Genomic DNA, 54,478 nt, shown 5'->3' with positions numbered 1-54,478 from the left:
GGTGTGGAGTGCGTGGAAGGCGGAAGATTAGCGGTGAACGCCGCCGCCGTTTCGACCGGCTTTGCGCCGGCGGCTGGCAGCTTCGGCGCTTCCGGTGCGGCGAGTGCCGGCGCTGCAATTTCCTGCTCGACCAGCTTGCCGTCCGGGCGGACGATCATCGTCTTGACCTTGCGCGGCATGACGGTCACCGGCTGCTGCTCAGCAGAGGTATTGTTTTGCGCAGTCCGATCCTGCGGCAGGAGGCGTGGATCCTCCGTCTCGCCGACATCGGTCGGCTCGATATCGTTCTCGCCTTCGAGCGGCAACGTATCGGGCATCAAGGTCTTCTGGACGACGTCGATCGGCTCCTCGTTGGAGGAGATCAGCGTGCGCTGCTTCGGATCCTTCGGCGAGACGCCGGCGACGCGATCGTAGACAGCCTTATCCTGGTTGGGGACAGTCTTGCCGCCCGGATTTTCCGGCGCAATCTTGATCGGCTCTTTGTCGGCGGCAATGATGACCGGTTCGCCGCCCGAAACGACACTCGAAACGCTGCTGCCAAGGAACGCATAGGCGCCGGCACCGCCAAGGATCACGACGCCGGCGAGAACCAGCGGCATGGCCCAGCTGCGGACGGAACGGCGGGCGTTCTCGACCGTCGCGACATAATCGGTGTCGGAATAATGCAGTTCCTCATGCTCCGCCGCCGGCAAGGGCGTCGTCAGGCTGCGGCGAAAATCCTCTTCCAGCGCACGTTCGAAATCGTCGAGATCGGTATAGGCCGGCGAACGGCTCGCTTCGGCAGCAGCCTGCTGGCCTTTCTGCGCGATATCAATCTCAGGCTTGCGCGCCGGCGCCGGGGCCGACTTGCCGGGGGCTGCCAGCAGCGTCGCAAGTTCGGCATCGATGTCGAGTTCGTAATCGGGACGATAGGCCGGCGGCTGTTCCGGCTCTTCTGCCGGCAGCGACGGCACGTCGAGCTCGGCGATCGCCTCCACCTGGTCTTCGGAATCGGCAATCTGAGCCGGATCGAATGGCAGGTCGGCCATCGATTCGGGCTCTTCGTCAACCTGCGTCTCCACAACCGGTGCCGCCACAGCGATGGGCGCAACGCGCGCGGCCGGCATCGCCGAAGGGGCGGCAGGTTCGGCCTTTACAGCAGCCGCCGCCGCAGGCGTCGCCTGAACCGGATGTTTCTGCGTCTCTTCGACGACGATCTCGGCAAGGTCGAGTTCCAGGCCATCGAGCGCCAACTCGAATTCCTCATCAGAGAAGGGATCCTTGTCGTCTAGAGACGGCACCTCGGCAACCGGAGGCGTGGCAACCGTCGCATTGGCAATCACGGGTGCGACAGCAGGCGTTGCGGCAAGCTCGGGCGCGTTCGCCACAGGGGTCGCGAGCGGCTGCCCGTTGGATGTCGGCAGCGTATAACGCTGGACGTCGTAGATCAGTTCATCGAGCGCGGAGAACCGATCCTTTTGCGACGCACCGGCACTCTGACCGGTCGATGTAACAGACGTGGCCGCGACGGGCGCAGGCTGCAGTTCCTGCGCCTCCGAGGTCTTTGCAGAAATCTGCAGTTCGGCAGCCGGTGCCGGCTCGATCTTCGGGCTCGGGAGATCGTCCAGAACCGGAGGCTCGACAGCATACTCGTTCGGTGCAGGTGCGGCCGCCTGAGAAGGGATTACAGCCGCCTGTGCAGAGGCCGCAGAGACATCTCGTGCCACGCTGAAATTGGTGAGCGGCATGCGGAAGCCAGGAATATAGGCGCCCTTGCCCCTCTCTGCCTTTGGCTCCGGTTCAAATCTCGCCTCCGGCTCGAAAGCTGCCTCGGGTTCCGGGGCTGCTTCAGGTTCAGGGGCTGCTTCAGGTTCGAAGGTCGCTTGCGGCACGAACCGGACCTCCGGCTCGATTTTCGCCTCGGGCTCGAACCTCACCTCGGGCTGGCCTGCAGCAACCGGTTCGGCCGCGATCGAGTTTTCCAACTCAGCCGCGAGATCGAATTCCTCCGCCGGCTCTTCTGTCGACGTGGCGGGAGACATCGCGCCAGCTGTCGGAAAATCGGGCAGATCGAAGACGGGTTCCACACGTGCGGTTTCGAAAGCCGGTTCGACTATCGGATCGGAGGCCACGCTCTCGTCGACGGCATCAAACGCCAATGGCGGCTCTTCGTCGCCGAACAGCTGATCGCCGCGCTCGCTGATCGCACTATCGGCCGGCAGAAAAGCCTGCGGCAGTTCGATCGCGGCCGGCTCAGCCGGAACGAACTCCAGTTCCTCCGGCTCCACCGGCGGCGCAGCCACTGCGGCATCGGAAGCAGGCTCGGCGAATGACCGGGGCACATCGTCAAGCGCGATATCGTGGATAGGATCGAGCCGCGGCGCATCATAGCGCTCGAACTCCTGAAGGAGCTCGTCTTCGAGATTGAATGCCGGCTCTCGCCGCCCAGACGCTGAAGTATCGGCGGAAGACGATCCGGGCCTGGCAGCGACGGGAAGATCGTCGTAGCCTACGATGCGGGCGAGTTCTGCCAGCGGATCATCATCGGCAAAGAAGTCCGGTAAATCATTCCGGTTACGCGCAAGGTTGTTATCGGCCATTACCTCGTCCACTCACCTACATTACAACGCATATGCCAGTGCAATGTGGGGAAATGGTGGCGATATTTTACCGCATTTCTTCCGGTGCCGCAGTGCCCGTGATCCCAAGTCCTGACTTCAAAACAGAGGCGACAGCATGCACCAGCCCAAGCCTGGCAATACTCAATTCTCGGTTTTTATCGTTAACAAAGCGTAATTCCGGTTGTTCTTTACCCTTATTCCAATGCGCATGGAAGAAACTTGCCAGATCATAGAGGTAAAAAGCAAGCCGATGAGGCTCCTGAGCCTGGGCCGCAGCCTCAATGATTCTGGGGTATTCCGCAAGTTTGGCGACCAGCTGCATCTCATTCGGATCGTTGATCAGGCTGCTCGAACCTTTGAGGTCGAGCGAAGCAAAATCGAGCCCTGGGAACGCTTCCTTTGCCTGCCGGAACACCGACGAGCAGCGCGCATGGGCATACTGCACGTAGAACACCGGATTGTCCTTCGACTGCTCGGTCACCTTGGCGAAGTCGAAATCGAGCGGCTCGGAACTCTTCCTGTAGAGCATCATGAAACGCACCGCGTCGCGGCCGACCTCGTCGACCACTTCGCGAAGGGTCACGAAGTTGCCGGAACGCTTCGACATCTTCACAGGCTCGCCATTGCGGTACAGCTTGACGAGCTGGCAGAGGAGCACGGTGAGCTTCGCCTTGCCGCCGGAGACGGCACGCGCGACGGCTTCCAGGCGCTTGACATAGCCGCCGTGGTCGGCGCCGAGCACATAGATCATCTCGTCGTAACCACGGTCGAACTTGTCCTTGAAGTAGGCAACGTCGGCCGCAAAGTAAGTATAGCTGCCGTCCGACTTGATCAGCGGCCGGTCCATATCGTCGCCCACTTCGGTGGAGCGGAACAGCGTCTGCTCGCGATCCTCCCAGTCTTCCGGCAGCTGGCCCTTCGGTGGCGGCAGCGTGCCCTTGTAGACGTGCCCCTTGAACGTGAGGTCGTTGATCGCCTGGCGGATGCGCTGCGCGCCATTGGCATGCAAGGTCCGTTCCGAATAAAAGACATCGTGATGGACGTTGAGCGCTTCGAGGTCGTCGCGGATCAGCGCCATCATCGAGTCGATCGCCTTGTCCTTGACGATCGGCATCCAGGCATCTTCCGGCATGTTGTGCAGCCGCGAACCGTATTCCTCCGCCAGGGCCTGCCCGACCGGCACGAGGTAGTCGCCCGGATAAAGGCCCGAGGGGATCTCGCCGATCGTCTCTCCAAGAGCCTCGCGGTAACGCAGGAAGACCGAGCGGGCCAGAACATCGATCTGGCTGCCGGCATCGTTGATGTAATATTCCTTGGCCACGTCGTAGCCGGCAAATTCCATCAGGTTCGCCAGCGCATCGCCAACGACAGCACCACGGCAATGGCCGACATGCATCGGGCCCGTCGGGTTGGCCGAGACGTATTCGACATTCGCCTTCTTCTCGGCGCCGATCGTCGAGCGGCCGTAATCCGTGCCCTCGGCAATCATCGAGGCGAGCAGGCGCTGCCAGTAGGGAGCACCGAGCCGGATATTGATGAAGCCGGGACCGGCCACGGAAACTTCGCTGATGTCAGCATCCGAACGCAGTGCTTCGGCGATGATATCGGCGAGCGCACGCGGATTGGTGCCGAGCGGTTTTGCCAGAACCATGGCGGCATTGGTAGCCACATCGCCGTGGCTCTGGTCCCGCGGCGGCTCGACTGCGATACGGCCGAAATCAAGCTCGCTTCGCTTTTCCTTGATAATATCAAGGCTTTCCAAAGCGTTCTTAATTCTTGTTTCGAAGTCGGCAAAAAGATTCATGTTCAATTATCCCCGATACATGCCCGAGGACCCTTGCTGGCCAGTGTCATTGGTGGCGGTGCCTAGCGCAAATCCGGAGTCTGGTCAAACAGCTCGCCATGCGCCTTGATGGCGAAGGTATCGGTCATCCCGGCGAGATAATCGCCCACATGCCGGGCTCTTGCGGTCTCGCCGAGACCGGCAATGTGATTGACCCAATAGTGGCTGCGCATCAGCGACGGATCATTCATATAGGCGCCGAACAGATCCGAGACGATCTGGGAGGCGCCGGCGCGGATGCGCATGATGTCCGGATGCCGGTAGATGCGCGAGAACAACAGCTTCTTGATGCAGCGGTCGGTTTCGGCCATCTCCCCAGAGAACGTCGCGATGACATGCCCAGCGGAGCGGACGTCGGTGGCGCTCTGCGGATCCACCTTATCGAGGTTGTGCTGCGCCACGCCGATAACGTCCTCGACCATGTGCGTGATCTGCCGGCGCATGATCTCATGGGCGAAACGGCTCGGCTCGAGATGCGGATAACGTGCCCTCACCTCCGCCATCAGCTTGGCGAGGAAGGGCACATCATCGAGCATCTCGAAGGTCAACAGGCCGGAGCGCAGCCCGTCGTCGATGTCATGGGTGTTGTAGGCGATATCGTCGGCGATTGCCGCGACCTGCGCCTCCAGGCTGGCATAGCTCGCAAGTTCCAGATCATGCAGTTCGCAATAGTCGCGGATCGGCTGCGGCACGGGGCCGCGGGTGCCCTCGCCGGTGGCGCTGAGCAGCGGACCATTGTGCTTGACGAGGCCTTCGAGGCTTTCCCAGGTGAGATTGAGCCCGTCGAAATCCGCATATCGGCGTTCGAGCTTGGTGACGATGCGCAGCGACTGGGCGTTATGGTCGAAGCCGCCATAGGGCTTCAGCATCTCATCCAGCGCATCTTCGCCGGTATGACCGAATGGCGTATGGCCGAAGTCGTGCACCAGCGCCACGCCTTCGGCGAGGTCCTCGTCGAGCTTCAGGGCGCGGGCAAGCGCACGGGCGATCTGCGCCACCTCGATCGTATGGGTCAGCCGGGTGCGGTAATGGTCGCCGTCAGGGCTGATGAACACCTGCGTCTTGTGCTTCAGCCGCCGGAATGCGGTGGTGTGGACGATGCGGTCACGGTCGCGCTGGAACTCCGAGCGCGTCAGGCTGCCGTCTTCGGGAAACAGGCGCCCGCGCGACGCCCAGGGGTTGGCGGCGTAGACCGCGCGCTCGCCACTGCCGAAACCCAGCGCCCTGGTATCGATCGTCATGCCGTCACCTGTTTGTTCATCCGCCGCCTGCCGCCCATTGACGTGCCCTTCACGTCTTCATACCTATAGTGGAGCTGTGCGCAATGCCGGTGACAGGAATCTCTCCGGGCCTTGAACCCGGCAGGAGGCGGATAATATGGAAACCAATGTAACTCTTTCAAATGCGGCGGCCAAGCGCATCGCCGAAATCGTCGGCAACGAAGCGGGCAAGCAGGCGCTGCGCGTCTCGGTCGAAGGCGGCGGCTGTTCGGGCTTCTCCTACAAGTTCGATCTTGCCGAAGCGCCTGGGGACGACGACGTGGTGATCGCCAACGGCAATGCCAAGGTGCTGATCGACAGCCTCTCGCTCGTCTATATGGCAGGCTCGGAGATCGACTTCGTCGACAACCTGCTCGGCCAATCCTTCCAGATCAAGAACCCGAATGCGGTTGCCAGCTGCGGCTGCGGCACCAGTTTCTCGATCTGATAACATCCTCCCTTACGCACTTCGCCCTTCCCAACGCTTCCTCTTTCGCTAAAAGAGGAAGCGAACAGTGGGAGGCAAGGGCCGATGAAGATCGCCACCTGGAACATCAACGGCGTCAAAGCGCGCATCGACAACCTGCGTCAGTGGCTAACCGATTCCTCCCCGGACATCGTCTGCCTGCAGGAGATCAAGTCCGTCGATGAGACCTTCCCGCGGCTGGAGATCGAGGCGCTCGGCTATCATGTCGAGACCCACGGCCAGAAAGGGTTTAACGGCGTTGCGCTGCTGTCGAAGACCAGGCCCGACGAAGTGATGCGGGGTCTGCCTGGCGGCGAAGGCCCGGACGGACAGACGGACGAGCAATCGCGTTACATCGAAGGCGTCTTTTCGGTGCCGGGCGGCGCGATCCGCGTCGCCTCCATCTATCTGCCGAACGGCAATCCCGCCGACGACCCAGTCAAATACCCCTACAAGCTGGCCTGGATGGAGCGGCTGCGCCTGCATGCGCAGAACTGCCTTCTCCTCGAAGAGCCGCTGATCCTTGCCGGCGACTACAACGTCATTCCCGAGCCGCATGACTGCTTCGATCCGGCCGCGTGGGCGACGGATGCTCTTTTCCTGCCACAGACCCGCGCCGCTTTCCGCAGGCTCGAAAATCTCGGCCTCGTCGATGCGGTGCGCGCCACGACCGACGCCACCAAGCTCTATTCTTTCTGGGATTATCAGGCGGGCGCCTGGCAAAAGAACAACGGCATCCGCATCGACCATCTCCTGCTATCAGCGGAAGCCGCAGACAGACTGAAATCGACGGCGATCGAGAAACATGTGCGGGCTTGGGAAAAGCCGTCGGACCACGTGCCCGTCATCGGCATGTTCGATTTCGGCTGATCGTCCGAAAGATCGGCGAGGCGTCGGTTATTCGACGCCTCTGGCAAATTCCTGCGACAGGGCGACCGCGCCGCGGCGATCTTCTTCGCCGACGACCGAAAATGCCTGTTCCTGCAATTGCTGCATCCAGACACATTCCTTGGCGGTGCACTTGTCGAGCGCCGCCGTCATGAAGGCGAGCCCCCGCACCGTCTGGCCTTCCTGGAAGAGAACGTTGCCGAAAACCGACATGGCGCCCGCATGGCCGCTCTTGCGGGCCTGGTTCAGCCATTTCTTCGCCTGCTGGATATTGGCGGTACCGCCCTCGCCTGCGAGAATCATCCGGGCGAGCTGGAACTGGGCTTCCGCCACGCCGAATGTGGATGCCGCCTGGAAATAGAGTTGCCGTGCCTGTGAAAGATCCGGCTTGATCGGGCTGCCGGGAATGCCGCGGCGATAATAGTTGGCCAGCGACAGAAGCGCGTTGACGAAGAAGCCGGTATCTTCCGAACCGGGCTCGACGCCCTGCGCGGCGATCTCGTTATAGATCTTGAAGGCCTCGAAATCGTCCTTCGCGACGCCGTCGCCGAAGGCGTACATATTGGCAAGCGCCCAGCGCGAGCCGGTATGGCCTTTCTCGGCGGCATAACGATAGGCTTCGACCGCATCTTCCTTCTGGCCGTTCTTATAGGCCTTGAAGCCGAACTTGAAGAGATCGAAGGGACCGGACTCCTTCGTCACGCCCGACTTGATATCGAAGGCCGCAGCCGATCCCGCCAAAATCGAGGCGAGCGACGCTCCAAGAAGCAATACTCTCATGGATCCGATGTCACACTTCGGCATGGTTCAGTTTCTTTCACTCCGCGCGCGACGACCCGCCGCAGCCCGAGCATCGCTCGCTGCCGGAACAAGATTTATCCGGGAATATCCCGCGCCTGCTCCTCCCGAGAGACGAATGAAACTGTAGCTGCCGTTTTCGGCAAGACTAGGACCCATAACCGCGGCAATTGCGGCAAGACAGGACGGCATCAGAATCCGCCTGCCTGAGCGCAAAAAGCCCGGCTTTTCATGAAGAAACCCGCCCATGATACTCCAATTACGCGCCCCGCCCCCGCGTTCCGCGCCTGTTCTTCCTCTATCGCTGCTCCCCGTTTGTGGCGGGAAGTGGACAGAAACGCCCCTCTCAAGGGACCTGACAATAGTCTCGAAAAAGTGTTGCTAAATCGTCACAAGAGAAGCGGCTAATTCGGAGCGGTACCATTAATAAGGAGTCCGCCAAGGCCTGGCCAACAAGATATCGGCGCCGATGGATAGTCTCACTATCCATCGGCGCCGGTCCCAAACTCAATTCTTAGAACTTGATGTTGTAGCTGGCAGTCAATGCATAAGCCCAGTCACCATTTGCCGTGGCGTTGAAGTTTGCACCCTTCGCAGTCGACTGGCTACCCGAAGTAAGATAGCTCACACCACCGCCGACACGAAGCTGGCCCGGGCCACAATCGATAGCTGCGCCAGCACCGACAGACCACGTATCCGTCATGATATCCGCTCCGTTACCCACACCCTTGTCCCAGCGAACATTGAGCGTGCCCGCGATCTTATCGGTAAACTGATGGCCGACGCCGCCAATAAGTGTCCAACCGTCCTTCCAGTTGTACTGGTCGTGTTGCGGAGGCAGGCCTGCAATATTGTAGTCGAGCGTTTTGAGTACGCTCCAGTCCGTCCATTCCGCCGAACCGTAAACCAGCCATCCGGGGGCGACACCGCTCTGCAAACTGAGCTTTAAAGATTGCGGCAAGGTCCCATGACCATCGGCCGCTACGGGAGCAGAGCCGAGGATAGGAGCCAACGCGAGTGGCGTAAAATCGCCATCAGCCTTGTGTTCGATTTGAGACCGATACATCAGTTGCGCGCGCAACGCATATTCAGGGATATCGTAGCCGACACCAAACCGATAACCGAATGCAGAATCGTCTTCCAGCCTCAGCGTTCCGTAAATGGACTCAGCCTTGTAGGTGAAATCCTGCATGAAGCCGCCACCAAGGAAATGGAGCCGTCCCTTCCCCATCTCGAAGCTAACATCGCAGGTGGCGCCGTATTCGTTGGCATGGAATTTCTTGCCAAAATAGTAATTCGAACTGGTCGGCAGACCGGCGGCCGCGTCAGCGGCCCTAGCTTGAGGACCGTATTTCGAGTCACCACCGTAAGGTTTGGTATAGGTAAATGCACAGGCCAACGCATCTGAGATGCGACCCATCGCAGCGACATTCGGAATGGCATAGTCCTGCGAAAACGGATCGTCAGACGAACTCACTCCGTTGATCGTGTCGAAATCGCGACGCGGGTTAACGTAGGTTACACCGGCCTGTACCGCAGCGTTGCCCCGCTCGTACAGGATATCGGTATTCGCCTCTCCCCAAGAGAAGCCGCCCGCATGAACCTGCGTCTGCCACACGCCAGCAGCGGTGAGCGCTAGAAGGCCCCTCGTAATTAGTTTGCTTACCATAAAATCTCCCACTCCCTGGTAAGTGACCGAAATCACTCTAGATGGTTCGCTCCGATTGACAACTTTCGGCTGTCCGGCGCTTCGCGGCGCAAACGCGTTATAGATTTACGTAAGCAAACCAGGAACCGGGGCTTTGATGCCGATTTCGGCACAAAATTACTCTTTCTCCGCTAATGCGATCGTTAAAATTGGAATTATATTATTTTAAGCCGGCTACCTGTGACAATGTGGCAACAATACGGCTTTCTGCTTGTGAGCAGTTGCACACATGCCGAACCAGACCAACAAACGGTTGCGAAAAATGAAAATGCCGCGTCGTTTCCGGCGCGGCATCCCTTATCGAACTGATTCACAATGAAGACTGTCAGCCAGCTTCGCTGATGCGCAGAAGCGCGATCTTCAGGTTCGCCATCTGAATTTCCAGTTCGGCAAAGCGCTCGCGCTCGGCAGCAACCACTTCGGGATCGGCATTGGCGACGAACTTCTCGTTGGCCAGCTTCTTGCCAATACGGTCCATCTCGGCCTCGGTCTTTCCGACTGCCTTCTCGATGCGCGCCTTTTCCGCCACCAGGTCGATCAGGTTGCCGAGCGGCAGGCAAGCCGTCGCCTCGCCGATGACGATCTGGGCAGAGCCCTTCGGCGCCACGTCGGCGAGTTCGATGGTTTCCACGCGCGCAAGGCGGCGGACAGCTGCCTCATGACGGCGCAGACGCGCTTGGGTCAACTCGTTGGCTCCGACAACGATCAGCGGCGCAATGGCCGATGGCGGTACGTTCATCTCGGCGCGGGCCGAGCGCAGGCCGGTCACGAGATCGACCAGCCAGTTGATCTCCTCCGCAGCCGCCTGATCGGCGAATTCCGGTGCCGGCCAATCGGCATGGCAAAGCAGGCCATCGCGCGTTTCGGTATGGGCCCAGAGCTCTTCCGTCATGAACGGCATGAACGGATGGAGGAGCTTGTAGGTCTCTTCCAGCACATAGGCCGCGCAGGCCTGCGCCTCGACCTTGGCACCCTCGTCCTCGCTCATGAAGATCGGCTTCAGCAGTTCAAGATACCAGTCGCAGACTTGGTTCCACACGAAGCGATAGAGAGAAGCCGAAGCCTCGTTGAAACGCTGGGTCTCGATTGCCTCGGTGACGTCGCGGATCGTGGCGGAAAGTTCGGTCAGGATCCAGCGGTTGACGGTCAGCGCCGTTGCCTCCGGCAGGAAAGCCGGGTCGCGCTTGACGCCATTCATCTCGGCAAAGCGGGTGGCATTCCAGAGCTTGGTGCCGAAATTGCGGTAGCCGGCGATGCGGGCCGGATCGAGCTTCACGTCGCGCCCCTGCGCCGCCATGATCGCCAGCGTGAAACGCAGCGCGTCGGCACCGTATTCGTCGATCAGGTCGAGCGGGTCGATGACGTTGCCCTTCGACTTCGACATCTTCTGACCGTTCTTGTCGCGCACCAGGGCGTGAATATAGACGGTGTGGAAGGGCTCGACCGGATTACCCTCCTCGTCCTTCATGAAGTGCAGACCCATCTGCATCATGCGAACGACCCAGAATGGAATGATGTCGAAACCCGTGACGAGAACGTTGGTCGGATAATACCGCTTCAGTTCCGGGGTGTGTTCAGGCCATCCCAAGGTCGAGAACGGCCACAGCGCGGACGAGAACCAGGTGTCGAGCACGTCCTCATCGCGGGTCAGGATCTCGCCCGGCTTGAAGTTCTCCAGCAGGTCCTCGACGAGGGCCTTCATCGGCCCTTCGTGCGACAGATAGTGCTGAATTGCCGCCTGCAGCGCCTCTTCCTCGGTCTTTTCGACGAAGACCTGGCCGTCCGGGCCGTACCAGGCCGGAATCTGGTGTCCCCACCAGAGCTGGCGGGAAATGCACCACGGCTGGATGTTCTCCATCCACTGGAAATAGGTGTTTTCCCAGTTCTTCGGAACAAACTTGGTGCGGCCTTCGCGAACCGAGGCGATCGCCGGCTGGGCAAGCGTCTTGTTATCCACCCACCATTGTTCCGTCAGGCGCGGCTCGATCGGCACGCCGCCGCGGTCGCCATGCGGCACCATGTGCTTGTGCGGCTCGATCTTGTCGAGCAGCCCGGCTTCCTCGAATATCTCGACGATGATCTTGCGGGCCGTGAACCGATCTTGGCCTTCCAGCCGGTCCCAGGCGCCATGCAAGGCGGCTGGATTGTCCAGGCCCTCCAGAAAATCCTCGTTGTCCTTGATGGTGACCGTTCCGTCGATATCGAGAACATTGATTCGGCGCAGCCCTGCCCGCTTGCCGACTTCGAAGTCGTTGAAGTCGTGGGCCGGCGTGATCTTGACCGCGCCGCTGCCGGCCGTCGGATCGGCATAATCGTCCGCGACGATCGGGATCCTGCGGCCAACGATCGGCAGGATGACATGTTTGCCGACGATCGACCTGTAGCGTTCGTCATCCGGATTGACCGCAATACCGGTATCGCCGAGCATGGTTTCGGGACGTGTCGTCGCGACGACGATGTAGTCCCGCGTCTCGAATTCGGTGGCGTTGCCGTCTTCGTCGAAGGCAACGGGATACTGATAAGTGACGCCGTCTTCGAGCGGATAACGCAGGTGCCACAGATTGCCGTTGATCTCGATCTGCTCGACTTCCATGTCGGAGATCGCGGTCAGCAGCTTCGGGTCCCAGTTGACGAGACGCTTGTCCTTGTAGATCAGGCCCTGCTTGTAGAGGGTGACGAAGACTTCCAGGACCGCGGCCGAAAGCCCCTCGTCCATGGTGAAACGCTCGCGGGACCAGTCACAGGAAGCACCGAGACGCTTCAGCTGGTTGAAGATCAGCCCACCCGATTCTTCCTTCCATTCCCAGATTTTGTCGACGAAGGCCTCGCGGCCCATTTCGCGGCGGCCCGGAAGCTGGCGCTCCATCAACTGGCGCTCGACGACCATCTGGGTGGCGATGCCTGCATGGTCCATGCCGGGCTGCCACAGCACGTCCTTGCCGCGCATCCGCTCGAAGCGGATCATGATGTCCTGCAGCGTGTTGTTGAGCGCGTGGCCCATATGCAGCGAACCGGTGACGTTCGGCGGCGGGATGACGATCGTGAAGGTTTCCGCGCCCGGCTTGGCGTTGACGCCGGCGCGGAAAGCGTCGGCCTCGTCCCAGGCCTTGGCGATCCTCGGTTCTACTTCTGCGGAATCATAGGTCTTTTCGAGCATTTCCTGACCCGTTTTTGTTCTTTGAGAGCTATCGGGGTGTAAATAGGATGGGGTGTTCCAAGTCAATAAAAAAGCCGCCCCGTCACCGGAGCGGCCGTATCGATCAGCCTTGCGGGCGGGTTGGCTACGCCAGCCGCTGGTTCAGCGGCGCGTGCCGCGGGAGACGCGTTCGATTTCCTCGCGCACCAGGCGCTCGACCAGCGTCGGCAGGTTGTCGTCCAGCCATTCCTGCAGCATCGGGCGCAGCATGTCGCCGGCCATGTCCTCAAGCGAGCGGCGCTCCATGCCGTTGAACACCGAGGCAAGCTCGCTGAAGGATTTTGCGACCTGAGCGCCGGCTTCGGCTGACAGGAGGTTAGCCGTCTCCTCGATCTTGGCCGGCAGGCTGCGCGGGGCCTGTTCCGCGGCGAATTTCGGTTCTGCCTTCGGTTCGACCTTTGGTTCAGGCCGCACCGGCGCCTCGGCTCTGCTGGAAGCCGACAGCGGCGGATCGAAAACCGGCATCATGACGCGCTGGACCGGTTCCGGCTGCGAAGCCGGCGCTGCCTGCGTGACTGGGGCGGCGGCCTGGGTGACCGGTTCGCGGAATTCGGGCATGCGCGGCATCTGGGGACGAAGCGGAGCCGGCTCTTCCTGGCGTGCCGCCGGTGCGGGCGAAGACGGTGTTTGCGCCGGAGAGATCGTCGCTGACAGCGTCGGCGCAGTCGAAGCGGTGGAAAGGCGCACCGGGCCGGTTTCCTGCTGGCGGACCGAAGCGGCGCGAACCCTTGCGGCGACGTCGGCGAGTGACAGGGTACGATCCTGCTGCGCCGGCTGGCCCGACGACCCTTGCGCGTAGCTCATCGGTTCGTTGCGGGAGGGCGCGCCGCGGTCATTGGCAGCCATGTCCGGGACGAAGCCCGGCTCTTCGCCGTCTTCGATCTCATCCTCGCCATAGACCGGAGGGAGCTGGCCGTTGAGCGCGTTCTCGGCGTTCGGCTCATTGCTTTCAATGATCCGGCGAATGGACGCCAAGATTTCTTCCATGGAGGGTTCACGCGCTACATTTGGCTGAGCCATTTTCATCCCCGCTGTTACCGGCACTCGACTCGGCCCCGTGGAGGGTGAACCGAATCGACGTTACTCTAAGGTCTTGGGGGGGCTGGAAACAATGACAAGTGCCCCAGGCTTCCTACGGATACACAGTTTTGTTGGCGTTGTGAATCCCGTTAGTCACACTTACCGGAACAGATGACAGCTGGATGAAATAACCGGATGGCGTCGACAGAAACGACAAAGGGGCCGCAAGGCCCCTTCCGTTCATGGCATTCGATCGTGTCGGAGCAATCAGAACACGAATTCCTTGACCTTGCGAAAGCCTGGCAGCGGCTTGACCGACGCATTGAAATAGGCGCTTTCGGAAATCGAGCCCTGTTCCTTCACCAGCACCTTCGCCTGGGCGGCATTGCCGTAACCGACGACTGCGATCAGCCGGCCGCCGTCGCGCAGCTGCTCCAGAAGAGCGGCAGGCACTTCCTCGACGGCACCGTTGACGAAGACCAGGTCATAGGGGGCCTCGGCAGGATAACCCTTTTCGAGTTCGCCGGTAACGACCGCGACATTGTCGTAGCCAAGCGAGGAGAGCGTTCCAGTCGCCTGCGAGGCCAGCGCCTCATCCGCCTCCAGCGAAACCACGGAGCCGGCGATCAGCGACAGGACGGCGGTCGCATAACCGCTGCCGGTGCCGATTTCGAGCACGACATCATCCTTGGTGATCGCCGCGAGCTGCAGAAGCTTGGCAAGCGGCGAAGCCTCCATCAGGTAGCGCCCAGGCGCCACCTCGATATCCTTGTCGATATAGGCGAGCGACTTTGCCTTGGCCGGCACGAAAGCTTCGCGCGGTACATTATAGAAGGCCCGCAGAACCGAATGCGACGTGACATCGGTGGTGCGGATCTGATTTTCGACCATCTTTGTCCGTGCTGCTTCGAAATCCATCATCTCAGTCGTCCCAAATCACCGGCGATGCGCCGGCTCACGCATGTCCGTCTTACTGACGGCGAGACACGCTTTCAAGACGCCGGCCGGTTTCGAAGCAAAAAAGCCGAGGTGAACGGCCCTCTCCTGCAATCCCGATGCTCAGGCGTAGGCCGGCGGCGCTTCTTCAAGCTTGCGGACGGTCACATAATCACGGCCATAGGAGGAGCGCAGGCTATGGCCCTTATCGAAGGCGGACTGTTCAGCGGAGGTCAGCGGGAACATGCCGTCGGCGAACGTTCCGGTGCCTTCGACCTCGTTGGCCGCCTGGCGATGCACATTGATAATCCTGGTGATCATGACGCCTTCCTTCCGTTCCGCCCAATAATCGCTGAGCAGGCCTTTCTGTTCCGAGCCTAGGAGGAGAAGGTTAAAAAATTAACCATGTTGCACCGCACACAAAAATGCGTGGTAAATGCTTGGTATCAAAGCATGTTTGGATTTGAGGGATTGGTCCGGAAAGAAGGGAAAATTGGAGGCCTCGCCCGGAATCGAACCGGGGTGCAAGGATTTGCAGTCCTCTGCGTCACCACTCCGCCACGAGGCCATCCGAACGCATAAAGAGCGAGTGGTGTCGGGCGTTTAGAACGAATCGAATAACCGCGCAAGCGCGGTTTGGCCCGATTGCCATTTTTTTCTGCACAAGATGACGGACGCCGATGCGGGCGGGCCAGTTCGCATCTCTGCCCGCGGTCCACGTTCGGAAAAAAACTGGCCGGAATGTCAAAAAAACGGCTCGATTGGATGCCGGCCGGCGCTCCGGATTGGCTTCATAAAAAATTCACCAAAATTACGGAACCAAACGCTTCCGGATGAGTTCTCTACGCCGCAATGCAAGGTGTGGACATGACGAGTAACGTAACTGAAGCAGATGACTCCGTGTGGAGTTCCCCCGTCAGAGTACGCGTTGGATACGGTTTCCCAGAAACCATCCACGGACCAAAAGAAGCCCTGGAGTACCTCAACTGGCGCTGGCCGGTGCGTGAAGGTACCTATTATATCAAGGCCCTGAAGGAGTGCGCCGCCTGCCTGCAGCGCAGGCTTCCCCTGGAAAGGGTGCGGGAAACCTTCATTCTCGCCAGCATCGAAGCGAAGATGTTGAACTGATCTCACCTTTTGGGCGGGGCCGATGATCAGTGTGAAACTCAGTGCCTCTGACGGCGTGCGGCGCTTACGCTGGCCAATAGAAATCGGAACGAAAGTCAGCCGGGATGTCTGACAATCTGCCGATGGCTTCGGCGACGAAACCGATCTGCATGGCCAGATAACGGATTTCGCGCGGCACCGGTATGCCGGTCATTGTTTCGCGATTGCGCCAGGTCTCGTACCCGGTCGACCTGATCCGCCGTTCGGCCTCGCGCAGCACGTCGTCGCGGCTCGGCATCTCGCCCTCGGCCAGATCGGCAAGCTTCGCCACGCAGGCCGCAAGCCCGCCTTCGATCACTCTCAGACCCATGTTCACCCTCGTCTTCAATCCCGGGAGCAATCCTAGTGATTCGGGGAAACATGCGCCAGAGTCTCTGAGGCAACACTGAAGTGGCGATGGCCCGGCGACTGTGCTAAAGTGGCGTCGTTGCCGGGTGGGGGAGCACCGGGCGGCGAACATGCGGTAGGAGGAGACCGTCATGCAGTATCTGGAATTCATCACCACCCTCAATCCGGTCGTTCTGGCGATCCTCGTGATCGTGCTGGCCTGCGGAGCCTACGACTATTGGGCGCAGTCTCGATAACGGCCCGATAACGGATGGCGTAGCCTTTTGATTTTCCATGAGACGCCGGGCGTTCACGTTTCCGGCAGGTTGTGGCTCGCGCCTTTGCGAGGACACGGTTTATTGTTACCCATACCGCTGTTTTAAGGCGGAATGGAGAGACGAACAGTGAGCGCAAGCATCGAATTCGACGACACCTCAACTTCGCTGAGCGGCACGCTGCGCCAGCTTATCGACGGCATCAAGGGTCAGTCGGTGACGCTGCGGCAATTGATGGATGCGGTCGGCGAACAGGGCCTGTTGCTCATCTGTGCCATTGCCTCCCTGCCCTTCCTCCTTCCCGTGTCGATCCCCGGGGTCAGTACCGTGTTCGGCGCGGCGATCATCCTGATCAGCCTGGCGATCACCGCCAACCGGCTGCCCTGGTTGCCGAAGAAAATCCTCGACCGCGAACTTGATACGAAGAAACTGCTGCCGGCGCTGGAAAAGGGCGTCAGCATCGTTTCGCGCCTCGACCGGTTCCTGAAGCCGCGCATTTCGGCGTTGACCACCGGCCGGCTTGTCAGCCGGATCAACGGCCTGGCGATCGCGGCCGGCGGCGTGCTGTTGATGTTTCCGCTGGGGCTGGTCCCCTTCTCCAACACCCTGCCGGGAATCGCCATCCTGCTTCTGTCGACCGGCATGATCCAGCGCGACGGGCTGATCGTGCTCGGCGGCTATCTCTTCAACGTCGTGACGGTGATCTATTTCGGCGTGCTTGCCTACGTAGCGTTCAGCGCCGGCCAGGGTATCGCATCGATGTTCGCCTGATCGTGCAGCCTTATCGCTGTTCGGCCTTACGCCCCCGCCGCCTTGCCCACCAGAGTGCGATGCGGCGGCGTTGACGCCGCACGAAGGGCAGATCGTGCGAGAGCACCAGAAAGCCGAGCGGCAGCATCCAGAAGCCAAGGATCGGCAGGAAGCCGAGCACGCCGCCGAAAATCAGGACGACGCCGACGACGACCCGGCCGATCCGCGACCGTGGCATGGGAATCTGTACGCTGCCCAGCGCCAGTTTGCCGCTTTGCGGGTCGATTCCAAATCGCCTCGGTTTCCGTTCGCCTGCCACTCTCAATTATCCTCACCGGTTAAAGGCCCAGCTTTGCCCGGGAAATGGGGCTTTACCGGGGATAAAACAACCAAGTTCATTTTTTTTGCAAAAACCGCTTGGCAAAACGACAAAGCATTTGTATTACCCGCCGCACACGCCGCGACCCTTCGCGGATGATCCCTGGTAGCTCAGCGGTAGAGCATTCGACTGTTAATCGACAGGTCGCCGGTTCGAATCCGGCCCGGGGAGCCATTTTATAAAGGTCGTGATGAAAATCACGGCCTTTTTAATGCGCTTTTTCAAATAGATAGCCGCTTTCTCTCAGGTTTTACCCGGTTCGATCAGCGGGGCGGCCTTGCCGTTCTCATTACATTTTGATTACATTTCCCCATACAGGCTATGGGGCAGGACGGTCGATGGCTATGCGAGAGCCCGACCCGGCGAGCAAAGATTTCCTTGTCCTGGTCGAGAGCATTCGACAATGGGCACGGTCGATGGGAGCAAGTCATTCATTTGTGCACGTGACCACTGGGTCTCAGATTAAGGCCACAGACAAATTGATGAAGGCTGCCGGCCGTGTAATGATCGGAGGCGCTTATTGCTTGAGATGACGGAAACAGAATATTTTCATAAATAAAATGGATCAAATATATCCGGGCGAAATTGGGGCGCGTCTGCAGTGATCTACGGATTTCTCATTATTATTTCGCTCTTGCCAACTCAGGTAGGCACGCCAAAAGGCGTACCTGCAGAAACCTCCAGAAAAATAGAATGCAACTATATTGACGTAAAAAGCATCATTGATAAAATATACTCGAAACACGCCATCGGGGCGACACCAAGCGACTCGGTAATATCCGAACACTACAAAGAAATTTCAGATAAACTATTTGATAAATACAGTTCACTTCGCTTCAAATTAAACTCCTGTAATTATATTTTCAATAGAAGTCAGAGCTTTGAGGTGTTGGGGTCATTGATGGTATTCAATTATACCTACAGGATAAATATTCTAAATAATGCAGAGGGCGCGCCAAAATACATCTGCGTCATTCGAAGTGTTGACAAGCTAACGTACACAATCCCCGGGGCCATCCCAGAAAAAATTAAGTGTTTCTCGAGGTAAAAACAACAGAAACGGTTCCAGTTCCGCAAAACAGACCGGAGCACGCCATAAGTCTCGACGAACTGTCGCATTGTTAAATTGTTAATGCTTGATTGCCGCCGATATCTATTATTCGAGGGAAATTAATGAAGATATTCTTTGGATTTATATTCGGCGTCGCCTTTATTGTTAACGCAGTGTCGGAGATTAGGGAGATATCATTTTATAAGAAAAACGATTGGGATTTTGATTTAGATAGCGGCACAAAATTGCAGGTCTATCGAGGAGATTCTGATGAAAAGAAAGACATAATCTCGAATAGGGAGCGGGTTATTTACGCCAAGCCAATCATCATACTTGTGTCCGGAATGTTCTTTGTACTTAACATTATGTTATTCTGAGAATAACTCCATGGATGAAGCCCCGCGCAAGCAAATTGGGGACTTGACTATCAAATCGATGGCTTCTCCGTGGATTTAAAGGCCGCCGCTGGATTTAACCGATCTTTTAAGGGTGCTAGGATCACGGCTACCTTCAGCGCGGACGGCGTATCGATTCAAGTAAACGTTGGAACCCCGCGATCGGCGAGCTCGGCACACAGTTCGTCCAGCGTCACCTCGCCATGGGCCGATACACGTTCGCCAATCCACCAGCTATGTGGTGAGAATAAGGCCCCTCGATGAGGCTGGCGCCGTGTTCCAGTGGTGGCGAATTGCCGGGCGCCGTTCCGGGATCGGGTTCTCTGCCGAGCTTATTTCAGGCCAAACAATTCCACCGCGTTGTTGCGGAAGATAGCGGAGCGCTCGGCCGATGTCAGTGGCACCTTGAAGGCAAAACGCGGATCGTCGAAATCCCAGTGCGGATAGTCGGTCGAGAACATCAGCCGGTCGGTGCCGATCCAGCGTAGGATATCGAGGAGATGCCGGTTGTTCTCCGGCTCCTCGATCGGCTGGGTGGTGTACCAGAAATTCTCGCGCACATATTCGGACGGCTTGCGCTTCACGTGCGGAACCTCGTCGCGCATGCGCTTCCATTCCCGGTCGAGCCGCCAGACGAGCGACGGCAGCCAGGAGAACCCGCCTTCGACGAGCACGATCTTCAGTTTCGGGAATTGTTCGAACACGCCTTCGAGGATCATGCTGGAGAGCACGGTCTGGAGGCTGTTGGAGGCTGCGTAGTGTTCCTCCAGATAAAACGAACTCCAGCCGGACGGTGTATTCGGGCGGTAGCCGAAAGCGCTGGTATGCAGCCCGATCGGCAGGCCGTAATGCTCGGCCGCCTCATAGATCGGCCAGTAGCGGCGGCGGCCGCAGGGCTCCAGCGTGCGCGGCGGCATGGCGATCTGCACGAAACGGCGGTCGGTGACGCGACGGTCGATTTCCGCAACCGATTCCCTCGCGTCCTCTTGGGAGATACAAATGGAGGCTTTCAGCCGAGGTTCCGGCCCGGCAAACTTGTCGATCTGCCAGTCGTTCAGCGCCGCGCAGAGGGCTGCACCGAGTTCCTGGTTGAATGCCATGCTGCCGGCTGCGAGCGGCTGCAGGATGCCGTAGTCGATGTTGCACTCTTCAAGCAGTTGTTGCCGAAGGAATGGCAGATCGGACGCTGGCGGGCCGCCGTTCGGAGGCCAGGAATCGCGGCGCATGCCGTTGCCCGGCGTCATGCGCGGATAGGGCAGCGTGCCGAGCAAGGGGTTCGCCGTGCGCACCGCGAAATCCCGCACATGCGTTTTCCAGCGTTCGGGCAGGTAGTCGAGCAACTGGTCCGGCCGGGAGAAAGCCGGATGCACGTCGCAATCCACCACGCCCTGCATCTGCGATTTTTCGGAGCTACGTTCGAGTACTGGGGTTTCCATGGGTCAGCCTCCAAATCTCGGATAGGTGGCGAGAACGTTGTCGCGAAGGATCTTATTCACCTTGGCTTCCGGCAAGCCCTCGGGCAGCACGTCCAGGCCCTCGAAATGCCAATGCGGGTAATCCGAGGAGAACAGCAGCATATCATCGCTGAGCAAATGGTCGAGCGTCCTGGCGACGTCCTCGACATCGTCAGGGCCATCGAAGGGCTGCGACGTCATGCGGATATGCCTGCGGATAATGTCGGCCGGTGCGTCCTTGACCCAAGGCACTTCGATGCGGGTGCCGCGCCAGTCCTTGCTCATGCGCCACATCAGCGCCGGCATCCAGGTCACGCCGGATTCGATCATCACGGCCTTCAAATTGGGATATTTGACGAAGACACCCTCGGAAATCAGGCTCGCGACCTGGGTTGAGAAACCCTGCGGCTGAACCACATGGTCTTCGATCAGGAAGGAATGGAAGCCGCTATGGCTCGGCGCGTTGCGGAAGTTCGATCCTGCGTGAATGCCGATCGGCAGGCCGTGTTTCTCGGCCGCCTCGTAGATCGGCCAGTAGGTGCGGCGGCCGAGCGGCAGCTCGGTCATGGCAAGCGTCAGGATCTGCACGAAACGCTTGTCGTCGGCCCGTCGCTCGATCTCCTCGACCGCAGCCTCGACATTCTGGAACGGCACCAGCATCGATGCCCGGAGGCGGCTATCGCGGCTCAGCCACTTGTCGGCAAGCCAGTCGTTGGTGGCACGGCATATGGCGGCGGCCAGATAGGGATCGAAAAGGGCGTGAGCGCCTGAAACCACGTTGAGGATGGCGCCCTCCAGGCCGAGCGGGTCGAGCAGGTTCTTCTGCATCTGCGCGAGCGGATCGCCGCTCCACGTCCAGTCAGGCCGCATATAGGGACGCGTGCGCTCAGGATAACTCATCAGTTCCAGCACGTCGACTTCGCGTGAAGTCACGATCTCCTGCCAGTAGTCGTCGAGATAGGGAAGCAGGTCGGCGCGACGCGGTGTCGGCGGGTGGACGTCGCAATCGATCGCCCCGGCGGTTTCGAATCTGGCCATCTTCGTATGCGTCTCGCTCATCGTTAACATCTGTGCTGCTTTCGTCTGTGCGGCCTCACGCCGCCTGCGTCCCCATCTTTTCCTCGAGCCCCAGCCTTTCCTCGCGGATGAAATCCGCCGCCTTTTCCGCGATCATCACGGTCGGGGCTTGGGTATTGCCGGAGACGATGGTCGGCATGATCGAGGCGTCGACGACGCGAAGGCCGGTGATGCCGTGGACCCGCAACCGATCGTCGACCACCGCCAAACGGTCGCGGCCCATCTTGCAGGTGCCAACGGGATGGAAAGTCGTGTTGAGGGTCCGGCGCGCATAGTCGAGCATCTCGTCATGCGACTGCACGGCAGCGGTCGGCGCAATTTCCTCTGGCTCGAAACGCGCCATGGCGGGGCTTGCGGCGATGCGCCGGACCGCGTCGATCGACCGTATCAGGATGTCGCGGTCGGCCTCCTCTTTCAGGAAATTGTGCAGGATGCGCGGCTGGACCGCAGGGTCGCCCACCGCGACATGGCAATGGCCGCGGCTTTCCGGCCGCAGGATACAGGCCGACGAGGTGATGCCGGGGAACGGATGCATGGCGCCGCCGAAACTCGGCGAGGTGGAGCCTGAGACGTGGATCTGGATTTCAGGCGCCGGCGCATCCGGCGTGGTCTTGATGAAAGCACCGAGCAGGGTCGGCGATCCGCCGAGCGGCCCGCGTTTGGTTGCAAAATACTGCATGCCGAGCAGCATCCGGCCGAACCGCGTGCCGGCGCGGGTATTCAGCGTATGGGTGTTGTGAAGACGATGCTGAACCCTGATGTGCCAGTGGTCCTGCAGGTTTTCGCCGACACCCGGCAACGCGTGCAGCACCTCTATTCCGGCAGATGCAAGCACGTCCGGCGCGCCGACGCCGGAGCGCTCGAGGATGGCCGGCGAGCTATAGGCTCCGGCAGATAGAATGACTTCCCTCCCCGCCTTCGCCTCGTGATTCCGGCCATACAGGCTGAACACGACGCCGTTCGCCTGGCTGCCCTCAAAGGTGATCCTGTCGACGAGAGCGCCGGTGACGACTGTCAGGTTGCGGCGGTTGCGGACAGGCTCCAGAAATGCGCGGGCGGTGGAATGGCGCACGCCGTTCTTGATGGTGGCAACAAAGAAGGCCACGCCTTCATTGTCGCCGGAATTGTAGTCGCCCGCAGCGGGAATACCCTGCTCGATCGCCGCCCGGCGATAGGCCTCCAAGGCCTCCCAGCGCACATTGGGATCGGAAACCGCCCATTCGCCCTCGGTGCCGTGCGCCTCGGAACCGGCCCGATGGAACGTTTCGGAGCGCTTGAAATAGGGCAGCACGCTTTCCCAGGACCAGCTACGATTGCCGAGCTGCGCCCATTGATCGTAGTCGTAGGCGTGGCCGCGCACATAGATCAGGCCGTTGATCGCGGAACTGCCCCCGAGCATTTTTCCGCGCGGCAGCGTGAGCTGGCGGCCGTTGAGGTAGGGTTCGGGCTCGCCCTTGTAGAGCCAGTCATATTGGGGCCTGCCGATGAGATGGGCGAGACCGAGCGGCATGTCGACGTAGAAGCCGCGCCCCTCGCCGCCGCCCTCGATCATCAGCACCTCGATCGCCGGGTCCGCCGATAGCCGGTTGGCCAAAACGCAGCCTGCCGTGCCACCGCCCACGATGACGTAATCGTAGGTACGGGAATGCTCGAACGCACCCATGGTCTCTCCTCCACTTTCCGCAACAGAGAGCCGCGCGCCTCGCGGTTACGGTGCCGAAACGGCGCCGGAAGAGCAAAGGACACAACGGCCGCGCCGTCGCAGCCTCCCATACAACCATGGCATATGGCCCGGTTGAAAGGAAGTCATTTGCTGCAAAAACCGAATGCAAAAGTATACATCAGCATCCTCCTGCTGTAGGTTTCCCCTACGGCAGGTTGCCGCAATTCGGGAGGAGGAAGCCGAATCGCGGGCGCGATGTATGCATCACCAGCCTTGTCGGCATGAGTTTGTTTCATCAGTTTGTTTCATTGGGGAGGAGCCCAGAGATGAGCAAGACGAAGGACGGCGTGCCGTCTGTCATCCATAACAGCAGGATCAACCGAAGAACGCTTCTGGCGTCCGGCGCAGCGCTGGGAGGCGCGATGCTGCTGCCCGGGCAGATGTTCGCCCAGGCGTCGACGCCCAAACCGGGTGGCACCTTGCGCATTGCCATGCCGTTCAATCCGGCGGCTCTCGACCCGATGACCGGTCGCAATGTACCGGACTTCAACGCGCTTTACGCTCTGTTCGACGCGCTGATCGCGTTCGACCCGGCGACGCTCGAGCTGAAGCCGATGCTGGCCAAGGACTGGACCTTCACCGATCCCACGACGCTGGTGCTCAACCTCGTCGACGGCGTGAAATTCCACGACGGCACCCCGTTCAACGCCGAGGCCGTGAAGTTCAACCTCGACCGCTTCATGAGCGACCCGCGCTCCAACGTGAAGTCGGACCTGGTTTCGGTCGCGTCCGTGGCGGTCACTGGTCCTAGCCAGGTGACGATCAAGCTGAAGCAGCCGAACTATTCGCTGCCGACCATCCTGACGGGCCGCGTCGGCTGCATCGTCTCGCCCGCCTCCATCAAGGCGGCTGCCGACGGCAATGTCGATCGCAATCCGGTCGGCACCGGGCCGTTCAAGTTCGCCGAGTGGCGCGACAACGACCTGATCCGCGTCGAGAAGAACCCGGCCTACTGGCAGCCGGGCCTGCCCTATCTCGACGGCATCAACTTCCGCATCATCAACGAGCTGAACACCGCCGCCCGCACGGTGACGGCCGGCGAAACCGATCTTGCGCTCAACATGGCCGCCCAGCAGATCGCTACCGCCCGCCGGGTGCAGGACCTGACCGCTGAAGCCAATCCTTCGATGATCTTCTTCACCCTGATGATGAATTTCGCCAAGCCGCCGCTCAACGACGTCCGGGTTCGGCAGGCGATGAACTACGCCATCAACCGCACCGAATTGAACCAGGTTCTGATGCTTGGCCTCGGCGAACCGACCTCGACCATGTTTCCCAAGGATTTCTGGGCGGTAGATGCCGGGACGGCGCAGTTCTACCAGCACGATCCGGAAAAGGCGCGCAAACTGCTGGCCGATGCCGGCTACCCGAAGGGCTTGGAAGTCGAGACCTGGAGCTGGCCGGACCAGACATCGGTTCAGCGGCTCGAAGTGGTCGGCGAGCAGCTTTCGCAGGTCGGCATTCGCCTCAAGGTCACCCCCTCGCCTCCGCAGGTCGTGAACCAGGCCTTCTATATCGAAGGCAAAGGCGCGATGATCCTCAATCCGCAGGGCGGCTGGCTCGATCCCAGCCAAACCTACGAGCGGCTATTCGGCGCGACGGGTCAGTTCAACGCCGGCAAGGTGGAAGATCCGCAGTTCCGCAAGCTGCTCACCGCGACGGGCACTTCGGCTGATGCCGGCGAACGCAAGAAGGCATTTGCCGCGCTTCAGCGCTTCGTCGTGGAACAGGCGCTGCACCTGCCTTTGGTGACGTCGGCCGCCATGTCGATCCGCAACAAGAAGGTCAAGGACTTCCGATATGACCGGCTGCACTCGCCGCGGTTCCATCACGTCTGGCTCGACCAGACCGCGTGATCCACGGCCAAGATGCGATAGACGCAACGAAACAGCCCGGCCCCGAGGCCGGGCTGTTTCGCAGCTAAAATCGGGATTACCGGCGCTTGATGGTCGGATCGAGGAGCACGCGGATCGACTCGCCTAACGTGTTGAAGGCGAGCGCGGTGAACAGGATGGCGAAACCCGGCGCATACATCTGCTCGGGCGCCACCTCGACATAGTGGTAGGCGCGCGCCAGCATGCCGCCCCAGCTCGACTCGGGCGGCTGGACGCCGAGCGACAGGAAGCTCAATCCGGCTTCCGCCAGAAGCGCCACGGCCAGCATCAGGGTCACCTCGACGATCACAGGCTGGATGGCATTGGGCAGGATATGGCGCAGGATCAGGTGCAGGCGCGATGCGCCGAAACCGGTCGCTGCCTCGACATAAAGCGCGTTCTTCACCACCAGCGTCTGCGCCCGCATCGTGCGGGCAAGCACCGGCGCGAAGGCGAAGCCGACGGCGATCATCGCATTGGTGAGACCGATGCCGAGCGCGCCTGTCACGGCGACGGCCAGCACGAGCGGCGGAAAGGCGAGAACCCCGTCGATGATGCGGCTGCCGACCTGGTCGACCCAGCCTCCGACAAAACCGATGAACACGCCAAGCGGCACGCCGATCGCCACGCCGATGCCGACTGCGAGGCTCGCGGCATAAAGCGCGTTGTAGGAGCCGTATATCAGCCGGCTCAGCGTATCGCGGCCAAGGTCGTCGGTGCCGAGCCAGTGTGCGCCGCTAGGCGGCGCCAGAAGGTCCATCAGGTTCTGCTTGTTGGGTGCATAAGGCACGATCAGCGGCGCAAAGATCGCCGCCAGAACCAGAACGGAGAGATAGGCAAGGCTGATCAGCGCGCGCTTGTCGCCCCACAGCCAGGTCCAGAAGCGGAAGCGGACGGGAGGCGGCAAGGTCGTCCTGGCTGCCGGCGCGGCAGCGGTTTGGGTCATCGCGGTCATGTTCGTATCGGTCATGTGGAGGCCGCCACTCTGGGATCGAAAGTCGCGTTGAGCACGTCGACCAGGAGATTGGTGAGGATAACCACCAGCACGAGCACCAGCGCTACGCCCTGCACCACCGGGAAATCCTTGTTGAGCGCCGAATAGCTGATGAGATTGCCGACGCCGGGGATGGCGAAGACCGCCTCGATGATGACGGCGCTGGAGAACAGCCGATTCACCTGCAGGCCGGCAATGGTCAGCATCGTCGCCGCCACGTTGCGCAGACCGTGCTTCCACAGGATGGCGCCGGAACCGAGCCCCTTGGCGCGCAGCGTGCGGATATATTGCGAGCCGAGCACTTCGAGCAGCGCACTGCGCACCTGCCTCGCGAGAACCGCGACCACGCCGGTGGAGAGCGCGATCGCCGGAAGGGTTGCGTAATAGAGCGACTCCAGCGGTTTTTCGAAGACGGATACGGCACCGGTCGCCGGGAACCAGCGATAACCGAGCGAGAACAGCGTCACCAGAATGATGCCGAGCCAGAAATTGGGAACCGCGACACCGAGCGAGGCGACGCTGGTGATGATCTTGTCGAGCGTGGTGCCTTGGCGCGTGGCTGCAAGAATGCCAAGCGGAATGCCGAGTGCCGCGCCCAGGACCAGCGCATAAAGAACCAGCAGGATCGTATGCGGCAGGCGCGAAAGGATCAGCCGCAGAACCGATTCGTTCGAGAACAGCGAATGACCGAGATCGCCCTGCAGGGCATTTCCCAGCCAGAAGAAATATTGCATCAGCATCGGCCGGTCGAAACCGTAGATATGGCGGATTTCCGCGATGCGTTCCGCCGTCGCATAGTCACCCGCGATCATCATGGCCGGGTCGCCGGGCATCATGTAGACGAGGGAAAACACCACGAAGGTGGCCACGATCATCACGGGCACCAGTTGCATGAGCCTCTGCGCAACCATCCCGGGGACGCCGTACATCATTGATACTCCGTCAATCCGCATTTGACGCCGGCCGTTTCAATGGCCCGCGAAAGGAACATCGGATACGCAGGAGCACTGCCTTCCGATGTGGGGGAGCGGCACTGGCGAACCCGCCCCGCTCCGGTTTCCGGGCGATCACCCGACGCGGTGGTCGCATCGGGGGATCGCATCGCTTGAGCCTCAGGCTTCCATCCACACCTTGTGGAAGCGCGGGCGTTGCAGCAGGCTGAAATTGAACCCGTGTACCTTCGGGGTACGTATGATGATGCCGGCGGACGAAAACTGCGGCAGGTGCAGCGCGTTCTCCAGCACGAAACGCTGCATCTTGAAGAGCACGTCCTTGCGCTTGGCGTTGTCGAACGTGTTCATCGACGCATCCATCAGTTCGCGATAACCCGGCAGTTCGATCTTGGCCGCGTTGCGATAGGCAGTCGCTGAGAACTGGCGATCGTAGGCCGTTGCCGGATCCGGAAGACCGCCGGTCGGGGTCATCAGCATCTGACCCTTTTTCTCGGTCAGGAAGTACTGCATCGTCTGCGCCGGTTGCGCCGGAGTGACCTTCAGCCGGATGCCGGCCTCGGCAAGCTGGGCGCCGAGGACTTCCTGACGCTGCACCGCAGCCTGATCGGCCCAGGTGAAGGTGGCGATCTCGATGCCATTTGCGAAACCGGCCGCCTTCAGCAGCGACTTGGCGCGGTCGAGGTCCAGCTTGTAGTAGTTTTCGGTCGCAGGATCGTTGGCCCAGAAGCCTGACGGGAACATGCTGCAATGACCGCCACCGAGGCCGCCCCACAGGACCTGGTTGAGCACCGGCCGGTCGAGCGCCCAGTTCATGGCCTGCCGGACGCGAACGTCTTTCAGCGGCCCCTCACCGTAATTCAAGAAGGCCGTGTAATAGATCATCGACGGCGTCGCTTCGGCAACCAGTTTCGGGTCGCGCTTGGCTACGGCCATCTGCTGCGCGCTCATGTTGAGAACGATATCGGATTCACCGGCGGTCACCGTGCGGACAGCCGTGTTGAACTCGTTGACGATGCGCATGTCGACGCCGTCGAGATAGGGCTTGTCACCCCAGTAGTTGGCGTTTTTCACGACCTTGATCAGGGTATTGTCCTGCCATTCGACGAATTTGAACGGCCCGGTGCCGACAGGCGCGCGGTCGACATTGCCGCCCGCGGCAGCCTTGACCGAAGCAGGCGACACGATGAGGCCGGCGCGGTCGGTCAGGATCGCAGGCAGGGTGGCGTCCGGATATTTCAGCTTCAGCGAAACCTGAAAGGGGCCGGTCGCCTCGACCTTGTCGACAACCGCAAGGTCCGATTTCACGTTCGAGCGATCATAGGTGCTGCAGCGCTGCAGGTGGAAGACCACCGCCTCGGCATTGAACGGCGTGCCGTCATGGAACTCGACGCCCTGGCGCAGTTCGAGAACCAGCGTCGTGGGGTCGGCGAACTTCCATGACGTCGCCAGCATCGGCTGCAGTTCGAGCGTCTGCGGATCAAAGCCGATCAGCGCGTCGAACATCAGGAGAAGGGCGTTGAAGTCGGGATTGTTGCGACCTGTCAGCGGGTCGAGTGCGGCGGGGTTGAACGGCATCACTGCCCTCAGAGTGCCGCCGGATCGCGGCTGCGGGGCCTGAGCACGCGCCATAGCCGGCAGCAGCGCCAGGCCGCCGGCGGCGGCGGTTCCAGCCAACAGCGAACGACGGGTAATATCCGGTATCTTTCCAAATGAATCTGTGGTCACGTCTTCTCCTCCATCATCCATGACCGGCCGTCTTCGGCCGCTATATCAGCGTCACATCGTGTCAGCGCCCTGCGCAGCGGTGCTTTGGCGGGCACCGTTCCTTTCCGCAGGATCAAGACTTTTCCTCTCCTTTTCGCCCAGCATCTCCTCGGCGAAATGGCATGCGACATGCCGCCCGGGCAGCATTTCGCGCTGCCGGGGTTCCTGCGTGCGACAGATGTCGCGCATCCGCGGGCAGCGTGTATGGAAACGGCAGCCGCTCGGCGGCGCGATCGCGCTCGGTATCTCGCCCTGCAGGGTGATCCTCTGCCGGGCATCGGCGGCCGTCGGATCGATCTCCGGTTCGGCCGAGCGCAGCGCCTCCGTATAGGGATGCAGCGGCGTTTCGATCACGGCGTGCGCCGGACCGACTTCGACGATCTTGCCGAAATACATCACGGCCACGCGGTCGCTGATATGGCTGACGACCCGCAGGTCATGGCTGATGAAGACGTAGGTGAGGCCGAACTGTTCCTGCAGACGGGCGAAAAGATTGAGCATGTCGGCCTGGATCGAAACGTCGAGCGCTGCCACCACCTCGTCGCAGACGATCACGTTCGGATCCAGCATCAGCGCCCGGGCGATATTGGCGCGCTGCTTCTGGCCGCCGGAAATCTCGTGCGGGTATCGGTTGGCCATTTCGGCGGACAGCGACACCCGGTCCAGCATCGCGAACGCCTTCTCGCGCCGCTCGGCCTTCGTCCCCTCGCCGGCTATGTACAAGGGCTCGCAGATGCTCTGAAGGATGGTCATGCGCGGATCGAAGGCCGCATTCGGATCCTGAGAGACGATCTGATATTTGCGCCGGTGGCGATTGAGTTCGCGGCGGGAGAACTTGAACGGATCGATGCCGTCATGCAGAACCCCGCCGCCGCTTGGGCTGAGCAGGCCAACGAGACAGCGCCCCAGCGTCGATTTGCCGGAACCGGACTCGCCGATCACGCCAAAAATCTCGCCCCTGCGGACGCTGAAACTGACCCCGTCGACGGCACGGATCAGCGAGCCGCGCCGTGGATTGCCGAAGGTGACATGCAGATCGTCGACATCAAGCGCCGGCTGCTCGGAAGACGTGGCCAAACTCATGCTCCGACCCCTCTCAATGCGAGCTCTTCCCAGCGATTGCAGCGCACTTCCCTGCGATCGAGATCGTCGATGCCCTCATTCTCGATGTTTTGAGGCAGTTCGCAGGGCTGCATGGAATAGGAACAGCGCGGCCCGAAGCGACAGCCCTTCGGCATATGACGCAGCGACGGAACACGGCCGGCGATCGAAGGCAGCGTGCCGCGCGCGCGGTTGCTGTCGGGTATCGAGTGCAGGAGCCCGGCCGTATAAGGGTGGCGGGGACCGGCGATGACGTCTCTGACGGGACCGCCCTCGACGACCTGCCCTGCATACATCGTGACCATCCGGTGGCAGCTTTGCGCGACCAGTCCGAGATTGTGGGTGATGAACATGATGGCCGTGCCGGTACGGTCGGCGAGGCCTAGAAGCAGGTCCATGATCTGTGCCTGGATGGTCACATCGAGAGCCGTCGTCGGCTCGTCGGCGATGAGCAGGCGCGGCTCGCAAACCAGCGCCATGGCGATCATCACCCGCTGGCGCATGCCGCCCGAGAGGTTCATCGGGTAAAGCGTAGCGACGTGGCGTGGCGATGCGATGCCGACCGAATCCAGCGCTGCGACGGCGCGCTCCGCTGCCTCCCGACGGTCCAGCTTGAAATGCCGCTGGAGCGTCTCTTCGATCTGGTAACCGACGGTGAATACGGGATCAAGCGCACTCATCGGCTCCTGGAAAATCATGCTGATGTGCCGCCCGCGAATGCGATTCATCTGCGATTCGGAACAGGAGACGAGGTTCTCGCCGCCGAACATGATCTTGCCGCCAAGGCGGGAATCGCGCGGCGGCAGGAGCCGGAGAATGGAGAGAGCAGTCATCGATTTGCCGCAGCCACTCTCGCCGACGACACCGAGAATTTCCTTCGGCTTCACCGAAAGCGAAACATTATTGAGGACTTCGACCCAACCCGATTGGTCGCGCAACGACAATGTCAGGCTCTGGATATCCAGAAGCGCGTCCTGGCTGGCCACCGTGGTCTCGGCAAGCTGCTGCATCCGATCCTGATCCTCCCTATCGGCCGCTGCCCGCAAGATCAGTATCCGACATGCAGGCGGCGGCTGTGCATTCCCATCACCGCAGCGAAACCCCATCAGGGATCCTGATACGTGACGCAGACTCCTCCCGAGAGCCTAGGCATGTATACATTACATGTGATGATGACGAAAGCCAGACTGAAAATTGCCGTCCTCCGGAAACCTGGCTTTCAGCTCAAGCTGGCGCGGATAGCCTCCCAGCTCGTCGCATCGGGCGCGAGCAGCAGCCGCCCCTGCGTCATCGCGGGGCGATAGGGTTCGCCGCTCAGAAGCCGACTATGGCCGCCGGCTTCCCGGTGGATCAGTTCGCCGGCCGCATGGTCCCAGGGCTTCATGTCCGCATTCAGCGAGAAGCTCATCGCGCCGGTCGCCATCATCCGGTATTCGAAGGCGGAGCACCGCCATGTGGTGGTGCGGCCGAAACGCAGAAGCCGCGGCGCGAATGCTTCCTGTTCTTCGGTCGAGAACATGTGCAGCGGCACGAACCCGCTCATTTCGCCGACCGGAGCCGGCACCGCAACGCTAAGGCGGGTGCGCGCGCCGTCACGGGCGATATGCCAAGCGCCGTCGCCCGGCCGGGCCACGAGAAAATCACCGGTCAGCGGATAGTGGATCAGCCCAGCGACGGTTTTTCCGCCGGAAACGATCGCCACGATCATGCCGAACAGCGGCACGCCATGGGCGAAATTCCAGGTGCCGTCGACGGGATCGATGATCGCCGCGAGTTCGGCATCCACCAGGCGGTCGAGCAGCGCCGGATCGGCGGAGACAGCCTCCTCGCCGACGATCAGCGCTTTGGGAAAATGGGCAGAGAGTGCTGCGGAAAGCCGCCGTTCCGCACCCAGATCGGCATCGGTGACGATGTCGTCCGGAGCGGTCTTGGCGCGGATGCCATCTGCCGTCACGCCGAGGAAGCGGGGCAGAACCTCTGCCTCGCCAGCCTGGCGCATATCCTCCATTAGGGACAGGAGGACGACGTCGGAAATGATCGTCATGCTTGGCGTGCCTTTATGTAGGATTTCAATGCGGCGGGCTGGTCCGTCTGGATAACGCTGATGCCCGCGTCGATCAACCGGCCCCAGATCTGATCGGGGTCGGCGAGAGCCGCACTGTCCGTCCATTCGCCGCTGCCGGGCTGGTCGAGCGTGTTGACCCAGAGCGCCATGCCGGCCTTTGCGAAGGCCTCGCGGTGATACGCGATCGTCTCGAGGCTGTCGAAGCGGATTTCGCACATGAAGGGCGAGAGTTCGGCAAGCACCGCCAGCGCGTCGCCGGTGTTTTCGGCGGTGAAGCGCGCCATGCCCATGAATGGCACGCCGTCGATCTTCTGGGAGCGCACCCATTCCACATCAGCCAGGCTGTAAACCTTCGTCTTGAGGTCGACATCGGCGGCCGCACCCATCTCGCGGGCGCAGGCGGCGACCTCGGAGAAAAGTCCGCGATCCTTGAGATCGAGATCGGCGAAGATGCGGCCGCGGATGATCTCCAGCGCCTGTCTCAGCGTCGGGATGCGCTGATCGCTCGCTGCGCGGCCTTCGCCGCCGTCGTCCTCGCGCAGCATGATCGCCTGCAGCTCCGCCATGGTGAAAGTCTCGGCATCGCGGTCGATGCCGGCCATACGTTCCAGCGTATCGTCATGCATCAGGAAAAGCTCGCCGTCGGCGCTCTTGCGCACATCGAGTTCGACGATGTCGCAGCCGAGCGCAATGGCGTTTTCGATAGCCGCCAGGCTGTTTTCAGGCGCGCCGTGCCAGGCGCCGCGATGGGCAACAACGGCGCAGCGACGCGACGGATCGGCGATGAAGTCTTTATAGTTCATGAGGGTTTCTTTCATAGGGCGCCTTTGGCGCCGGGCTTTCATTGGGCACCGAAGGCACCGGGTATGGCCCGACCCGTGGCCGCATCGAAAAGATGCAGCCGCGATGTCGGGAAATTCAGGTCGAGTTCGAGCCGGTCGGCAATCTCCGCGCCGAAGGGTGTCGCGACACGGACGATCGAGTCGCCGAGATCGGCGGCCAGCACCGAATGGGAGCCGAGATCTTCGCGGAACCGGAGTGCGGCCTTGACCGCGTGGCCGTCCGCCTTGCCGTCGACGACGATATCCTCGGGCCGGATGCCGAGCTGGTAGGCGCCGGTCAGCGCTGCGTTCGCCACGACCTGCCCGTCGGCGAGCCTCAGCACCGACCCGTCGCCGGTCACCGCCAGGATGTTCATTGGCGGGGCACCGATGAATTTGGCGACGAAGACCGAGGCCGGGTGATGGTAGATCGCCTTCGGCGTATTGAACTGTTCGATCCGGCCCTTGTTGAGAATAAGGATACGGTCGGCGAGCGTCATCGCCTCCACCTGATCATGGGTGACGAAGACCGTCGTGGCGCCGATGCGGCGGTGCAGATCGGCAAGCTCGACACGCATGTCGTGCCGCAGTTGGGCATCGAGGTTGGACAGCGGCTCGTCGAACAGCAGCACGCCCGGTTCGCGCACTATGGCGCGGCCGATCGCGACGCGCTGGCGCTGGCCGCCGGAAAGCTGTCCCGGCTTGCGATGCAGATAATCGGCAAGACCGAGCATCTTGGCGACCGCCGCGACCCGCTCGGCCCGTACGGCCTTCTGCATGCCGGCGACCTTGAGGCTGTAGGCCATGTTCTCGAATACGCTCATATGTGGATAGAGCGCATAATTCTGGAACACCATGGCGCAGCCGCGATGTTTCGGTTCGAGGTCCTGAACCTCGCGGGCGCCGATAAGGATCTTGCCGCCGCTCGCCCGTTCAAGCCCGGCGATCATCTGCAGAAGGGTGGATTTGCCGCAGCCGGAAGGGCCGAGCACGACGGTGAATTCGCCGGCCTTCAGCTCGACATCCATCGGCGGGATGACGACCGTCTGGGGATCATAGGCCTTGGTCAGGCCCTTGACCGTGATGCTCGCGGCAGCGGCGCGGATGGCTGTATCGATGGCGTTCATCGCTATTTCTCCGAAAGCACGAGGCCCTGCACCAGATACCGCTGTAGGAGCGCGATCATCAGGAGGGGCACGAGGGAAACAATCACGGCGCCCGCCATGATCATCGGAAAGTCGGGCACGGTGCCGTCCGAATCCGGCAACAACCGCGCCAGGCCGACGACTGCGGTCTGCATGTCGGGCGTCGAGGAGGCGACGAGCGGCCAGAGATACTGCGTCCAGCCGCTCAGGAAGGTCAGCACGAACAGCGCCGCGAAACTGGTGCGCGACAGCGGCAGCAGGATATCGAACATGAAGCGGACCGGACCGGCCCCGTCCATGCGGGCGGCCTTGAACAGATCTCCCGGCAGGGTGCGGAAGAACTGGCGGAACAGGAACGTGCCGGTACCATGCGCGGCAAGTGGCGCGATGAGGCCGAAATGGGTATTCAGCACGCTCAGTTCGAGCTGCACCGGCGCGCCGAAGACCTGGGTTATTAGCCCGTTGAGGCCGGTGACGTCGAGCAGTGCATTGACCGGCGAAAACACGTTCGACGCCACCTGATAGGTGGTTATGACGCGGATATCGACCGGCAGCATGATGGTGGCGAGGATCAGTGCGAAGGCGACACCTGCCCAGCGGATGCGGAAATAGACGATCGCATAGGCCGAGAGGAAGGACAGGACGCAGGTCGCGATCGCCAGGCTGAACGCTACCACGAGGCTGTTGAGCATCTGGATCGGGATGCGCGTCTCGGTGAAGATGCGCGCTACGTTGTTCAGGAATTGGTCGCCGGGATACCAGGCGAGCCCGTTGCGCAGCAGGAATTCGTAGGATTGCGATGCCGTCGCCAGCGTCAGATAGAGCGGGCCGAGGATGTAGAGCATGCCGACGAGCAGGATCAGGCTTGCCGTGATGTTGAGGGAGCGGGCGTTCTCGATCATCTGTCAGCGCTCGTAGTTGATGCGCCGGCCGAGGAAGGCGAACTGGGCGGCGGTGAGAAGGATGACGAAGACCATCAGGATCGCAGTCTGGGTGGAGGCGCCGGACAGGTCGTAGCCGCTGAAGCCGTCCTTGTAGATCTTGTAGACGAGCAGCGTGGTCGCGCCGCCCGGACCGCCATGGGTGATCGTGTCGATCAGCGCGAAGGCCGAGGTGACGCTTTCAGTGAATTCCAGCACCAGCGTCAGGAAGAGCTGCGGCATGATCAGCGGCAATTGCACGTCGAAGATCCGCCGCCAGGGCCCCGCCCCGTCCATCGCCGCCGCCTGATGCATGGTGCGCGGGATCGATTGCAGCCCGGCCAGGAGGATGACGAAATTGAACGGGATACCGCCCCAGACATGCGCGGCGATCAGGGTGATGAAGGCGTCCGTTCCATCGATTCCGGGTGCCCATATGCCTGGAAAGGCCTGGTTGAGCGGTGCCAGGATGCCGACGAACGGATTAAAGACGAAAGCGAAGACGACGCCGATCGAAGCGCCCGCCACACCCTTCGGCCAGACCAGCACGTTGCGGGCCGGCAGCGACAGGCGGATTTTCCGGTCGGCGGCGACCGCGAGAATCAGCGGGATCAGCACGGCGAGCGACGATGCCGTCACCATGAACACGAGGGTGCGCCAGCCCGCCTGCCAGAACTCCCGATCGGAAAGGACGCGGGCGAAATTGTCGAGGCCGACGAACATCGAACCGCCGCCGAACGGCTGCTCGAGAAAGAAGGACCAGTAGAAGGCCTGGAAGATCGGCACGTAGAAGAAGAGGACGATCAGCAGCATGAACGGCGCGACCAATAGGATCGGCAGCCAGCGGTTGCTGAAGAGGGTGGATTCGGAGGTCATGGGAAAGGCCCGCAGTGAGGGACCGGCACGGACGGGACTTGTGTCCCGCCCGCGCCGATCAAGCTTGGATCAAGGCAGCTTGACGCCCTTGTAGGTCTGCTCGAAGCGGCGCAGCAGCTCGTCGCCACGCTTCTTGGCATTGTCGAGCGAGACCTGCATGGTCTGCTGGCCGCCGTAAGCCTTCTGGGTCTCTTCCATGAAGATCTCGCGGAACTGCACGTAGAAGCCGAGGCGGATACCGCGGCTGTCGGCGGTCGGCGGCTGGTTCATCGACTCGATTCCGATCCCGGCCGTCGCGTATTTCGCGGCCTTGGCATCGCCGCTCTTGTTGATCGCGTCGAGCACGTCGTTGGTGACGGGGACGTAGCCGGTCGCCGCGGTGAACGCCATCTGCTGTTCCGGCTTGCGCAGGAAATCGAGGAAGGCCTTGGCGCCTTCGACCTCGGCCTGGTCATGGCCCTTCATGATGTAGATCGAAGCGCCGCCGACCAGCGTGTTGTGGCGTTCGTAACCCTTGTACATCGGCGCCATACTGACGGTGAGCTGGTACTTGCCGTCGAAGGCCTTGGTGGAGGCGGCGTAGGAGCCCGAGGAGCCTTCCATCATCGCACATTCGCCGGCGTTGAAGGCGGCGGTGTAATTGCCGGCCTTGGTATCAGCGTTGAGCTTGACGAGGCCTTCCTTGCGCCAATCGACCAGGTTCTGGAGATGCCTCGCAACGAAGGTGGTGTTGAAGACGTATTCGGCGTCGAGGCCGTCATAACCATTGTGCCTGGAAGCGATCGGCAGGCCGTGGCGGGCCGAGAACTGCTCCAGCACGCGCCAGGTATCGCCATCGGTGACGAACGGGCATGCATGGCCGGCAGCCTTGAGCTTGCGGGCCGCATCGATCACTTCTTCCCAGGTGGTCGGGGTCTGGGTGATGCCGGCTTTTTCGAGTTCGGTCTTGTTCGTATAGAACAACAGCGTCGAGGCATTGTAGGGCTGCGCGAACAGCTTGCCGCCGGACGTTTCGTAATAGGCGCGGGCGCCGGCGATGTAATTGTCCCATTTGACGTCGGGCAGGATTTCCTGGACCGGCACGACGGCGTTGGACAGCATCAGGTCGAGCGTGCCGGCGTCGAAGAACTGGATCAGCACCGGGTGGTTCTTGGCGCGATAAGCGGCAATCGCCTTCTGCATCGACACTTCGTAGCTGCCCTGGCCGACACAGGTGACCTTGTGCTGGGTCTGTGCGGCATTGAAAGCATCGCACTGGGCCTTGATCGCGGTTTCGACCGGGCCCGTATTGCCGTACCAGAACTCGATATTGGCGGCCTGCGCGGAACACGCGCCCGCCATCAGGGCGGCAGCCGCCGCCAGAATGGAAATCTTCATCATTGCCCTCGCCTGTTGGGATGATCGGCCGAGTGGGATCGGCATCGGAACGCGGCATTACTACACTTTACGTGTAACAATTAAATGACGAGCTGAAACCCTTGCCGCGCAAGGCATTTCCATCTAAGCAAAGGAAAACGCGAGGTAGACGGCGACATACAACCGCAATTATTACACCTCGATGGTAATTGTTGGCGACGGAGGTGGATCAGTGGCCTATTTTCCCGAAGCTCTGATCCCACCCAAATTCCTGCGCGCAGGCGAAAGCGGCGTCGTGTCTCCGAACGAGCGCAGCTTGCTCAAACTCATCTGGCGTCACCCCGGTCTCTCCCGCTCCGAAGTGACCGATCATACTGACCTCACCCAGCAATCGGTCTATCGGATCATCGACCAGCTGGCGGAACGCGGCATCGTCTTGCTCGGCTCTCCAAAACCTGGCGTCGGCCGCGGGCAGCCGAGCCCGACGATCCGCCTCAACGCCCGCTACGCCTATTCCTGCGGCATCTCGGTCAATACCGACGTTATCGGCATCTGCCTGATGGACCTTGCCGGCAATATCCTCTCCGAAAGCAGCGTGACGCTGCGCGAACACACGATGGCGCAGTCTCTCGATCTGGTCAGGACACGGCTCGTGGAGGCACAGAAGCTCAACGACCTGTCCCCGGAGGCTCTTTTCGGCATCGGCTTTGCAATAGCGGGCTATCATGTCGGAGGAACCCGCTACAACGCGCCCCTGCCGCTGCATGAATGGTCGCTGATCGAACTCGGTCCGCTGCTGGCGGAGTTTTTCGGCAAGCCGGTTTGGGTGCACAACGGCGCTAATACCGGTGCCATCGCCGAGTCGATGTTCGGTGCCGGCCGCTACGTCAAGCATTTCGCTTATCTCAGCTTCAACTACGGTTTCGGCGGCGGGCTGGTCAGCGACGGCGAATTGCTGCTGGGCGGCAATGGCAATGCCGGCGAGTTTTCAGGCATCTACAACCAAGAGGAAAACCAGCGGCGACCAGCGCTACAGCTGCTCATCGAGCGGCTTGTTCGCAATGGCGTCGATGTGCCCTCCATTACTTACATGCGCCGGCATTTCGACCCGCAATGGCCAGGTGTTGCCGAATGGGTGAACGAAATCACGCCGGCCTACAATCGCCTGGTCAATGCCATCTCGGCGATCTTCGATCCGCAAGCGATCGTCTTCGGCGGGCAGGTACCGCCGGACCTGGCGCAGATGATGATCGACCGGACGGAGATTTTCGGACGCCCTCGTTATGGCGTACCGCGCCCCAGTCCAAAACTGATCATTTCGGAGATCGCCAGCGACGCATCGGCGATGGGCGCTGCGATCACACCGTTCCACTCGACTTTCTACTGACGTACAGGCGGCCTGCTTACCTGTCGTGCGCCCGGATCACCGCCAGGAAGGCGTCGCCGTACCGCTCGAGCTTCGACTGTCCGACGCCGGAAATGCCGAGCAGCGCGTCGCGGCTCGTCGGGCGGGCGGTCGCAAAGGCGACCAGTGTCGTGTCCGGAAAGACGACATAGGGCGGCACCGAAAGCTCCTTGGCGATCCCCAGGCGCGCGACGCGCAGTGCCTCGAAGAGTTCTGCCTCGGCCCCTTCCAGCGTGGATCTTGCGTTTGCAGCGCTCGGTGATGCGCTTCGCGATGCCTTGCCCGTCGTCGGGCGGTCCTTGCGGAAACGGACCTCGCGTTCGCGCTTGAAGACGGCGCGCGCGCCCTCTTCCAGTTTCAGCGCGCCGAACGCCTCATGATCGACACTGACGAAGCCGGCGGCGAGGAGCTGGCGATAGACCGATTGCCAGGTCTTCGACGGAATATCCTTGCCGACGCCGAAGACAGGCATGTCGGCATGGCCGAAGCGGGTGGTCTTCTCGTTGCGGTTTCCGAGCAGCACGTCGATCAGGTGGCCGGTGCCGAAACGCTCGCCAGTCCGGTAGATTGCCGCCAGCGCCTTGATGGCGGCCTCCGTCCCATCCCAGGTTTCGACCGGCTTGAGGCAGGTGTCGCAGTTGCCACATTGCCCGCCATGCGCCTCGCCGAAATGAGCCAGGATCGCCTGTCTCCGGCAGCCGGGGGTTTCGCAGATGCCGAGCAGCGCATTGAGCTTGGCGCGCTCGACGCGCTTGATATCGTCGCCCGACGTGCCGCCGTCGATCATCCGGCCGCGCTGGATGACATCGGCCATGCCGTAGGCCATCCAGACGTCGGACGGCAGGCCGTCACGGCCGGCGCGGCCGGTTTCCTGATAATAGGCCTCGACCGAACCGGGCAGATCGAGATGGGCGACATAACGCACGTTCGGTTTGTCGATGCCCATGCCGAAGGCGACGGTCGCGACCAGGCAAAGGTCCTCTTCCTTGAGGAAAGCGTCCTGGTTAGCATCGCGCATGCTGCGGTCCATGCCGGCATGATAGGCGAGTGCCCGAATACCCTGCCCGTTCAGCCACTCTGCCGTATCCTCGACCTTGGCGCGCGACAGGCAATAGACGATGCCGCTCGACCCCTTGTGGCGGGACAGGAAACGCAGGAGCTGCTGGCGCGGCTGGTCTCGCTCGACGATTTCATAGGCGATGTTCGGTCGGTCGAAGGAGGTGGTGAACACCTCGGCCGAGCGCAGAGCGAGCTTGTCGATGATATCTTCGCGGGTATGCGGATCGGCGGTCGCCGTCAGCGCCATGCGCGGCACGCCCGGATAATATTCCGCCAGATGGCCGAGTTCGCGATATTCGGGACGGAAATCGTGACCCCATTGCGAGACGCAGTGCGCTTCGTCGATCGCGAACAATGCAATCTTCGCATTGCCGATCATTTCCTTGAAGGCCGGCGTGACGATGCGCTCGGGGGTCACATAGAGAAGATCGAGATCACCATTGGCGATCGCCCGGCGAACATCGACGAATTCTTCGCGCGTCAGCGAGGAATTGAGGGCGGCGGCCCGCACGCCGAGTTGCTTCAGCGCCTCCACCTGGTCGCGCATCAGCGCGATCAGCGGCGAAACGACGATGCCGACGCCATCGCGGCAGAGGGCGGGGATCTGGAAGCAGAGCGATTTGCCCGCGCCGGTCGGAAACAACACCACGGCATCGCCGCCCGATACGACCTGTTCGACGACCGCAGCCTGTTTGCCCCGGAATGACGAATAGCCGTAAACGCGCTTCAGCACGTCGAGCGGGTTTCTCGTGCCTTGTCTGTCAAACAGGGGATCGATGCGGTCTGGGGTCGGTGGCATGGAATCGCTTTCGTCGGAAGGACCGCACTATGGCACAGGTCCGGCGACCAGAGCGAGCACCGGCGGCGCTCGGCCGTGGGCGTCCCCACATGAATTGGGCGTGGCAATTCCCGACGCACCGGCAGCCCGTTTTGCTTGAAGCGTCTTTCGCGGACGTATAAGCCTCGTCTACCCGCTCCCTGACCCGTCACTGGCATCGATATTCCGCATGGCCGCAGACTCCGAACTGGATCAACCCGCCGACGACAAACCTGATCATGCCCGCGTGGCGATCAAGGTGGATATCGTCGTGATCGGAGCGGGTCAGGCGGGCCTGTCTTCGGCCTATCACCTGCGGAAACTCGGCCTTGCGCCGGACAGGGACTTCGTGGTCTTCGACCACTCTCCGGAGCCGGGCGGCGCCTGGCAGTTTCGCTGGCCTTCTTTGACGCTCGCCACCGCCAACCGCGTCCATGACCTCCCCGGAATGCGGTTCGAGGAGGTGGTCGATACTTCAGCCAATCTGGTTAAGGCGTCGGTCGCCGTGCCGCAATATTTCGCGGCCTACGAAGCCGCCTTCGATCTGCGCGTTCATCGTCCCGTCAAGGTAACGGTCGTCTGCCCGAGGGGAGATCGGTTGAGGGTCGAAACCGACAGCGGTGCCTTTTCGGCACGAGGCCTCATCAATGCCACCGGCACATGGGAATCGCCTTACATTCCCGACTATCCCGGTGCTGATCGTTTCCATGGACGGCAGCTCCACACGCGGGATTATCGCACTGCGGACGAATTTGCCGGCCTGCATGTCGTCGTGGTCGGCGGCGGGATTTCGGCGATCCAGTTGCTCGACGAGATCTCGCGCGTCACCTCGACCACCTGGGTGACGCGACGGGAACCGCAATTCCGCGACGAGCCGTTCACGCCGGAGGTGGGACGCGCCGCCGTGGCGCTCGTGGAAGATCGTGTCCGCCAAGGCCTTCCGCCGGGTTCGGTGGTTTCGGTGACCGGCCTGCCCGTCACGCCGACGATCGAGGCGGCGCGAGAACGGGGCGTGCTGAAAAGGCTGCCTATGTTTTCCGAGATTACCGAACATGCAATCCGCTGGCCGGATGGTTCCGAGCAAAGGGCCGATGTGATCCTCTGGTGCACGGGCTTTCGCAGTTCGCTCGATCATCTTGCCCCGCTACAATTGCGCGAGGCGGGTGGCGGCATCGTCATGACCGGTCGACTGGCGACGCAGGTCGCCAAGGACTCGCGCATTCACCTCGTCGGTTACGGCCCGTCCGCTTCGACGATCGGCGCGAACCGTGCAGGTGGCGCCGCAGCGCGGGAACTGACAAGCGTCCTCAGCGCTCCAGTCAATTCCTAAAGATGACTGGGTTCAACTTGCCCGCCGCACCAGCTTGCCCTCCTCCGCCTTGTAGAAATACTGGCTCGCCACCAGCCAGCCCTTGAGTGGCCGTAGCGGCGGAATACAGGTCAGCAGCATGAAGGGCAATGTCACCAGCAGGTGAGCCCACCAGGCTGGCTGGAACTGCACTTCCAGCCAGACGCCGAGAAGCACGCTTGGCACGCAGGCGAAGCAGATCACGAAAAAGGCGGGGCCGTCGGCGGGGTCGGCGAAGGAATAGTCCAATCCGCAGGCCTCGCACTTCCGGCCAAGCGTTAGGAAGCCGTTGAACAGATGCCCCTGACCGCAGCGCGGGCAACGCCCACGGATGCCGGTCTGCATGGGAGGGAGAGGAGGCCATTCGTGATCCATGATCATCGTCCTTGGAAACAAAGCGATCAAATCGACTATTGAGTGCAGTCATTTATATAGATTGATGCATTCAATACGTCGATTGGCCAGAATGCCGCAGGGCATTCCGGTCATGGACCACGGGAAGAGGAGAGATCAGAAGAAGGAGCCGGCCATTTCGGGTGAGGTCTCCAGCGCGTGCCCCATGAATTCCAGAGCGGCCTTGAGCGCCGGCCGCTGGATGGGGCCGCCGAGGCATACGCGCACCGCTTCGGGAGCCGGCCCGTCGACGGTGAAGGCATCGCTCGCCACGACGCCTATGCCGGCGGAGCGCATGTGGCTGCCGAACGTCGAGCGGGTCCAGCCCTCGGTCAACGGCAGCCAGATGTTGAAGCCGAGCGGGTCGCCCCGATAGCTGCCCTTTGGCAATATGCCAGCGACCAGCGCCTGGCGGGCCGCCGCTTCGGCCCGGATAAACTGCAGCATGCTGTCGGCCGTGCCGTCCTCGATCCAGCGGGTGGCGAGCGCTGCCGACAACGGCGACGCCATGACGTTGTTGGCGCGCATGGCACTGACGAACGGCCACGCCGCCTTGGTATCCGGGGCGACGACATAAGCGAGCCTGAGGCCGGCGCCGATACATTTCGAAAGCCCGCCAATATGCCAGGTCAGGTCCGGAGCCATCGCCGCGAGCGGTGCCGGAGCGTGGAGAGGGACAAAGCCATAGGCATCATCCTCGACGATCGGCACGCCGTATTTGCGTGCCACAGCGCAAATTTCCTCCCGACGCCGCTCCGGAATGGTCAGCGTCATCGGGTTTTGCAGGATCGGATTGAGATAAAGCGCCTTCGGCTTGTTCATCTCGCAGGCTTCCGCAAAGGCTGCCGGCAGAATGCCGTCTTCGTCCATCGGCAGGCCGACGAGGTTCAATCGCAGCTGGGCGGCTATCGACCGCATGCCCGGATAGGTGATGTTTTCCGACAGCACCGTCTCGCCCGGTTTTGCCAAGACACCGAAGATCGCCAACAGCGCCGGATGCGCCCCGGGAGTGATGAAAATGCGCTCCTGCGAGGGAACCAGGCCGCGCCGGCTGAGCCAAACCGCGGCGGCCTCCTTGTCCATGCCGGCACCGCCGAAACCCTGATACCGCAGCAGAGGCAGGAGATTGGTTGCGACTGCGGTGAGCCCTTCCCGCATCCGCGCGATCAGTTCCGGATCATCGGGCTCCGGCGGCATGTTCATCGAAAAATCGACGATCGAGGCCCGGCGCGGATCCGGCGCGGCCTCGGAAACGAAACCCCGGCGTTCCTTATCAGCGCCGCCGGTCACGAATGTGCCGCGTCCCACATGCGAACTGACCAGACCGCGCTTCTGGGCTTCCAGATAGCCGCGCGCCACGGTGGTGAAATCGACGTCGAGCACCTTTGCCAACTCGCGTTGCGGCGGCAAACGATCGCCGACGACGAGGTTGCCGCTCCTCAGGTCCATCTCGATGACATCGGCGATCGCCATGTATCGCGGGGAGCGGCTGCGGGTCAGGTCAGGCTTCCAGGTCTTCATCCATGACGTCCGATAGTTAGTCCTGGATTGACGGTATATTGTTGCTCAGTGAGTCTGTCATCAGGAAAAACGGATATTGCGCCGCAACTTGAGGACCGGAGATATCTGCAGCATTCCATTTACGGTAGCCTAGTTATCCCATCTGCAATTTTCCCGTGCTTTCAGGCGAAATTTCCGAACCGCACATTGTCGACGGTCTTTGCCGGCGCCCTTCCGCTCGAAATTCGGTCTGAACGCTGCATCGCACAATTGATCGCATAATTGATGGCTCCCGGACCACCTCAAATATCGGATGCGCGGGTGGTGGCCTGCTTGCGTCGTCGGCAAGGACTTGGGTGGTGATGGTGCGGATGCGTTCTGCGGGTTTGATTGCCGACAGGAGGCTCGGCGGAACCTATCAGTTCCGGGACTCGCTCTCGTCCGAAACACCCTTGGCTATCTGGCTCTTGTTCTGCTTGTCGGGAACATTGCCGTTCCCCTCCGCCCGGTCGCGATGGAGGGCAGCGCGGGCGAGAAGCATGAAGGTGATCGGCGTCGTCACGGTCACGAAGATGCCGATCAAGATCTCGTGGAATACGAGGCGTCCCGACGAAACCGTGAAGAAGATCATCGAAGCCAGCATGACGCCGCCGATCCCCCAGCTGGTGCCGAGCGTCGGCGCGTGGATGCGCTCGTAGAAGGTCGGCAGGCGCAGGAAGCCGATGGCACCGATCAGCGCAAGACCCGAACCGATCAGCAGGAAAAACGCGACCGCGATGGCGGCCCAGACGGGGATATCGGCTGCAGCCTGCATCATTCGATCACCTCCCCGCGCATCAGGAATTTCGCAAGCGCCACGGTCGCCACGAAGCCCAGCATGCCCATGACCAGCGCCGCCTCGAAATAGATCACGCGGCCCGTGCCGATGCCGAAGGTCACCAGCAGCAGCATGGCGTTGATGTAGAGCGTGTCGAGGCCGATGATCCGGTCCTGTGCCCTTGGCCCCCGGAACATGCGCACCGAGGCAATCGCCATCGCCGCCGCCAGCATCAGCTGGGCGAGCGAGACCGCACTGAAGAGAATGATGGCGCTCATGCGAATATCTCCATCAGCAGCTTCTCATATCTGTTCTTGATCGTGTCACGCCATTCCGCCTCGTTGTCCAGATCGAGGATATGCAGCAACACCGTCTTGTCGTTTGAATCATACTCCAGCCAGGCTGATCCCGGCGTGCTGGTCAGCACGACGGCCAGAACCGCGATTGCGGTATGGTTCTCGATATCCAGCTCGACGGTCAGGAAACCGGGATTGTGGCTGCGGCGGCCGGCCTTGAGGATGATCAGCGCAACCGCGATGTTCGATTTGACGATATCGTAGAGTACGATCCCGAACAGTTTCGGCAGCAGGTACCATTTGCCGAACCGCGGCTTGTCCGGGCGCAGCGATGCCATCGCCCACGACGCGAACACGGCAACCAGGATGCCGAGCACCAGATGGCCGGGCGTGAAGCCGTTGAGCAGCAGCCACATCAGGACCAGCGACAATGTGAGCAGCGGATAGGGCAGCATCATTTGCCCCCTGCTTCGGTCGACGCAGCGCCGTCGTAGTCAGGGATAGGCGCCGCTTTGCGCACCGCATCGATATAGATCCGCGGATTGCTGAGGCTGCGGATCGTCGTATCCATATACTGCATCGCCGGTCCGGCCTGGACGGTGAGCGCAAGCGTCAGGAACAGCAGGAACATCACCGGCACGATCTCGATGACGAGGACGCGCGGCACGGTACCTTCGAGCGAACTCCAGAAGGTGCGGATGCCGGCGCGCGTCATCGAAATCAGCGCTGCAATACCGGAGAGGATGACGAGAAAGACCAGAACCCAGACGGCCGCCGTCGGCGGTACGCCGATCGCCCCGGTCCCCATCATCGCCGATAGCATCGCGAACTTGGCGATGAAGCCGGAGAGCGGCGGCAGGCCGGACAGCAGGATGCCGCAGGCCGCAAAGCAGATGCCGAGGATCGCCATCGTGCCTGGCATGGTGACGCCGTCGCCCTCCTCCGGCTCGTCCTCATCCGCGTCGCCATAAGCTTCCATGGTCACCGCAAGGACGATCGCACCGGCATCCTGGCCGCGCTCGACCAGTTCGATCAGCATGAAGAAGGCGCTGATCGTCAGCGTCGAGCTGACGAGATAGAGCAGCGCGCCGGACGAGATCGCCCCGTCATTGATGCCGAGCACCATCAGCAGCGTGCCGGAAGAGACTAGGACCGAGAAACCTGCAAGCCGTCCCAGCGCCTGCGACGCCAGTACACCGACCGTGCCGAAGATCAGGGTCGCTATGCCGCCGTAGAGAAGCACGTCGGCGCCGAAACCGGCGGAAGGTCCTTCGCCGAAGAGCAGCATGGTCAGCCGCAGGATGATGTAGATGCCGAGCTTGCTCATGATCGCGAATATGCCGGCAACCGGGGCCGAGGCGGCGCTATAGGCGGTCGGCAGCCAGAAGCAAAGCGGCCACATGCCCGCCTTGATGAGGAAGGCGATGCCGAGCACGCCGGCGCCGGCCTCCATCAGCATCCGCCGGTCCGGCTCGATATCGGGAATGCGGGCAGCAAGATCGGCCATGTTGAGCGTGCCGGCGGTGCCGTAGATCAGGCTCACCCCGATCAGGAACAGAAGTGCGGCGGCGAGGTTGACGGCGATATAGTGCATGCCCGCCTTGACGCGCAGCGGGCCGGAACCGTGCAGCAGCAATCCATAGGACGCCGCCAGCATCACCTCGAAGAAGACGAAGAGATTGAATAGATCGCCGGTGAGGAAGGCGCCGTTCAAACCCACCAGCAGCAGCTGGAACATGGTGTGGAAATGCGCGCCAACCGCATGCCAGCGGGCGAACGAGAAGACCAGCGCGGCGACCGAGAGCAGCGCGGTCAGCAGCAGCATCAGCGCCGACAGCGCGTCGAGAACCAGCACGATGCCAAAAGGCGCCGCCCAGTTTCCGAGCAGATAAACGCCGTCGAATTCGCTTGGACCGCTTTCGATCCGCAGAAGCGTGAGCGAGACGGCGACCAGGATCAGCGTCGATGCGAGGCTGATCATCGCTTTTACGACACGCTGGCGCTCGTCGAAGAACAACATGAGTGCGGCGGCGACCAGCGGCACAAGGATCGGCGCGATGAGGAGGTGATGGGTCCAGCCATTCATTTCGGCTCGTTCCTCCCATCGACATGGTCGGTACCGGTCAAGCCCCGGGAGGCCAGCAGCACGACGAGGAACAGCGCCGTCGTCGCAAACCCGATGACGATGGCCGTCAGCACCAGTGCCTGCGGCACCGGATCGGCGAGCGTCGAAGTGGGAACGCCATCGACGAGGATCGGCGGGACATTGGTCTTCACGCCGCCGACGCCGAAGATGAAGAGATTGACGGCATAGGAAAGAAGCGAGAGGCCGACGATGAGCTGATAGGTGCGCGGGCGCAGGATCAGCCAAACGCCGCAGCCCGTCATCACGCCGATCGCGGTGGCAAGAACAAGTTCCATCAGCCCTCCTCCGTCCGCGTTGCATCGATCGCCCGCAGGCGGTTGATGCGGATCGACTGGTGCGCCAGCGCCACGAGAATGAGCACCGTGGATCCGACCACCAGCGAGAATACGCCGAGATCGAAGAGCAGCGCGGTGGCGGCCGGCATCTTGCCGATCAGCGGCAGCTCGACATACTGGAAATGCGAGGTCAGGAACGGGTAACCGAAGAACCAGGCACCGATGCCCGTCGAAACCGCGGTCAGTAGGCCCGCCCCCATCCAGCGCAGCGGCAGAATGCGCAGGCGATCTTCCGCCCAGCGCGTGCCACCGGCCAGATATTGCAGCAGGAACGCGATCGACAGCGTCAGACCGGCCGAGAAGCCGCCGCCCGGCAGGTCATGGCCGCGCATGAAGATATAAACGGCGAAGGTGATGATCACCGGGAAGAGCCAGGTCATGATGACCGAGGGGACGAGCAGGTAGTCACGCACCGTATCGCCGGCCGAACGCTCGGGACGATCCTCGTCGAAACGGTTCTGGATGCGCTGCTGTTCCGGCAAGTCCATGCTGTCGTCGGCAGGCCGGAAACGGCGAAGCAGTGCGAAGACCGTCAGCGCCACGACGCCAAGCACCGCGATCTCCCCAAGCGTATCGAAGCCGCGGAAATCCACCAGGATGACGTTGACGACGTTGCGCCCGCCGCCTTGCGAATAGGCGTTTTCGAGGAAGTAGTTGGCGATGGCATCCGGCACCGGCATGGTCATGACGGCATAGGCGATGAAGGTCATGCCGATGCCGCAGACGACGGCGAGCGCCAGGTCGCGGAAGCGGCGGAAGCGGGCCCGCAGCGTGATCGACTCGGCCATCCCCTGCGTCCGTTTCGGCAGCCAGCGCAGGCCGAGAAGGATGAGGACGGTGGTGACGATCTCGACGAGGAGCTGGGTGATGGCGAGATCCGGCGCCGACAGCCAGACGAAGGTGATGCAGACGATTAACCCGACGCCGCCGAGCATGACGAGGGCTGCAAGGCGATGGTATTTGGCGAGATAGGCTGTGCCGAAGGCGAGGCAGATGCCGAGCAGCCAGATCGCGGCAAAGGCTGGATCGATGCCGGAAAAGGTGATGTCGCGGGTTTCGAAACCGGAGAGATAGAGCGGCAGGAGCCCGGCGAGGAAACCGGTCGCCACCACCCAGCGGAGCTGCGGCTGCAGATTCCGGGTGCCGAAGCGCCGTTCGAGCGTGCGGGCCCAGCGCCAGGACACCTCCACGAGAATGCGCTCGAAGATGCGCTGGCCCTTCAGGTTGCGCAGGATGGGTGGGCCGTCTTCGCAGGTCGCGAGATATTTGCGGAGCGAGAGATAGAGCAGCGTGCCGCCGACAAGTGCGATGGCGCTCATGATCAGCGGCAGGTTGACGCCGTGCCAGATGGAAAGGCTGTATTCCGGTGTCTGCGCACCCAGCACGCTGACGACGGCGGTTTGCAGGAAAGGCCCGATCGAAATCGCCGGAATGATGCCGACGATCAGGCAGGCGACAACCAGAAGCTCGATCGGAGAGCGCATCCAGCGCGGCGGCTCATGCGGCTGCGGCTTCGGCAGGTCCGTCGGCGGCGAGCCGAAGAACACCGTGTGAATGAAGCGCAGCGAATAGGCGACGCTGAAGGCGCTGGCGAGGGTCGCCACATAGGGGAGGATGCGGTCGAGGATGGAATCCGCGTGGGTTTCGACCGCTTCCGCGAAGAACATTTCCTTCGACAGGAAGCCGTTCAGCAGAGGAACGCCGGCCATGGCGGCACTCGCCACCATGGCCAGCGTGCCTGTGATCGGCAGATACCGGAAAAGCCCGCTCAATCGTCGCATGTCGCGCGTGCCGGTCTCGTGGTCGATGATGCCGGCCGCCATGAACAGCGACGCCTTGAAAGTTGCATGGTTGACCATGTGGAAGATCGCCGCAACGGTCGCGAGCGGACTGCCGAGGCTTAAGAGCGTGGTGATGAGGCCGAGATGGCTGATTGTCGAATAGGCGAGCAAGCCCTTCAGGTCCTGCTGAAACATCGCGAAATAGGCGCCGAGCACCAGCGTGATGATGCCCGCCAGCCCGACCAGGTAGAACCATTCGTAGGTTCCCGACAGGGCCGGCCAGAACCGCACCAGCAGGAAGACGCCGGCCTTCACCATGGTCGCCGAATGCAGGAAGGCCGAGACCGGGGTCGGCGCCGACATGGCATTGGGCAGCCAGAAATGGAAGGGGAACTGGGCGCTCTTGGTCAACGCGCCGAGCAGGATGAAGACCAGGGCGGGCACATAGAGGGAATGGCCGCGGATGACGTCGCCGGCCACCAAAATCTTGTCGAGGTCGTAGCTGCCGACGATGTTGCCGATGAGCAGCAGCCCGATCAGCAAGCAGAAACCGCCGATCCCGGTGATCGTCAGGGCCATGCGAGCGCCATCGCGGGCGGCGGCATTGTTGTGCCAGTAGCTGATCAGCAGGAAGGAAAAGATGCTGGTCAGCTCCCAGAACACCGACAGCAGAATGACATTGCCTGAGATGACGATGCCGAGCATCGCGCCCATGAAGGCGAGCAGGAAGGAGAAGAAGCGTGGAACCGGATCGTCTTCGGACATGTAATAGCGGGCGTAGACGACCACGAGAAAGCCGATGCCGGCTATCAGCATGGAGAAGAGCCAGGCGAAACCATCCATCCGAAGAGTGAAGTTGAGGCCGAGCTGCGGCAGCCAAGTACCCTCGAAGCGAAGTACGCCGCCATTGGTGACGCTCGGATAGAAGGACGCGACGATCAGCAGGGACAGGAGGGCAGTGGCGCCGGCGACCCAGGACGGCAGCACGCGCGAGCGCGTTCGCAGCAGAAATACGGAGACCAGGCTTCCGAGGAAAGGCAGGACCAGAAGGACGAGAAGAAGATATGGTCCTGACGTTATCCCAATGCTCCGGCCTTCCTATGTGCTGCGCATCCGCCAAGCGCCTGCTGCGAAAATGCCTGCGAATGCTCCATCTAGCAATCGAATCCAAATTGCCATATATGATATATATTGACCAATATGGGCAGTTTGGTGAGATGGGTCAAGCCGCAAAAAACGCAATTTTGACGCCGGCCTTATGTCGCGCCGCCCGTGGGTTTCTGGATTGGACGCAGACCGATCTCGCTGACCGCTCAGGCGTGTCGAGGAGCACCATTCGCGATTACGAAGGCAGCCGGCACGACCTCCACCGGGCGACGGAGGCGCAGCTGCGCCTCGCCTTCGAGCAAGGTGGCGTCGCCTTCGTCCACATGGAAGGCGGCCATTTCGGCGTCTGTCCGAGAGCCGTCCAGACACGGCAATAGGTCGAGTGGAGCGCGGCCCTGACCCGGCATCACCAGTTGGTGACTGAACTGTCCCGGCGCCGTTTAAATCCTCGGCATGCCTTCAGGGCGAAGCGCCCTCTTCAGCGCCGCGATCCGGAAGATGGCGTTCGGGGCGCCGTAACCGCGATAACCGCGCCGTTCGACGATCTCGAAGAAGAAGCCTTCGCCGTAGGTCATGCTGTAGAGCTGGAAATATTCGCCGTACTCGTCGCGGTCGTAGAGGATGTTCTCTTCCTTCAGCCGCTCCGAAAGCTCGGCATCGAGGCCGAAGCGGGCTTCGACGTCACCATAGTAGTTGGGCGAGATGGCAAGCGGCTTGAACCCGTTCTTGCGCAGCGCCGCGGCGGTTGCAAAGATGTCGTCGGTCTGGAAGGCGAGATGCTGGACGCCGGACCCGAACTTTTCGGCGATGAAATGACCCGCGAGCGTGCGGCGGTTCTCGGCGCCGTTCAAGGTGATGCGGAGCGTGCCAGAGGCGTTTTCGACCACCTGGCTGCGTATCACGCCAGCCGGATCGATGATGTCGACCATCGGCGTCTTCTGCGTCTCGAAGATCGAGGTGTAGAAGAGCAGCCAGGTCAGCATTTCCTCGTAGGCGACCGTCTGGGCGATATGATCCACATGCCTGAGATGCGCCGGCGCCACCTCGGCTTCGCCCTCTTCGTTGACGGCCTGGAAATCGATCTCGGAAAAGCGGCCGAGATTGCTCTTGTCGTCGATCAGGTAGACAAGCCCGCCGCCGACGCCGCGGATCGCCGGTATCTCCACTTCGCCCTTTGCCACCTGCTGCCGGAACGGCTCAGCCCCCAGCGCCACCGCCCTTTCGAACGCCTGCCCGGCATCCTCGACGACGAGAGCCATTGCATAGGCCGAGGTGCCGTGGACGGCAAACGAGGCGTTGGCAAACCCCTTTTCGTCGGTATTGACGAGGAGACGGATATCGCCCTGGCTGTAGAGGCTGACCTTCTTCGACTTGTGTTTCGCCGTGTTGCGGAAACCGAGCGTCCGGAGAATGGCGGCCAGATCGGCCGCATCCTTTTCGTCGGAGGAAAACTCTACGAAACCGACGCCCTTAACCGAAGCGCGGTCGGGCATGTCGCGAACCGTCAGGCCCGATGCGTTGGGGCTGCGCCGCACCTGGTCGCCGAGATAGATCAGCGAACGGTAGCCGTCATCGGCAATCGCCCGGCTGGATCCGCCGCGGAACTGGTCGTTGAAAATCTCCAGGGAGAAATAACCGTCATAGCCGGTCGCGGCGATCGCGGTGGTAAAGGCGGTCACCGGCAGATCGCCCTCGCCCGGCATGTTGCGGAAATGCCGCGACCAGTAGAGCAGGTCCATGTCGATCAGCGGCGCATCGGCGAGCTGGACGATGAAGATCTTGTCCTTCGGGATGGAGCGGATCGAATTGATGTCGATCTTCCGCGACAGGGTGTGAAAGCTGTCGAGGATCAGCCCGATATTGGGGTGGTCGGCACGCCGCACGATCTCCCAGGCATCGCGGTGGTCGTTGATATGCCGGCCCCAGGCGAGCGCCTCATAGCCCACCCTCAACCCGCGCCTGGCGGCCCGTTCGCCGAGCTCGTGAAAATCGGCCGCCGCCCGGTCGATGCCGCCGAGCGAGACCGGCGAGACGTTGGAGCAGACGAGGACGAGGTCGGTGCCGAGTTCCTGCATCACGTCGAACTTGCGCTCCGCACGATCGAAGGTGCGGCTCCGATGCGAGGCAGGCATGCCCTCGAAATCGCGGAACGGCTGGAATAGCGTGATCTCCAGCCCGTGATCGCGCACCATCCTGCCGACATCGGCGGGGCTGCCGTCGAAGGCGAGGAAATCGTTCTCGAAGATCTCCACCCCATCGAAACCGGCCCTGGCAATCGCTTCCAGCTTTTCGGGCAGTTCTCCGCTGATCGAAACCGTGGCTATCGACGTTTTCATGCGCTCCCTCCCATTTCCTCGGAATGTGACCGAAGAGGCTCCTCAGATGCACCGGCGAGCGACCTCCCGCTTCGAGCCGGCATCAGTGAGACAATTTTGTACTAAATAGTTCGTAACATCAAATGGGAAGTTTGGGGTGTACCGATAGCCCGAAATCGGGAATCGGATTGGCGCTGCCGAGGCAGCGAGAGTCTGGCCACGGGACCGCGTTCAGAGCTTCAATTTTGCGGCCCAGGCCGATACGGTTTCAGCCATCGTTGCCATATGGTCGGTGGCGGAAAATCCGGAAATCGTCTTGCGCGGTTTCAGGTCATGATCGCCGTCCTCCAGCCAGAGGATCTCGATGGCCTTCGAGAGTTCGTAGCCGGGTACTTCTTCGCGGGTGCCGAATTCATCGCGGGTTCCCTGGCAGATCAACGCCGGCGCCTTGAGACCTTTGAGATGCTGGGTGCGGAGCTGCTCCGGCTTGCCCGGAGGATGGAACGGATAGCCGAGGCACAGCAGGCCGCCGACCCTGCCTTCCATGTAAAGCTCGTCGGCAATCATGCTCGCCACCCGTCCACCCATCGACTTGCCGCCGATGATCAGCGGTCCCTTCGCACCGAGTTCGGCGATCGCCGCCTTGTATTCGGGATTGAGCGTCTCGGCCCGCGGCGGCGGTTTGCGATCGCCGGAGGTACGGCGCGCCGCCATATAGCCGAATTCGAAACGCGCGACACGAAAACCCGTGGCCGACAGGGCTTTCGCCGCAGCCGTCATCGATGCCGAATCCATCGGCGCGCCGGCGCCGTGCGCAAGCAGGATCGTGAGACGCGCGTCTTGCGGTCCCTCGATCAGAAATCGCCCTGACATCTTGCTCCCTCAATTCCGGTTCACTTTTCCCGCGCGCCTGTCGGAATAGACCGCCGGCGCACGTCCTTTATGTGGGCGAGCCCGTGTCCGCCCGCAATTTGGCGACTATATCAGCGGGGGCAAGGCCAAGTCTCCTGCCCTACCATTACAGACGGAGGAATGTCATGGATATGCAGAGCCTCACACCAGCAATCGAACTTGCAAGAAAGAATGGCGTGCACTTTCCCAACGAAAGCGCCGCATACAGGGAGGCGCGGGATGCGCTTCTCGCCGAGGAAATCGAGCTCCGTCGCCATATCGAGCGCGTTGCCGAGCAGAGACGCCATCTGCCGCCGGGCGGACATGTGCCGAAGAACTATACGTTCGAGGGCGTGAACGGCAGGATCTCGTTCGAAGAGCTGTTTGCGGACAAGGAAACGCTGGTCATCTACAGCTATATGTTCGGTCCGCAGCGCGAGCGGCCCTGCCCGATGTGCACGTCGCTGCTTTCCTCCTGGGACGGCGAGGTTCCCGACATCCGGCAGCGCGTCGCGTTCGCCGTCGTCGCACGTTCGCCGCTGCAGCGGGTCACCGATTTCAAACGGGAGCGCGGCTGGCACCATCTGCCGCTCTATTCGGATACGAGCGGCGAGTTCAGCCGGGATTACCACGCGATCGGCAAGGACGGCAGCGACGACGCGGCCTTCAACGTGTTCACCCGCCGGGATGGAACCATACGGCATTTCTGGAGCGGCGAGATGGGCGGTGCCACTGCCGACCCCGGCCAGGACCCGCGCGGCGCACCCGATCTGATGCCAATCTGGACGATCCTCGACTCTACCCCGGAAGGCCGCGCGCCGCACTGGTATCCCAAGCTGTCCTATTAGGACTGAAGTCCTACGCGCCGATCAAGGCGGAACGAAAGATGATGCCGCCACGTTCTCCGGCCACTTCAACCGATAAGGAAGTGACCATGAAAAAGCTCATCATTCTCTCCGCCGCGATCGGCCTCCTCGCGACCGGCGCAATGGCCCAGCAGAGCACGGTCAACGGCGCCGTGGGCGGTGCGGTTACCGGTGCAATCGTCGGTGGTCCGGTTGGCGCTGCCGTCGGTGGCGTAGTCGGC

General features: G+C 61.6%; 45 protein-coding genes and 2 tRNA genes. 10 read left to right on the top strand and 37 right to left on the bottom strand.

Features of this window, described 5'->3' with window-relative positions; translation table 11 throughout:
- The 3 genes from MOV61_RS09685 to MOV61_RS09675 all read right to left on the bottom strand — a co-directional run.
- A partial coding sequence (locus MOV61_RS09685) for a hypothetical protein (RefSeq protein ID WP_247136409.1) occupies positions 1-2,579 on the bottom strand: 2,579 nt, incomplete at its 3' end.
- Between the two features lie 67 nt (positions 2,580-2,646).
- Positions 2,647-4,404: an arginine--tRNA ligase gene (gene argS / locus MOV61_RS09680; protein ID WP_038542378.1), complete on the bottom strand. Its 1,758-nt coding sequence runs from the start codon at positions 4,402-4,404 to the stop codon at positions 2,647-2,649.
- A gap of 62 nt (positions 4,405-4,466) precedes the next feature.
- Positions 4,467-5,684 carry a deoxyguanosinetriphosphate triphosphohydrolase gene (locus tag MOV61_RS09675; protein WP_038542376.1) on the bottom strand — a complete coding sequence of 406 codons (1,218 nt, stop codon included), beginning with the start codon at positions 5,682-5,684 and terminating at the stop codon, positions 4,467-4,469.
- Positions 5,685-5,820: 136 nt separating this feature from the next.
- Here MOV61_RS09675 and erpA point away from each other — a divergent pair, with 136 nt between their 5' ends.
- Together erpA and xth are read left to right on the top strand one after the other, a co-directional pair.
- Positions 5,821-6,150 (top strand): iron-sulfur cluster insertion protein ErpA, encoded by a 330-nt coding sequence (gene erpA / locus MOV61_RS09670; protein ID WP_038542373.1) that lies wholly within the window; start codon positions 5,821-5,823, stop codon positions 6,148-6,150.
- Positions 6,151-6,234: 84 nt separating this feature from the next.
- A complete protein-coding gene (xth, locus tag MOV61_RS09665) occupies positions 6,235-7,038 on the top strand; it encodes an exodeoxyribonuclease III (RefSeq protein WP_038542371.1) in 804 nt (267 codons plus the stop codon).
- A 27-nt stretch (positions 7,039-7,065) separates the two neighbouring features.
- Here xth and exoR read toward each other — a convergent pair whose 3' ends face one another.
- The 7 genes from exoR to MOV61_RS09630 form a co-directional block, all read right to left on the bottom strand.
- The gene (gene exoR, locus MOV61_RS09660; RefSeq protein ID WP_405029347.1) at positions 7,066-7,836 is read right to left on the bottom strand and encodes an exopolysaccharide production regulator ExoR; all 771 of its coding nucleotides are present in this window, start codon (positions 7,834-7,836) and stop codon (positions 7,066-7,068) included.
- Between the two features lie 532 nt (positions 7,837-8,368).
- The gene (locus MOV61_RS09655; RefSeq protein WP_038542368.1) at positions 8,369-9,523 is read right to left on the bottom strand and encodes an OmpP1/FadL family transporter; all 1,155 of its coding nucleotides are present in this window, start codon (positions 9,521-9,523) and stop codon (positions 8,369-8,371) included.
- Between the two features lie 364 nt (positions 9,524-9,887).
- The gene (locus tag MOV61_RS09650) at positions 9,888-12,719 is read right to left on the bottom strand and encodes a valine--tRNA ligase (protein ID WP_247136408.1); all 2,832 of its coding nucleotides are present in this window, start codon (positions 12,717-12,719) and stop codon (positions 9,888-9,890) included.
- A 141-nt stretch (positions 12,720-12,860) separates the two neighbouring features.
- A complete protein-coding gene (locus tag MOV61_RS09645; protein ID WP_247136407.1) occupies positions 12,861-13,778 on the bottom strand; it encodes a DUF2497 domain-containing protein in 918 nt (305 codons plus the stop codon).
- Positions 13,779-14,045: 267 nt separating this feature from the next.
- The gene (locus MOV61_RS09640) at positions 14,046-14,699 is read right to left on the bottom strand and encodes a protein-L-isoaspartate O-methyltransferase (RefSeq protein ID WP_247035322.1); all 654 of its coding nucleotides are present in this window, start codon (positions 14,697-14,699) and stop codon (positions 14,046-14,048) included.
- Between the two features lie 138 nt (positions 14,700-14,837).
- A complete protein-coding gene (locus tag MOV61_RS09635; protein ID WP_038542362.1) occupies positions 14,838-15,035 on the bottom strand; it encodes a hypothetical protein in 198 nt (65 codons plus the stop codon).
- Positions 15,036-15,208: 173 nt separating this feature from the next.
- A tRNA-Cys gene (locus MOV61_RS09630) sits at positions 15,209-15,282 on the bottom strand.
- Positions 15,283-15,581: 299 nt separating this feature from the next.
- Between MOV61_RS09630 and MOV61_RS09625 the strand changes: the two genes are divergently transcribed.
- On the top strand, positions 15,582-15,842 hold the full coding sequence (locus tag MOV61_RS09625) for a DUF982 domain-containing protein (protein WP_157885112.1): 261 nt from the start codon (positions 15,582-15,584) through the stop codon (positions 15,840-15,842).
- A gap of 64 nt (positions 15,843-15,906) precedes the next feature.
- Here the strand turns inward: MOV61_RS09625 and MOV61_RS09620 are convergent, their stop codons facing one another.
- Entirely contained in the window at positions 15,907-16,191 is a 285-nt protein-coding gene (locus MOV61_RS09620; protein WP_247136406.1) for a hypothetical protein, read from the bottom strand.
- Between the two features lie 421 nt (positions 16,192-16,612).
- Here MOV61_RS09620 and MOV61_RS09615 point away from each other — a divergent pair, with 421 nt between their 5' ends.
- On the top strand, positions 16,613-17,254 hold the full coding sequence (locus MOV61_RS09615; RefSeq protein WP_244447494.1) for an exopolysaccharide biosynthesis protein: 642 nt from the start codon (positions 16,613-16,615) through the stop codon (positions 17,252-17,254).
- A gap of 10 nt (positions 17,255-17,264) precedes the next feature.
- On the opposite strand, the gene MOV61_RS09610 is transcribed toward MOV61_RS09615, so the two are convergent.
- Positions 17,265-17,552: a hypothetical protein gene (locus MOV61_RS09610; protein WP_046601410.1), complete on the bottom strand. Its 288-nt coding sequence runs from the start codon at positions 17,550-17,552 to the stop codon at positions 17,265-17,267.
- Between the two features lie 159 nt (positions 17,553-17,711).
- Here MOV61_RS09610 and MOV61_RS09605 point away from each other — a divergent pair.
- A tRNA-Asn gene (locus MOV61_RS09605) sits at positions 17,712-17,786 on the top strand.
- Positions 17,787-19,390: 1,604 nt separating this feature from the next.
- Here MOV61_RS09605 and MOV61_RS09600 read toward each other — a convergent pair.
- The 3 genes from MOV61_RS09600 to MOV61_RS09590 are packed head-to-tail and all read right to left on the bottom strand — an operon-like array spanning position 19,391 to position 23,252.
- The gene (locus MOV61_RS09600; protein ID WP_247136405.1) at positions 19,391-20,494 is read right to left on the bottom strand and encodes an amidohydrolase family protein; all 1,104 of its coding nucleotides are present in this window, start codon (positions 20,492-20,494) and stop codon (positions 19,391-19,393) included.
- Between the two features lie 3 nt (positions 20,495-20,497).
- A complete protein-coding gene (locus tag MOV61_RS09595) occupies positions 20,498-21,550 on the bottom strand; it encodes an amidohydrolase family protein (RefSeq protein WP_247136404.1) in 1,053 nt (350 codons plus the stop codon).
- A 55-nt stretch (positions 21,551-21,605) separates the two neighbouring features.
- Positions 21,606-23,252: a GMC family oxidoreductase gene (locus MOV61_RS09590; RefSeq protein ID WP_247136403.1), complete on the bottom strand. Its 1,647-nt coding sequence runs from the start codon at positions 23,250-23,252 to the stop codon at positions 21,606-21,608.
- 326 nt (positions 23,253-23,578) lie between these two features.
- Between MOV61_RS09590 and MOV61_RS09585 the strand changes: the two genes are divergently transcribed.
- A complete protein-coding gene (locus MOV61_RS09585; RefSeq protein ID WP_247136402.1) occupies positions 23,579-25,168 on the top strand; it encodes an ABC transporter substrate-binding protein in 1,590 nt (529 codons plus the stop codon).
- Between the two features lie 76 nt (positions 25,169-25,244).
- On the opposite strand, the gene MOV61_RS09580 is transcribed toward MOV61_RS09585, so the two are convergent.
- The 11 genes from MOV61_RS09580 to MOV61_RS09530 all read right to left on the bottom strand — a co-directional run bounded on the left by MOV61_RS09580 (position 25,245) and on the right by MOV61_RS09530 (position 37,202).
- Positions 25,245-26,156 (bottom strand): ABC transporter permease, encoded by a 912-nt coding sequence (locus MOV61_RS09580; RefSeq protein ID WP_247136401.1) that lies wholly within the window; start codon positions 26,154-26,156, stop codon positions 25,245-25,247.
- Positions 26,153-27,073: an ABC transporter permease gene (locus tag MOV61_RS09575; protein WP_247136400.1), complete on the bottom strand. Its 921-nt coding sequence runs from the start codon at positions 27,071-27,073 to the stop codon at positions 26,153-26,155. The genes MOV61_RS09580 and MOV61_RS09575 overlap by 4 nt, the downstream gene beginning before the upstream one ends.
- A gap of 219 nt (positions 27,074-27,292) precedes the next feature.
- Positions 27,293-28,858 (bottom strand): ABC transporter substrate-binding protein, encoded by a 1,566-nt coding sequence (locus MOV61_RS09570; protein ID WP_247136399.1) that lies wholly within the window; start codon positions 28,856-28,858, stop codon positions 27,293-27,295.
- A gap of 51 nt (positions 28,859-28,909) precedes the next feature.
- Complete coding sequence (locus MOV61_RS09565; protein WP_247136398.1) at positions 28,910-29,980, bottom strand: ABC transporter ATP-binding protein; 1,071 nt, start codon at positions 29,978-29,980, stop codon at positions 28,910-28,912.
- The gene (locus MOV61_RS09560; protein WP_247136397.1) at positions 29,977-31,008 is read right to left on the bottom strand and encodes an ABC transporter ATP-binding protein; all 1,032 of its coding nucleotides are present in this window, start codon (positions 31,006-31,008) and stop codon (positions 29,977-29,979) included. Before MOV61_RS09560 ends, MOV61_RS09565 begins: the two co-directional genes overlap by 4 nt.
- Positions 31,009-31,217: 209 nt before the next feature.
- Positions 31,218-32,042, bottom strand: coding sequence for an inositol monophosphatase (locus MOV61_RS09555; RefSeq protein WP_247136396.1), 825 nt, complete (start codon positions 32,040-32,042; stop codon positions 31,218-31,220).
- Positions 32,039-32,866, bottom strand: coding sequence for a glycerophosphodiester phosphodiesterase family protein (locus MOV61_RS09550; RefSeq protein WP_247136395.1), 828 nt, complete (start codon positions 32,864-32,866; stop codon positions 32,039-32,041). Before MOV61_RS09550 ends, MOV61_RS09555 begins: the two co-directional genes overlap by 4 nt.
- 38 nt (positions 32,867-32,904) lie before the next feature.
- Positions 32,905-34,011 (bottom strand): ABC transporter ATP-binding protein, encoded by a 1,107-nt coding sequence (locus MOV61_RS09545; RefSeq protein WP_247136394.1) that lies wholly within the window; start codon positions 34,009-34,011, stop codon positions 32,905-32,907.
- A gap of 2 nt (positions 34,012-34,013) precedes the next feature.
- A complete protein-coding gene (locus MOV61_RS09540; RefSeq protein WP_247136393.1) occupies positions 34,014-34,931 on the bottom strand; it encodes an ABC transporter permease subunit in 918 nt (305 codons plus the stop codon).
- A 3-nt stretch (positions 34,932-34,934) separates the two neighbouring features.
- Complete coding sequence (locus MOV61_RS09535) at positions 34,935-35,825, bottom strand: carbohydrate ABC transporter permease (RefSeq protein WP_247136392.1); 891 nt, start codon at positions 35,823-35,825, stop codon at positions 34,935-34,937.
- A gap of 69 nt (positions 35,826-35,894) precedes the next feature.
- Positions 35,895-37,202 (bottom strand): extracellular solute-binding protein, encoded by a 1,308-nt coding sequence (locus MOV61_RS09530; protein WP_247136414.1) that lies wholly within the window; start codon positions 37,200-37,202, stop codon positions 35,895-35,897.
- A 211-nt stretch (positions 37,203-37,413) separates the two neighbouring features.
- Here MOV61_RS09530 and MOV61_RS09525 point away from each other — a divergent pair, with 211 nt between their 5' ends.
- On the top strand, positions 37,414-38,568 hold the full coding sequence (locus MOV61_RS09525; protein WP_247136391.1) for an ROK family transcriptional regulator: 1,155 nt from the start codon (positions 37,414-37,416) through the stop codon (positions 38,566-38,568).
- A 16-nt stretch (positions 38,569-38,584) separates the two neighbouring features.
- Here the strand turns inward: MOV61_RS09525 and recQ are convergent, their stop codons facing one another.
- The gene (recQ, locus tag MOV61_RS09520) at positions 38,585-40,444 is read right to left on the bottom strand and encodes a DNA helicase RecQ (protein WP_247136390.1); all 1,860 of its coding nucleotides are present in this window, start codon (positions 40,442-40,444) and stop codon (positions 38,585-38,587) included.
- A 208-nt stretch (positions 40,445-40,652) separates the two neighbouring features.
- On the opposite strand from recQ, the gene MOV61_RS09515 reads away from it, so the two are divergent.
- Positions 40,653-41,792 carry an NAD(P)-binding domain-containing protein gene (locus MOV61_RS09515; protein WP_247136389.1) on the top strand — a complete coding sequence of 380 codons (1,140 nt, stop codon included), beginning with the start codon at positions 40,653-40,655 and terminating at the stop codon, positions 41,790-41,792.
- A 12-nt stretch (positions 41,793-41,804) separates the two neighbouring features.
- On the opposite strand, the gene MOV61_RS09510 is transcribed toward MOV61_RS09515, so the two are convergent.
- The 8 genes from MOV61_RS09510 to MOV61_RS09475 form a co-directional block, all read right to left on the bottom strand.
- Positions 41,805-42,188: a DUF983 domain-containing protein gene (locus MOV61_RS09510; RefSeq protein ID WP_247136413.1), complete on the bottom strand. Its 384-nt coding sequence runs from the start codon at positions 42,186-42,188 to the stop codon at positions 41,805-41,807.
- Positions 42,189-42,320: 132 nt separating this feature from the next.
- On the bottom strand, positions 42,321-43,724 hold the full coding sequence (locus MOV61_RS09505; RefSeq protein ID WP_038542325.1) for a PLP-dependent aminotransferase family protein: 1,404 nt from the start codon (positions 43,722-43,724) through the stop codon (positions 42,321-42,323).
- Between the two features lie 397 nt (positions 43,725-44,121).
- Positions 44,122-44,520, bottom strand: a complete 399-nt coding sequence (gene mnhG / locus MOV61_RS09500; protein WP_247136388.1) for a monovalent cation/H(+) antiporter subunit G — start codon at positions 44,518-44,520, stop codon at positions 44,122-44,124.
- Positions 44,517-44,798 (bottom strand): K+/H+ antiporter subunit F, encoded by a 282-nt coding sequence (locus MOV61_RS09495; protein WP_037084596.1) that lies wholly within the window; start codon positions 44,796-44,798, stop codon positions 44,517-44,519. The genes mnhG and MOV61_RS09495 overlap by 4 nt, the downstream gene beginning before the upstream one ends.
- Entirely contained in the window at positions 44,795-45,271 is a 477-nt protein-coding gene (locus MOV61_RS09490) for a Na+/H+ antiporter subunit E (RefSeq protein WP_247136412.1), read from the bottom strand. The genes MOV61_RS09495 and MOV61_RS09490 overlap by 4 nt, the downstream gene beginning before the upstream one ends.
- Positions 45,271-46,902: a monovalent cation/H+ antiporter subunit D gene (locus tag MOV61_RS09485; protein ID WP_247136387.1), complete on the bottom strand. Its 1,632-nt coding sequence runs from the start codon at positions 46,900-46,902 to the stop codon at positions 45,271-45,273. The genes MOV61_RS09490 and MOV61_RS09485 overlap by 1 nt, the downstream gene beginning before the upstream one ends.
- Positions 46,899-47,237: a Na+/H+ antiporter subunit C gene (locus MOV61_RS09480; RefSeq protein ID WP_247136386.1), complete on the bottom strand. Its 339-nt coding sequence runs from the start codon at positions 47,235-47,237 to the stop codon at positions 46,899-46,901. The genes MOV61_RS09485 and MOV61_RS09480 overlap by 4 nt, the downstream gene beginning before the upstream one ends.
- Positions 47,237-50,158, bottom strand: coding sequence for a monovalent cation/H+ antiporter subunit A (locus tag MOV61_RS09475; protein WP_247136411.1), 2,922 nt, complete (start codon positions 50,156-50,158; stop codon positions 47,237-47,239). The genes MOV61_RS09480 and MOV61_RS09475 overlap by 1 nt, the downstream gene beginning before the upstream one ends.
- A gap of 92 nt (positions 50,159-50,250) precedes the next feature.
- On the opposite strand from MOV61_RS09475, the gene MOV61_RS09470 reads away from it, so the two are divergent.
- Complete coding sequence (locus MOV61_RS09470; RefSeq protein WP_247136410.1) at positions 50,251-50,562, top strand: helix-turn-helix domain-containing protein; 312 nt, start codon at positions 50,251-50,253, stop codon at positions 50,560-50,562.
- 63 nt (positions 50,563-50,625) lie between these two features.
- Here the strand turns inward: MOV61_RS09470 and MOV61_RS09465 are convergent, their stop codons facing one another.
- The gene (locus tag MOV61_RS09465) at positions 50,626-52,521 is read right to left on the bottom strand and encodes a bifunctional sugar phosphate isomerase/epimerase/4-hydroxyphenylpyruvate dioxygenase family protein (RefSeq protein WP_247136385.1); all 1,896 of its coding nucleotides are present in this window, start codon (positions 52,519-52,521) and stop codon (positions 50,626-50,628) included.
- Between the two features lie 210 nt (positions 52,522-52,731).
- A complete protein-coding gene (locus MOV61_RS09460) occupies positions 52,732-53,373 on the bottom strand; it encodes an alpha/beta family hydrolase (RefSeq protein ID WP_247136384.1) in 642 nt (213 codons plus the stop codon).
- Positions 53,374-53,537: 164 nt separating this feature from the next.
- Between MOV61_RS09460 and MOV61_RS09455 the strand changes: the two genes are divergently transcribed.
- Entirely contained in the window at positions 53,538-54,239 is a 702-nt protein-coding gene (locus MOV61_RS09455; RefSeq protein WP_247136383.1) for a DUF899 family protein, read from the top strand.
- Positions 54,240-54,478 lie beyond the last annotated feature (239 nt).

The sequence above is a fragment of the Neorhizobium sp. BETTINA12A genome (assembly GCF_023006485.1).
Taxonomy (GTDB): Bacteria; Pseudomonadota; Alphaproteobacteria; order Rhizobiales; family Rhizobiaceae; genus Neorhizobium.
This window is presented reverse-complemented; position numbering and strand designations above follow the sequence as displayed.

Excerpts from the sequence above, each read along its gene's own strand:
- argS (WP_038542378.1), bottom strand. The coding sequence starts at position 4,404 with ATGAATCTTTTTGCCGACTTCGAAACAAGAATTAAGAACGCTTTGGAA.
- MOV61_RS09675 (WP_038542376.1), bottom strand. The coding sequence starts at position 5,684 with ATGACGATCGATACCAGGGCGCTGGGTTTCGGCAGTGGCGAGCGCGCG.
- erpA (WP_038542373.1), top strand. The coding sequence starts at position 5,821 with ATGGAAACCAATGTAACTCTTTCAAATGCGGCGGCCAAGCGCATCGCC.
- xth (WP_038542371.1), top strand. The coding sequence starts at position 6,235 with ATGAAGATCGCCACCTGGAACATCAACGGCGTCAAAGCGCGCATCGAC.
- exoR (WP_405029347.1), bottom strand. The coding sequence starts at position 7,836 with ATGAGAGTATTGCTTCTTGGAGCGTCGCTCGCCTCGATTTTGGCGGGA.
- MOV61_RS09655 (WP_038542368.1), bottom strand. The coding sequence starts at position 9,523 with ATGGTAAGCAAACTAATTACGAGGGGCCTTCTAGCGCTCACCGCTGCT.
- MOV61_RS09650 (WP_247136408.1), bottom strand. The coding sequence starts at position 12,719 with ATGCTCGAAAAGACCTATGATTCCGCAGAAGTAGAACCGAGGATCGCC.
- MOV61_RS09645 (WP_247136407.1), bottom strand. The coding sequence starts at position 13,778 with ATGGCTCAGCCAAATGTAGCGCGTGAACCCTCCATGGAAGAAATCTTG.
- MOV61_RS09640 (WP_247035322.1), bottom strand. The coding sequence starts at position 14,699 with ATGATGGATTTCGAAGCAGCACGGACAAAGATGGTCGAAAATCAGATC.
- MOV61_RS09635 (WP_038542362.1), bottom strand. The coding sequence starts at position 15,035 with ATGATCACCAGGATTATCAATGTGCATCGCCAGGCGGCCAACGAGGTC.
- MOV61_RS09625 (WP_157885112.1), top strand. The coding sequence starts at position 15,582 with ATGACGAGTAACGTAACTGAAGCAGATGACTCCGTGTGGAGTTCCCCC.
- MOV61_RS09620 (WP_247136406.1), bottom strand. The coding sequence starts at position 16,191 with ATGGGTCTGAGAGTGATCGAAGGCGGGCTTGCGGCCTGCGTGGCGAAG.
- MOV61_RS09600 (WP_247136405.1), bottom strand. The coding sequence starts at position 20,494 with ATGGAAACCCCAGTACTCGAACGTAGCTCCGAAAAATCGCAGATGCAG.
- MOV61_RS09595 (WP_247136404.1), bottom strand. The coding sequence starts at position 21,550 with ATGGCCAGATTCGAAACCGCCGGGGCGATCGATTGCGACGTCCACCCG.
- MOV61_RS09590 (WP_247136403.1), bottom strand. The coding sequence starts at position 23,252 with ATGGGTGCGTTCGAGCATTCCCGTACCTACGATTACGTCATCGTGGGC.
- MOV61_RS09585 (WP_247136402.1), top strand. The coding sequence starts at position 23,579 with ATGAGCAAGACGAAGGACGGCGTGCCGTCTGTCATCCATAACAGCAGG.
- MOV61_RS09580 (WP_247136401.1), bottom strand. The coding sequence starts at position 26,156 with ATGACCGATACGAACATGACCGCGATGACCCAAACCGCTGCCGCGCCG.
- MOV61_RS09575 (WP_247136400.1), bottom strand. The coding sequence starts at position 27,073 with ATGCAACTGGTGCCCGTGATGATCGTGGCCACCTTCGTGGTGTTTTCC.
- MOV61_RS09565 (WP_247136398.1), bottom strand. The coding sequence starts at position 29,980 with ATGAGTTTGGCCACGTCTTCCGAGCAGCCGGCGCTTGATGTCGACGAT.
- MOV61_RS09560 (WP_247136397.1), bottom strand. The coding sequence starts at position 31,008 with ATGCAGCAGCTTGCCGAGACCACGGTGGCCAGCCAGGACGCGCTTCTG.
- MOV61_RS09555 (WP_247136396.1), bottom strand. The coding sequence starts at position 32,042 with ATGACGATCATTTCCGACGTCGTCCTCCTGTCCCTAATGGAGGATATG.
- MOV61_RS09550 (WP_247136395.1), bottom strand. The coding sequence starts at position 32,866 with ATGAACTATAAAGACTTCATCGCCGATCCGTCGCGTCGCTGCGCCGTT.
- MOV61_RS09545 (WP_247136394.1), bottom strand. The coding sequence starts at position 34,011 with ATGAACGCCATCGATACAGCCATCCGCGCCGCTGCCGCGAGCATCACG.
- MOV61_RS09540 (WP_247136393.1), bottom strand. The coding sequence starts at position 34,931 with ATGATCGAGAACGCCCGCTCCCTCAACATCACGGCAAGCCTGATCCTG.
- MOV61_RS09535 (WP_247136392.1), bottom strand. The coding sequence starts at position 35,825 with ATGACCTCCGAATCCACCCTCTTCAGCAACCGCTGGCTGCCGATCCTA.
- MOV61_RS09530 (WP_247136414.1), bottom strand. The coding sequence starts at position 37,202 with ATGAAGATTTCCATTCTGGCGGCGGCTGCCGCCCTGATGGCGGGCGCG.
- recQ (WP_247136390.1), bottom strand. The coding sequence starts at position 40,444 with ATGCCACCGACCCCAGACCGCATCGATCCCCTGTTTGACAGACAAGGC.
- MOV61_RS09515 (WP_247136389.1), top strand. The coding sequence starts at position 40,653 with ATGGCCGCAGACTCCGAACTGGATCAACCCGCCGACGACAAACCTGAT.
- MOV61_RS09505 (WP_038542325.1), bottom strand. The coding sequence starts at position 43,724 with ATGAAGACCTGGAAGCCTGACCTGACCCGCAGCCGCTCCCCGCGATAC.
- mnhG (WP_247136388.1), bottom strand. The coding sequence starts at position 44,520 with ATGATGCAGGCTGCAGCCGATATCCCCGTCTGGGCCGCCATCGCGGTC.
- MOV61_RS09495 (WP_037084596.1), bottom strand. The coding sequence starts at position 44,798 with ATGAGCGCCATCATTCTCTTCAGTGCGGTCTCGCTCGCCCAGCTGATG.
- MOV61_RS09490 (WP_247136412.1), bottom strand. The coding sequence starts at position 45,271 with ATGCTGCCCTATCCGCTGCTCACATTGTCGCTGGTCCTGATGTGGCTG.
- MOV61_RS09485 (WP_247136387.1), bottom strand. The coding sequence starts at position 46,902 with ATGAATGGCTGGACCCATCACCTCCTCATCGCGCCGATCCTTGTGCCG.
- MOV61_RS09480 (WP_247136386.1), bottom strand. The coding sequence starts at position 47,237 with ATGGAACTTGTTCTTGCCACCGCGATCGGCGTGATGACGGGCTGCGGC.
- MOV61_RS09465 (WP_247136385.1), bottom strand. The coding sequence starts at position 52,521 with ATGAAAACGTCGATAGCCACGGTTTCGATCAGCGGAGAACTGCCCGAA.
- MOV61_RS09460 (WP_247136384.1), bottom strand. The coding sequence starts at position 53,373 with ATGTCAGGGCGATTTCTGATCGAGGGACCGCAAGACGCGCGTCTCACG.
- MOV61_RS09455 (WP_247136383.1), top strand. The coding sequence starts at position 53,538 with ATGGATATGCAGAGCCTCACACCAGCAATCGAACTTGCAAGAAAGAAT.